We start from the raw sequence: 56,895 nt of genomic DNA, 5'->3' as shown, positions 1-56,895 counted from the left end.
ACGTGCGCGTCGAGGCCGGCGAGGCCATCCGATTTGCCCCTGGCGAGTGGCAACGCGGCTACAACGACGGCAACGAACGCGTCGTTGCGCTCGCGCTCGGCGCGCCACAGGAGATGGGCGACACTGAGATGCTCCGACACTGCGAGGACTGTGGCGGGCGCACGCACAACTACGTCGAGATGACGGATGACCGGGACGCGCTGGTGACTCGCTGTGAGGAATGTGGAGCCGAGACCGGCCGATTCACCTGACCCGCCCGCAAATACGGCGAGAGCTCAGTCGTCGGCAGCGGCAGCGGAGCCGGTCCCGTCGCGCGCTTGACGCGCGGCGAACGTGGTGAAATTGTCGAACAGCTGCTTGGCCTCGCAGGCCGCGCGGTAGTTCTCCTCGGTGACACCGTCCAGCACCGCTTCGATGCGCTCGTCGGAGAGCTGGTCGTCCTTCCCTTCCGTCACTGTCTCGGCTGTTTCGGGGTCGTACTCGGGGTGGAACTGGACCGAGAAGACGTTGCCCTTCCGGAACCCGTGGACGCCGTAGTCGTTCTCGGCGAACGTGGTCGCGCCCGGCGGCACCTCGGCGACGTGGTCCGAATGCGTCGTGAAGACGGTAAAGGACTCGTTGACGCCGGCGAGCAATTCGTTCTCGCCGTCGTGTTCGACGGTCCGGTAGCCGATCTCGTACTCGTCCATCGGCTCGACGGTGCCGCCCAGCGCGTGCGCCAGCAGTTGGTGGCCGAAACAGACGCCCAGGAACGCGATATCGCGGTCAATTGCCTCGCCGACCCAGGCTTCGAGGTCCCGGATCCAGGGCTCGTCCCAGTAGACCGACGCGCGGCTGCCGGTGACCAGACAGCCGTCGAACGCGAAGGTGTCGGGTAGTTCGCGTTCGGTCACGTCGTATTCCACGAGGTCGGCGTCGAGCTCCCGCCGGAAGTTCCGGCGGTTGTCCTCGCCGTCGTGGGCTGCGTTCAGCAGGGCGATTCGTGGCCTCATTACCAGTACGGAGCGGTTCAAACCCTAAAAACATGCGTACCGGCGGCAGTGCTTGCCGGCCACGGTGACGGGCACAATTTGGCGGAGACGGTCTCGTTCGGTTTTGTGACGCCGCTCTCTGGCTGTTGCTGTACGGTCAGAACACGATGTCGGTGTACCGTGGCTGTGAGTGCCGCAGCTATCGTAGCCAAGCGAACGTACAGAACCGTCTCACCCGCTGCAGGCTGTCAACTGCGATATACGCGTTACGTCTGGTCCGCTTCCGGGTTGTTCGTGCGGCGATAGGAGCCGACCATCTTCCACAGCGTGTCGTTGAAGTCGTCCTCGCTGGCTTCGCTCTCGATCTGCCGGTACAGGTTCTCCGAGACTTCGATACGAGGCATCAGGTGTGTATAGAGAGCGGGAGTAAATAAATCTCCGCTGACACGGAACCGAGTAAAAGCTTCAACGCGCCCCTCTAGGGGCCGTATAACCATTTGGCTCCGAAGAAGACGAACCACGCCATCCAGATGCAGAAGATGACCAGCCACGTCCCGTACTGGACCGTCGGGTCAGGAACCAGCACGTAGGCCACGACGAGCAACGCGGCGACGCTCGCGGCGGCCGTGGCGTCCCAGCGGTCCAGTGCGGGCGGTTCGACCATCGGGGACTACTGTGAGATGCCGTAGGTGTCGTCGTCCCAGTCGTTGATGCCGGTGTCGTACACCGGCTGCTCGCGCTCGATACCGTCGATGCGCTCGCGATCCGCGGCCTCGAGTTCCCAGTCGAACAGCTCGAGGTTCTGTCGGACGTGTTCGGGCGAGGAAGATTTGGGCAGCACGACCACCTCGTTCTCGACTGCCCATTTCAGGATGACCTGCGCGGGCGACTTGTCGTATTTCTCGGCCAGGTCCTGAATGACCTCGTCGGCGAACACTTCGGTCCGGCCAAGCGGCGCGGCCGCCTCGACGACGGTATCGGTGTCGCGGCAGAACTCGACGACCTGGTCCTGGGTGTTCCAGGGGTGGTACTCGATCTGGTTGACGGCGATGGGCACGTCGGCGACGTGCTGGGCGGCCCCGAGCTGGTACGCGCTGAAGTTCGAGACGCCGACGTTGCGGATCTTCCCCTGGTCTTTGAGCGTCGCCATCGCGTTCATCGTCTCGCGGATGGAGGTGGCGGGGTTGGGCCAGTGGACGAGATACAGGTCGAGATAGTCGGTCCCGAGGCGGTCCAGCGACGCCTCGCAGGCCTCGATGACGGACTCGTAGTCGAGGTGCTTGGGCAGTACCTTCGACGTGAGGAAGACGTCGCTGCGGTCGTAGTCGGCCAGCGCCTCGCCGATCTCGGCCTCGTTCTTGTAGCCTTCGGCCGTGTCGACGTGGGCGTAGCCCGCATCCAGTCCGGCTCGAACGGACTCTTGGACGGTCTCGCCGCCGATGTCCCACGTCCCGACGCCGACCATCGGCAGTTCGTCGCCACTCGGTAGTGTCACTGTAGGGGGTGTCACAGTACGTGTCTCACTCGCCGCAGTCAAAACCGTTTCGCGCTCTGTCACAACAGGCCACACGACCGCCCCGTGTCTCACTCCGGTTGGGCCACGTCGACCGGCTCCCCGGTGTCGGCGCTGCGGGCCAGCGCGTCCATCGTGCGCATGTTCCCCAGCGTCTCGGCACGGTCGATTGGCGGCGTCTCGCCGCTCTCGACGGCGTCCGCGAACGCCTCGACCTGCAACTGGTAGTGGTCGACCGGGTCGAACGTCTCGGTGACTTCGCGGCCGTCGACGCTGTAGGTCAGTGAGACTGACTGGTCGTGCTCCGGGCCGAAGCAGTTCGGCGCTTCGAGCCACCCGTCGTCGGTCTCGACCCGATAGTAGTCCCGGTCCGGGCCGTCGAAGCCACAGGAAACGGAGGCGACGCGCCCGTCGTCGTACGAGAGGACGCCGCTGAGGTTCGTGTCCACGCCGCTATCCCAGGAGTCTCGCGTGTGGGCGAACGCGCGGTTCGGCTCGCCGAGGAAGCCCCGCGCCGCGCTGACGGCGTAACAGCCCACGTCCATCAGGCTCCCGCCGGCCAGTTCCGGATCGAGCCGGATGTTGTCGGGGTCGTCGAGTGGGAACTTGAACGACGCGTCGACGGTGTGAATCTCGCCCAGTTCCTCCTCGACGATTTCTCTGGCTCGCTGGGTCCGCGGGTGGAACTGGTACATGAACGCCTCCATCAGGGCGACGCCCTGGTCGGCACAGTAGTCGAAGAGGTCTGCCGCCTCGGCGGTGTCGACCGCCAGCGGTTTCTCACAGAGCACGTCGAGGCCGTGGTCGGCGGCCCGCTGGCTCCACTCGGCGTGGAGCGCGTTCGGGAGCGGGTTGTACACCGCGTCGATGTCCGCCTCAGCGAACATCGTCTCGTAGTCGCCGAAGGCGCTGTCGATACCGAGGCTGTCGGCCACATCGCTGGCCCGCTCACGGCTTCGGGAGCTGATGGCTGCGACCGTGTGGTCCGATTTCTGGATGCCCGGAATCACGTCTTCGCGCCCGATTTTCGCTGTCGAGATGACGCCAAAGCGCATACCGGTTCCCCAGCCTCCTCCGATAAACAATTATCGACTTTTCGGCACCGCCTCGATACCGGCTAGCTCCTCCGATGTGACGGCTGGTTCGTCAGCCGACGGGTCGCGCCTGTCGGGGACGAGTTCGGCTGCCACCTCGCGCGCCCGCTCGAAGTGAGCCTCGGCATCTTCGCACTCGGCCGCGGGAGCCGCTCGGTCGGGTGCGCCGCCGACTGCACGTTGTCGCCCCGCCTCGCGGTGTGCGTCGACCACTTCGACGGCGATGTCTGCGAGCGCCTGCCGGAGCGACGCCCGGTCTCCGTCGAACCGGCGCTCCCGCCCCCAGTCCAGTTCGTATGCCGTTCGGTACCGGTCGAGGGCGTCCTCCCAGTGACTGGCCCGTTCTGCCGGGTCGGTCGCGGCTCTGGCCGCGCTCGCGGCCACCTGCGCCACGTCGACCGGGGCCGACAGCAGTTCGGTGTACTCGTCTTCGACCGCGTTACGGGCGGATTTGATCGTCGCCGCCGACGGCTGCGGTGCGGTCACCGCCAGCGCCCGGTCGTATTCGTCGGTGGCCTGTGCGTACGCGTCCGCGGCCGATTCGTACTCCTGACTCTCCCATGCGCGCCGGGCCACGTCGCGGTGTTTCTCGGCCGCTTTGACGTGGCGTCGGCGCTGACAGGTGTCGATTCGCGTCTGCACTCGCTGGAGTCGGTCATCGATAGCTGCTGCCGTCTCCTCGCCCAGTGTTTCCACCCGTCGCCGGCCGCTGCCGAGTGCTTCTTGTGCGGACGCGATGCGTGCCGCTGCCGTGTCGATATTCCCCGCTTCCAGCGCGTTCGCTGCGGCCTCAACCTGGGACTCGGCCCGGTCACACTCGGTCAGCATCCGCGTCCATCTCTGTGTGGCTTCGTCAACGAACCGCTGCACTGGGGCCAGATCGCCCTTGCACTCGAAGACCCAGCGGTCCTCACCGACGGTGACGATTTCGAGCGTCGATGTCCTGAGACCCGACGTGCAGTCGACGGCCACGATGTCCTCGTAGGGGAGCGAGACGGTCCGGTCACCGGTGTCGTCGCCGACGACGAAGCGAACCTGAACCGTCGTGGCGAGCAGAAACGCGCGGTAGTCGCCCGCCGGCGTGAGCGCTTCGCCGTCGCCCTGAGCAGTGGTAACGCCGGCGCGGTCGTTGTACGCAAGGTATCGCGGTGTCTCTGTTGTCGGTACATGCTGGCCCAGCGGTTGCTGAAGCCGGCGCGTGCGTCCGAACAGCCCGTCGGTGTCCGCCCGGTCGAATATCTCCGGTCGGTCCGAGGACTGCAGGTCGATGACGTTCTCCATTGTCCACCCCGCTCGTGACAGTATATTCGAACTTTCACGTCAAAGAAATAAATCCTTTGGCCGACGCAACCGCTCGAACCGAATGGTTTGAGCGACAGTGGTGTGCGAACTGCGTCAGTACGGCTGGCTTCGGTCCGCCGGCTGCCGTTGCGGGTTCCCGCTTGTCAGGTCGGCGACACACTGGCGGCAGAACTGGTAGTCCTGCTCGTTTCTCGCCCCGCAGTGGGGGCAGTCGATGGATTCAGTGCTGTCGTCGGTGGCGTCGCCACGGCGCCCTTCCGCATCGCCCTGCCCCGTCGCACCCGCGGGGTCGCCCCGGTGCCGGTAGGCGTACAGCATGGTCAGGACGTGGAGCCCCACGAGAAGCGCGATTGCGCCGTAGAGCCACTCGCTCACCATCATATGTTACTGTACGGGAACGTCCTACTTGAGGGTTGTGCCGGGTTACCAAGGGTCGGCGATTTCGGTCGGTCTCGGCCCCTCACCGGTGGCTGAGTCGGGGGCGAACGGGTTCCGCAGGCCAGCGTTCAAATAGGACCACGCGGCCAGGGGTGCCCATGCCCGCTCACACATCCGGTGGTCCCTGATGGGCCGGCGAACGCTCGTAGCCGTCACCCGCCCAGACGGCCGCTACGACTGCCGCATCGCCCACTGGGGCGTCGACGCCGACCCCGTCGCTCAGTCCCGTCCGCTCGGGAGTGACTGGCCGGCGTCGGCCGTCCTCGCTGCCCTTGATGCGACTTACGAACAGCTAGTCCTTCTCGATGGCTCGGTTCGGACCTACGCTGTCTGTTGGCTCGACCCGACGTTGTCGGACATCGACGACATCGCCCTCGCCCGCACCGACGACCCCGATGCGTTCCGGACGTGGTGGGTCGACCGCAAGGACGAGGTGTGTCGTGCTCTCGACAGCGAGGATCGGGACCCAGCAAGTGTCCGACGTGCCCTGCTCGCATCGCTCCGGGACCGCGCCGCGTCCGTCCACTGCCCCGACGACGCGTCCTTTTTACGCGGGGACCGCTAACCGCCACACGTGACCGCCGTCGAGACGCTGACCTATCCCGATCCCGCCGACGCGCTGGACCTCGCGTCACGCGCCACTGACCGCGGCGCGCTGGTGACGCTCGTTGGCTCCTGTACGGTCGAGTACGAGGGCCGGGCGACCAGTTCGCTGGGACCGGGCGACCGCCACGTGATGCTCAAGCCCGACGGGGCCGCGCTGGTCCACACCGACGAGGGCCAGCAGCCGGTGAACTGGCAGCCGCCGGGCTGTGAGCACAGCGTCAGCGTCGACGACGGCTCGCTGGTCGTTCGCTCCACGCGGTCGACCCCCGAGGAGTCCCTAGAAGTCGTCTTCGAGACGGTGGCCCACGCCGCCGCCTTCGACGTGAGCGATTCCGAAGACCTCGCGCTCACCGGAACCGAAGCCGACCTGAAAGACCGCATCCTCGACGAGCCGGCGCTGGTCGAGTCCGGTTTCACGCCGCTTGCGACCGAACGCGAGACGCCCGCCGGTGCAGTCGACATCTACGGCGAGGACGCCGACGGCCGGACGACGATTCTGGAACTCAAACGCCGACGTGTGGGTCCCGACGCCGTCGGCCAACTGGGCCGGTACGTCGATGCGCTGGACCGCGATCTGCACGCTGACACCGAGGTCCGGGGCATCCTCGTCGCGCCCTCGGTGACGGACCGAGCGCGGCAGTTACTCGCCGAGAAAGGGTTGGAGTTCGTCTCGCTGGAGCCGCCGTGACTGCTCGTTCACGTTCTTCACGCCGGAGGTGTCCGCGTTGCCACCGCTCCGACTGGCGACACCACCCCGAAGCTACCGGTCTACGGTGACCGTTCCATCGGTATCGACGACCACGCGGTGGCCGCTGTAGTCGAACGCGACGTGGGCGTCGGTGTTCGATTCGGCGATGCACACCGTCAGTGCGTCCGGATTGATACTGTCGGCCAGCGGCGGGAGTGACTCCGTCGGTTGTCCCTCTGCGGCCGCCACGGCGCGAACGACCGCGGTGACAATTGATTGCTCGGGGCCGTGGGCTTCGATAACGGATGATGACATTCCAGACACGGTTCTTTATTCCTCATAATAAATACAATAGCCAGACGTAAAGTTCAGTATGGCTAGCATAACCAACATCACGAACCATGCCAACATTATTCACGACGTACTCACTACGCTTCTGTATGTCACAACAGCCTGGTGACGGCCGGGCGGTTACACGCGTGGAGTTTGACCTCTCTGATGGGCCGTATCCCTTTGTATCGGTATCTGAGTCGGAATCGTGCTCGGTGATTCTGGAGAAATGCCTCCCACGGACAGACGACACGTACGCGGAGTTCTTCTCAATCGAGGGCGCTCGTCCCGACCGGCTTGCTGAGCGTGCCGAGGACGACCCACGGCGTGAGGCACGGGTGCTCGACCGGACCAGCGACGGCGGCCTGGTCGAACTAGACGTACAGGACAGTTGTCCCGCTGTCTCGCTTGCGGACGCCGGTGCGGTGCCACAGACCGCTCGGGGTGTCGACGGTCAGGGGACCGTTGTGGCCGACGTGCCAGAGCAAACGGAGACGGCGGCGGTTATCGAGGAATTCCTAGCGTCCTATCCCGATGCCGACCTCGCCGCGAAACAGCACCGTGAGTCCATCGTGCCGCTGTTCGGGTTCCAGAACTTCGCTGCCCTCACCGAGTCGCTGACCGACCGCCAGCGGGAGGTCCTCGAAACGGCCCACGAAGCGGGCTACTACAACTGGCCCCGCGGGGCGACGGCCGCGGACCTGGCGGACCGCCTCGACATCTCCGAGCCCACGCTGCACAAGCACCTGCGAGCCGCCGAACAGAAACTCGTCGCGGCCATGTTCGCCTGCCCGCACGAAGAACTGGCCGCTGACAGCGATAGCTGATCTCCGCTACCGCTGCTATTCGAGGCGGTCCTGCAAGTCCGCGAGCGCGTTCATCGCCTCTATCGGCGTCATCGTCGCTACGTCGAGCGACGCCAACTGCTGTGTCACTGACTCCGGAAGCTCCCCCTCAACGGCGGCCCCGTTCGTCCGAAGCTTCTCCTGTGTGTGTCCGTCTGCTGGACCCTCACTGGCCGTCGGTGCCTCCGTTCCGTTTCCTGTCGGTTTCGTCGCCTCCGTCTCGGATTCGCCAGCGTCTCCCGACTCTTCTTCGGCGGCGCTCGTTTCACCGGCGTCGGCATCCGTCAGGAGGTCCCGCGAGCGCTCGACGACGGATTTGGGGACGCCGGCCATGTTCGCCACCTCGACGCCGTAGGAGGCCGCCGCGGGACCGGGCGCGAGTTCGTGGTCGAAGCGAACGTCGCTGTCCTCGCGGCTGGTCTCGAAGTGGCGATTGGTCGCGCCGGGCAGGTCGGCGGCGACGGCCGTCAGGTCGTGATGATGGGTCGCAAACAGCGTGTACGCCCCCACCTCGTCGTGGAGATACTCGGTGACGGCGCGGGCGATAGCCAGCCCGTCGGCCGTCGACGTGCCCCGTCCCACTTCGTCCAGCAGGACCAGCGAGTCGGCGGTCGCCGCGTCGAGAATCGTCGCTAGTTCGGTCATCTCGATCATGAACGTCGAGCGGCCGCCGGCGATGTCGTCGCTGGCCCCGACGCGGGTGAACACCCGGTCGAGAATCGGCAGGTCGGCCGCCTTCGCGGGGACGAAGCCCCCCGCCTGGGCTAGCAGACAGATGAGCGCGACCTGACGCATGTACGTCGACTTCCCGCTCATGTTTGGCCCCGTGACGACGGCGAGGAACGGGTCTTGCACTCCGGGGGTATCACCGTCAGACTGCTCTTCGTTCGACTCCCGGTCGCTGCTCTCCCGCAGCGGCCCGCTCCCCAGCTGCGTGTCGTTGGGGACGAAGGCGTCCTCGGTCCGCTCGACGACCGGGTGGCGGCCGGCGGTGATGTCGATGCCGTCGCTGCCGACGGCCGGCCGACAGTAGTCGTACTGGGCCGCAACTTCGGCGAAAGAAACCAGCACGTCGAGGCGGGCCAGCCGGTCCGCGAGCGCCTGCACGCGCTCGGCCTCCTCGGCCACCTCGTCCCGGACCGTACAGAACAGGTCGTACTCCAGGTCGTCGGCCGCGCTCTCGGCGCGCAGGATCTCGTCTTCGCGCTCCTTGAGTTCCGGCGTGTAGTAGCGCTCGCTGTTTTTCAGCGTCTGGCGGCGCTGGTAGTCCTCGGGAACGGCGTCGAGGTTGGCGTTTGTCACCTCGATGTAGTAGCCATGGACCGAGTTGTGGCCGACCTTCAGCGAGTCGATGCCGGTGCGCTCGCGCTCGCTCGCTTCGAGGTCGTCGATCCACTGCTTGCCCGACTGCTCGGTCGAGCGCAGTCGGTCCAGTTCCTCGTCGTAGCCCTCGCGGATGACGCCACCCTCGGTCACCTGCTGTGGCGGGTCCGTGCGGATTGCCGCCTCGATTTCCTTGCGGGTCTCGGTCAACGGGTCCAGCGTGGCATGGAGGTCTGCGAGCAGCCGGGCGTTGGCCTCGTCGAGTTCATCCCGAATATCGGGCACGACCGACAGCGTGGCGGCCAGCGACCGGAGATCGCGGGCGTTCGCTCGACCCCGCGAGACGCGCGAGATGAGCCGTTCGAGGTCGTACACCTCCGCGAGCAGGTCCGAGAGGGCCTCTCGGGTCGCCGGGTCGCGCTGAAGCTCTGCAACCGCGCCGTGGCGGGCCTCGATGCGGTCGGCGTCGAGCAGCGGCCGGCGGAGCCAGTCGGTCAGTTTCCGCCGCCCCAGCGCACACGCGGTCTCGTCGACCGTATCAACGAGCGTGCGGTTCTCGTGGCCCCGGACCGACCGGCGCTCGAACAGTTCGAGGCTCTCGACGGCGACGGCGTCAAGCAGCATGTACTCCCGCGGGTCGTAGCGCGTGAGGTGATTGAGATAGTCGAGCGTACCGGCGGGGTCCACGTCCGCGTCGACTGGCTCGCCGTCGGGACCGACCGCGCCGCTGCTCCCGCGGGTGTATTCGGCATAGGCCAGCAGGCCGCCACAGGCCCGGATTTCCGCGTCGCCGGCGAGCAGGCGCTCTGGTGGGCCGAAGTACTGTCCCACGCGGTCGGCGGCGCGCTCTCGGCCGAAGGCGTCCGCGTCGTAGCGTGTCACCAGACAGGCCGGGCCGAAGACGGCGTCCCGGTCCACGTCAACGTCGGGGCCGACGATGGCTTCCGCCGGGCCGAAGCGGCTGAGTTCGTCGGCGACGGCGCTCTCGGAGCCGACGCTCGTGGCGTAGCAGTCGCCGGTCGATACGTCGAGCAGGGCCAGCCCGTAGCGCTCGCCGGCGGTCAGGGCCGCAACGTAGTTGTTGTCCGCGCCGCCAAGCAGTTCGTTCTCGGTGAGCGTGCCGGGCGTGACGATTCGCGTCACCGCGCGTTCGACCACGCCGCTGACCTCGTCGGGGTCCTCGACCTGGTCGGCGATGGCGACCCGGTAGCCCGCGTCCAGCAGCGTCTCGACGTAGGACTCGGCGTTGTCGATGGGGATGCCGGCCATCGGGTACTCGCCGGTCGAGTCCTCCCGCTGGGTCAGCGTGATCTCACACAGCCGGGCGACCCGCTGTGCGGCCGCACAGAAGGCCTCGTAGAAGTCCCCGACCTGAAAGAGGACTAGGGCGTCGTCGTACTGCCGGCACAGCTCGTAGTACTGTGCCATCATCGGCGTCAGGTCTTCTTCGAGCTCGGCCATCTGCTCGGGCGGGCCAAGCGCAGCGTCCATACCGGAGGGCAACAGTCCGGCACTCATAGGCGCTCCGCTCTCTGTCGTGAGCGTTTGGATCGCACGACCGGGCCGACCACTGATTTTTATACCGCTGGAGAGACGTTGTTCGTATGTCACGTCGCGCCAACTATGCGCTCTGTCAGTTCCAGCAGCACCTCGGCCCGTCGGCGGACTCGCTCGACGTTCCCTGGGCCGAGTACACCGGCGATTCGACCGACCCGATTTCCTTCGACCTCCAGACCTCGTCACCGGCGGACCCGTACGTCCAGATGCAGGTGTTTGACGTGGAGGATTTCGAGCACGAAATCGTGGTCAACGGCGAGGCGCTGTCGGGGTTCGACATCGCGCCGGGCGAGGGCTGGCAGCTCTGGATGGACACGATTGCGCCCGAACGGCTGCAACTCGGCGAGAACACGATTCAGTTCCGGCGAAACCCCGACTCCGAGGACGCCTTTGTTGTCGGGTCGGTCACAGTCCACTGGACGGAGCCGGTCGAGTGAATATATAAACAGGTCGTCGCCGTCTTGATGGGGCGTGCCAACAGCTACCACTGCTGGCGGGAAATACCACCTTTGTCCGGTGGTTTTACCCGTTCTGGGTGTGACAGAAGGCGACCGCCGAGGACCCTGTAACCCCTACTTTTATATAGAACCACATGCAATCTTCGCTTGATTATGAGCCAACGCCAGATGCAGGGCCAGCCGATGATCATCCTGGGAGAGGACTCCCAGCGGATGAAGGACAAGTCTGCACAGGAACACAACATCTCGGCCGCTCGCGCGGTCGCCGAGTCAGTACGCTCGACGCTCGGCCCGAAGGGGATGGACAAGATGCTCGTCTCCTCGATGGGCGACGTGACCGTCACGAACGACGGCGTCACCATCCTCACGGAGATGGACATCGACAACCCGACAGCCTCGATGATCGTCGAGGTTGCCGAGACACAGGAAGACGAGGCCGGTGACGGCACCACCTCCGCTGTCGCCATCGCAGGCGAACTCCTCAAGAACGCCGAGGACCTCCTCGAACAGGACATTCACCCGACGGCGATCATCAAAGGGTTCAACATGGCCGCGACGCAGGCCAAGGACGAACTCGACGACATCGCCACCGAGGTCGACCCCGACGACGAGGAACTCCTGAAGAAGGTCGCCGAGACCTCGATGACGGGCAAGGGCGCGGAGCTCAACAAGGAGCTGCTCGCCCAGCTCATCGTCGACGCGGTCAACGCTGTCACCGTGGAAGCCGAGGACGGCTCCGTAATCGCCGACCTCGAATACCTCAACATCGAAACGCAGACCGGCAGCTCCGCCGGCAACTCCGAGCTCCTCGAAGGCGCGGTCATCGACAAGGACCCGGTCCACGAGGAGATGCCGACGAACGTCGACGACGCCGACGTGCTGCTAGTCGATACGGCCATCGAGCTCGACGAGACCGAGGTCGACGCCCAGCTCTCCGTCGACGACCCGAGCCAGCTCCAGAACTTCCTCGACAAGGAAGAACAGCAGCTCAAGCAGATGGTCGACCAGATCGCCGACACCGGTGCCGATGTGGTCTTCTGCCAGAAGGGCATCGACGACATGGCCCAGCACTACCTCGCCGAGAAGGGCATCCTGGCCGTCCGCCGCGCCAAGAAGTCCGACATCGAGTTCCTGAAGGAAGTCCTCGGGGCTCGCATCGTCTCTGACCTCGAATCCGCGACCGCGGAGGACCTCGGTCACGGCTCCGTCACCCGCGACGAGGCCGAAGGCCTGTTCTACGTCGAGGGCAGCAGCAACGAGGCCCACGGCGTCACCCTGCTGCTCCGTGGCTCGACCGATCACGTCGTCGACGAGCTCGAACGTGGCGTCACGGACGCGCTTGACGTTGTCGCGTCGACGGTCGCCAACGGAAGCGTCCTCGGCGGCGGCGGCGCACCCGAAGTCGAGGTCGCCCGCCGGCTCCGCGACTACGCCGACAGCGTCGAGGGCCGCGAGCAGCTCGCCATCGAGTCCTTCGCCGACGCGCTGGAGATCATCCCGCGCACGCTCGCCGAGAACGCCGGTCTCGACAGCATCGACACGCTGGTCGACCTGCGCGCTGCCCACGAGGACGGCGATGTCAGCGCCGGCTTGAACGTCTTCTCCGGCGATGTCGAGAACACGCTCGACACCGGTGTCGTCGAGCCGACCCACGCCAAGCGACAGGCTGTGTCCTCGGCTGCAGAGGCCGCGAACCTGGTCCTCAAGATCGACGACATCATCGCTGCCGGCGAGCTCTCGACCTCCGGCGGCGACGAAGGCGGTCCCGGCGGCCCCGGTGGCGCCCCTGGCGGCATGGGCGGCATGGGTGGCGGTATGGGCGGCATGATGTAGGAGGTCGACCGGAGGGAGACCTCCGAACGAGCGAACGGACGCAGTCCGTGAGCAAAGCGAGGGGCCGAACGAAGTGAGGGTCCTCGAATAGTGAGCGGCGGAAGCCGCGAGGCAAGCGAGGTCTTCGCGTTGCTCAGACCTCGAAAAGACGAACGGGCGAAGCCCGTGAGTCAGGCGGTCGGCCGGAGAGAGACCTCCGAACGAGCGACCCACTGACTGCGGTTCGGTTTTTGCGGATCCGTAACGCGATGAGCGCGCCCAGTGTGCATATCGAGACGTGAAACCGGAGAAACCGTTACGTATGTCTCCGCGTAGTGTCGACTGTCCCGGTCCGTGTGGTGGCACGGACTGGTGACAGTGGGTGGGGACTCTCTCCGTTTTGCGTCCGGTAACTGTCTCAGCCAGTCCGGTTGTGTTGTTCGGTCCGGCCAGTTGTCGGGGCTGAGCCGTGCCAAGTGTCGAACACCACGTCTGTCGTTCCGAGGTCGCTATAGCGGAGACTCTCCGTCACCCGGCGCGTCTCCGTCCCGTTGACGAGCGTGTACTGGAGCGCATAGCTCCGGATGATGCCGTTGGGTGTCACGGTCGCCGAAAAGGAGACGTTGGTCACACTGTCGGCGGGCTGGGTAGCGATTGCCCTCGTATCGGTCGCTCCGGTTCCCTTGATGCGATACAGCGAGACCCCGTACAGTTGTTTGATGACCGAGTCGCCGGGGCGGATGGACGTGACGTTGGTGACCGATAGCAGCGTGATGAGGCGGCCGTTGAACGTGGGTTCGAAGAACAGCGCGGCCCGCGGGGGACGCGGCGGGCCACCGATGCCGCGGCTGTCCGCGACCACCTCCGTCGATGTCGAGCCGTTGACGGTCGTTCGTTCGAGCGCGCGGCCGTTCCGCCAGGTGCTGTGAATCTCACGCGCTGTCACGCCCGGTCCGGTTACCGTTCGAGTGGCGGTGTACGACCGGTAGCCCGTACTGATACTGGCCCGGGTTCGTATCCGTTTGTGCAGGCCGCTGTCGTTCCTGACGGTTCTGGTGTGTCGAACCCGGTAGGAGGTGTTCGAGAGCTGGCCCACGTGGGCACGGCCGAGCGCGGTGGCGTTGACGACGCGGTCGCCGACGATGCCCGGGGCGCGTTGTGCCGGGGCCGGCGTCGCATCCGCGGTCGGAACGGGAGCCGGCGTCACCGTCTCCCGGGCGGCCGTGTCGTCGCCGAACAGGCCGGCACACCCGGCACTCAGCAGACAGAGACAGACCATGACAATCGCTACCCCGCGACGCATACCAGTGACTGGGCGTGTGACGACATAATCCCTGTGACGGCGGGGGTATAAGTGCCGCCGAGTGCCAAGCTTTCGTATGCAGACGCTGCTTCTTGGCGCGGATGCGGTCGAGGACCACGCTGCGATGCCGGCGGTCATCGACGCGGTCGCCGCCGCCTTCGCCGCTGATGCCAGGGATAACACCATCATGCCGGCCAAGTCCTACATCGATCTGCCGCAGTACAACGGCGACTTCCGGTCGATGCCGGCCTACGTCAACGCGGAGACGTGGGACGCCGCCGCGGTCAAGTGGGTCAACGTCCATCTGGACAACCCCAGCGACCACGACCTGCCGACCGTTCTCGGGACACTCATCTACTCGGACCCCGAGACGGCGTTTCCGCTGGCGGTGATGGACGGCACCGTTCTGACCCGCCTGCGGACCGGGGCGGCGGCCGCCGTCGCTACCGACCACCTCGCCGTCGACGATGCCGACTCCCTTGGTCTGGTCGGGGCCGGCACGCAGGCCTACACGCAACTGGAGGCCATCTCGTCGGTCCGTGACATCGAGACGGTGGTCGTCGCCGACCGGGACGCGGAGAAACAGCAGGCGTTCGTCGACGCCTTCGCCGGCCGGTTCGACGTGCGCGCGGGCACCATTGCGGACGCCGCCGGCTGTGACGTGCTGTCGACCATTACGCCCGTCGAGTCGCCCATCGTGGAGCGGGAGTGGCTCGGCGAGCGAACGCACGTCAACGCTATCGGAGCCGATGCCGCCGGCAAGCAGGAACACGACGAACGCACGCTGCTCGATTCGAAACTCGTCATCGATAACTACGAGCAGTGTACCCACTCCGGTGAAATCAACGTCCCGTGGGGCAAGGGCGTCCTGACCGACAACGATCTCCACGGGGAACTCGGCGACATCGTCGCTGGCAAACTTTCGGGGCGGACCGACGACGACGGCATCACTGTCTTTGACTCGACAGGGCTGGCTATCCAGGATGTCGCGGCCGCACACGTCGTCTACGAGAACGCAAGCGCTGACGGCGACGGGACGGCGTTCTCGCTCGTCGACACCGACACGTCCTGATTAGGATGAGGGCGTGAGCATCTCGGTCACTTTCGAGATGCCCCAGACGATGATAATGAACGGCAGGAGCGGGACCAGCAGGACGAGCAGGCCGGCGAGCATCCCCCAACCGAACACGTCCATGCCCTCGTTGGGACGGCTCCGCGAGCCCGGTGTGACCGATCGGAGAGCCTTCGGCAGTCGTCCGCTGTCCTTCGCGTCGTCAGGTGATTCCGCCATACTGTCTCTTGCGCTGAGACGTGTATAAGCCTAGGGCGGCTACATCGCACCGGCGACGCCGCTGCCGATGGCGGCCCCGCAGTTACCACAGGCCACGAGATAGAACCGCTTCGAGGCCGTGAAAAAGCCCGTCGTCGACTCCATGTCGAGGAACTCCACGTCGTCCTGGTCGGTCATCTCCGCGTCGCATTCCGGACAGTGAACCATCAGGCTGCACCTCCGTTCGACTTCGCGCCGGCGACGCCGCTGCCGATAGTGACGCCACAGGCTGCGCAGTTCGCGGTGTAGAAGCGCTTGGAGGCCTTGATGAACCCGGTAACCGCGTCCACTTCGACGAACTCGATGTCGTCGGCCGTTTCGAGCGAGGTCTCACAGTCAGGGCAGTGTACCATACATTCCAGACACCAGCGGAATCCGGCAAAAATCTTGTGTGAATTTCCGGCGTCTGGCCGGAGTACCGTGTCCGTCCTGTCGGGATTGATCGAAACTGCCCGAAGTTGGAGCGTCCTGAGCCATCGCTGAACTGGCGGTCGTGAGCGGCCTTTGTTCCTCGAAACGCCCGAAACAGTGACGGTCCACCACACGCAACAGTACGGTCACCGGGAACGCACAATGGGTAGCAAATCTGTCTTAGTTGTCGGCGGTGACGGGGTGGATACGGCAACTCTCGAATCCGCTCTCGCTGAGACGCCGGCTTCGGTCACGCAACTGTCGGCCCTTTCGGCCCTCTTTGATACGCTCACCTGTTCGACGTTCCACGCGCTTGTCCTGCCTGCAACAGTTGACGGACAGTCCGGAACCGACATCGCGTACGGTGTCAGAAACCTGTTTCCCGACCTCCCGATGATCGTCGCTGGCGAGGACCCGTCGGCAGTTCCGGACGGCCTGGACGTGACGGCAGTCGAGCCGTCGGCACGTCTCGAAGACACTGTTGCCGAGGCTGTCCGGGACAGTCTCGACGGCGAGCCGCCGGCTGTCGCGGGACGCCCGCCATCGCCGATGGAGACGCTGTTACTCTCGCTGTTCAACGAGATGCCCGACCACCTCTATGCGAAAGACGGCCAGGCCCGACACGTCCTGATGGGGCGGGGGTTCAACGAGCCGACCGACCGACTCGGCCTCACTGATGTCGAAGTCCCGGAACTGGCCGACGAACACGCGAAAGCAGCCCTCCGTGATGAGATGGACGTGATCGAGGGGAAAACGGACCAGATCGAAGTCGAGGAGTTCCTCAACCTCGATGCGACGTACGTCCGCACTCGTAAAATGCCGTGGTACGACGCTGCGGGAGAGATCCAGGGCATCGTCGGACACACACAGGACATCACCGAGCGAAAGCTCCGCGAGCACGCGTTTCGTCGTCAGCACGAACGGCTGGTGAAGGTCGCACTTGTGGCGTCTCACGAGCTACGAAACGAACTTCAGATCGCCTACGGCCGACTCGAAGACCTGGCTGGCTGTGACGATGCGGCCGCCGACATCGAAGAGTCGCTCTCCAATGTTGCCTCGATTATCGACACCGTGGTCGAACTCTCCACGAGCGACCCGAACGGGCCGCTCCAGCACGACGAGATCGAACAGGTCCCGAAGCAAAAACACGTGTGGCTCTCCCGTCTCAGTCGTGAGGTCTGGGACACGCTCGCCGACAGCCAGGCGAGCCTGACCTTCGACAGCGACACCCGTATCGTCGCCGACCAGGAATCGACCGGGCTGCTTCTCCAGATCCTGTTCCAGAACGCGCTTGAGCACGCTGGCCCGGCAGTCACCGTTACTGTCGGCACGACGGACGACGGTTTCTTCGTCGCCGACGACGGCCCTGGCATCGATGTTGAGCCGCCGGAGCGCGTGTTCGATGCGGGCCACTCCGCCGTCGCGGAGAACACTGGGTTCGGGCTCTACGTCGCCCGACGGGTCGCCGCGGATCAGGGCTGGACGCTCTCCATGTCGGACAGTGAGTCGGGCGGCGCTCGCTTCGACATCGGGAACGTGGACTGTCAGGAATAACGGGTCGGCGGTCGATCCGTCAGGACGCTCTCTCCGCCGTGCCCCGACAGCCTCCCGAAGGGAAAGGTATAGCACCGTCGCTACCGGATGTTCCGATATCATGACTACGACCGGTGAGGAACGCGAGCGGGGGTTCGACCATACGGAGATCGAACCCCGGTGGCAGCGCACGTGGGACGAGGCCGACGTGTTCCGGATCGACGACGACGAGACCGACCCGGAGTACGTCCTGGCGATGTTCCCCTACACCTCCGGGAGCCTTCACATGGGCCACGTCCGGAACTACACCATCACCGACGCCTACGCCCGCTTCGAGCGGATGCGCGGCGAGAGTGTCCTCCACCCGATGGGCTGGGACTCCTTCGGCCTCCCGGCGGAGAACGCCGCAGAGGAACGGGACACCAATCCGCGAGACTGGACGATGCAGTGCATCGACTCGATGCGCGACCAGCTCACGGAGATGGGCTTTGGCTACGACTGGGACCGCGAACTCGCGACCTGCGAGCCGGAGTACTACCAGTGGAACCAGTGGTTGTTCAAACAGTTCCGCGAGGAAGGGCTGGTCGAGCGCCAGGCCGCCGAACTGAACTGGTGTCCCTCCTGTGAAACCGTCCTCGCCGACGAGCAGGTCGAGGGCGAGGCGGAACTGTGCTGGCGGTGTGATACGCCCATCGAAGCCCGCGAGATGGACCAGTGGTTCTTCACCATCACCGACTACGCCGAGGAACTGCTGGAGTCACTGGACGACCTCGACGGCTGGCCGAACAACGTCCGGGAGATGCAGCGCAACTGGATCGGCAAGCAGGAGGGCGCGAGCGTCGCCTTCGAGATTCCCGGCCACGGCGAGGTGGACATCTTCACCACCCGGCTGGACACCATCCACGGAGCGACGTTCTTCTCGCTGGCCCCGGGCCACCCTGTCGCCCAGGAAATCGCCGAAGACAACGACGAGGTCGCCGAGTACATCGAGATGGCCGAGGACGCCGACGAGGACGACCTCGACGTGACCTCCGGCGTGTTCACCGGCGAGTACGCCGAAAACCCCGCCACCGGCGAGGAAATCCCCGTCTATGTCGCCGACTACGTGCTGACCGACGTGGGAACGGGCGCGCTGTACGCTGTGCCCGCCCACGACGAGCGCGACCACGAGTTCGCCACGCACCACGACATCGACATCGTGCAGGTCGTCGAACCGACCGAAGACGCAGACGCTGACCCCGAAGACATCGATGTGCAGGAGGAAGCGTATCCCGAGGACGGGCTGTTGGTCAACAGCGGCGAGTTCGACGGCCTCACGAGCGAGGAGGCCCGCGACCGCTTCGTCGAGGAGTTCGACGGCGAGCACCGCACGGAGTACAACCTCCGGGACTGGGGTATCTCCCGCCAGCGCTACTGGGGGACCCCGATTCCGATGATCCACTGCGACGACTGTGGTTACGTCGAGGTCCCCGACGAGGACCTGCCGGTCGAACTGCCGGAGTTCGTCCACACGACCGGGAACCCGCTGGACGCCGCCGAAGACTGGAAGCACGTCGACTGTCCCGAGTGCGGGGCCGACGCCGTGCGAGAGACCGACACGATGGACACCTTCGTCGACTCCTCGTGGTACTTCCTGCGGTACACCTCGCCGGAAATGGACGACGCACCCTTCGACGCCGAACGGGCCAGCGACTGGATGCCGGTCGACCAGTACGTCGGCGGCATCGAACACGCCGTGATGCACCTGCTGTACGCCCGCTTCTTCACGAAGGTGCTCGACGACCTCGATATGGTCGACGGCGTCCGCGAACCCTTCACGAACCTCACGAACCAGGGGATGGTGCTGGGCGAAGACGGCAACAAGATGTCCAAGAGCCTTGGAAACGGCGTCTCACCCCAGCGCATCATCGAGGAGTACGGGGCTGATACGGCCCGGCTGTTCATCATGGAGGCCGCCCAGCCCGAGAAGGAGTTCGCCTGGAGTCCCGAAGGCGTCCAGTCCGCCCACAGCTTCCTCCAGAACGTCTACCGGCTGGTTTCGGAGTACGCCGAGGGCGATAGCGAGGCGCGGAGCGCCTCGGAAAACGCGAGCGGTAAAACCGCGAGCGCCGGCGATGCCAACGAAATCGCGGCCTACGTCGACCGCGAAATCGACGCGACGGCCGCGAACGCGACGGCGGAGTTCGAGGACTTCCGGTTCAACCACGCGCTCCAGGCCGTGCGGGAACTGGTGTCGCTGCTGCGCCGATATCAGGAGGCGACCGACCCTGACCCCGACACCTTCGAGCGCGGGCTGGCGACGGCGGCGAAGCTGCTCGCCCCGGTCGCGCCCCACGCCGCCGAGGAGATGTGGGCCGAACTGGGCCACGACGACCTCATCGCGGAGGCCGAGTGGCCGGCGGCGGAGGCCCCCGCCGACTACGAGACAGAGCGCCGACTGGTCGAGAACACCCGTGAGGACATCCGCGACATCGTCGACACGGTCGGTATCGAGGACCCACAGACGATCACGCTCGCGGTCGCGCCGGAGTGGAAGCACCGCGTCCTTGACCTCGCACGGAACGCCGACGGCAACGTCGTCGGGACCGTCATGCAGGACGAGGACCTGCGCGAGCAGGGCGAGGCGGCCGCGGACTTCGCCAAGGAACTGGCCGGCCGCGCCCAGTCGCTGGATGAGCAACTGCCACCCGAGCGCGAACAGGAAGCGCTCGAACGCGCCGCGTGGCTCATCGAACGCGAGTTCGGCGCTGACGTAGTCGTGCAGGGACCGGACGAGGCGGATCCCGATCTCGTCGGCAAGGCCGGGCCGGGCCGTCCGGCTATCGACATCGAAGAATAGCCTGTTGTCGTCAGAACGGGCTGTTACCGCTTGCTGACCGCTCACTGACTGCTTACTCGGCCGCGATAACGCCGGTATCCACGAGGTCCTCGAAGACGTTCGTCGCGTGCCCGTCGGGGGCGACCCGCTCGTACACGCCGACGACACGCCCGTTGGCGATGATGTACGTCGTCCGCTGGCTTCGCCCGTCGACGAGCTCTACGTCGAAGGCCTCACACAGCCGTCCCTCGGGGTCGGCCAACAGGTCGAAGCTGATGCCGTTGGCCTCGGCAAAGTCGCGGTGGCTGTCCACGCCGTCCGTCGAGACGCCGTACACCGAGACGCCGGCGTCCGCAAACTGCTGTCCGTACTCCTCGAACTGCGCTGCCTCCGTCGTACACCCCGGGGTGTCGTCCGCGGGATAGAAGTACAGTACCGTCGGCTCCTCGAAGGCGGGCTGGACCGCGTCGCCGTGCTGATTCGTCGCTCTGATCGTTGGCACGTCCGTGCCGGGTTCGAGCACCATCGTCAGTTCACGGGGATGTCCGTGCCGTCGTCGTCTTCGTTGCGTACGACCTTCCCCAGCCGTACGGTGAGGACGCCGTTGTTGTAGCTCGCGGTGGTTTCCTCCTCGTCGACGGCTTCGGGGAGGCGAACCGACCGACTCATCGACTGCTGGCGGCGCTCGCGCTGGACGTACTGGCCGTCGGTCGATTCTTGCTCCTGGCTCGACGCGGCGCTGATGGTGAGCTCCCGGTCCTCGACGAGCTGGACATCGATGTCCTCGCTGTCGTAGCCGGGGAGGTCCGCGTGGACGACGAAGGTGTCGCCCTCGTCGACGACATCGACCGGGACAGCTCCCATGTCGACGCCGAACTGCTCCCCCAGCATATCGAACGCGCGCTCGATCTCGCTGAACGGATCGCGGTCGGACATATACGGGGGTACACGGCCCCGGGACTTAACGCTTGAACCGCGGCCGGCGATGCTTCGCTGGGTCAGTTGACGACCGTTTGCGAATCGTAGGACCCCAGCCGGCGGACCCACCCCTTCTCTGCAATCTCCTCGATGTCAGCAAGGGCGTCCTGCGTGCGCTGCTCGTAGAGGCCGGCCGAGATGTCGATGTGGAAGACGTAATCGCCCAGGCGCTCACCGCTGGGCCGGGATTCGACACGGGTGAGGTTGATGTCGCGGTCGGCGAAGGGTTCCAGCAGTTCCAGCAGCAGGCCGGGGTAGTCCACGTCGGGGTAGACGATGAATGAGGTCTTGCCGCCGGCCTCGCTGCGTTCGCTCGTCGGCGCGACGACGACGAAGCGCGTGGCGTTCGAGGACTGGTCCTGAATGTCCTCGGCGAGAACTCTCAGTTCGGTCCCGTTGGTGGCGTTCTCGGGATGGCCGATGGCGGCGATATCTGCGTCGCCACGAGCGCGCTCGACGCCGCGAGCCGTCGACGCGACGGCCTCTACGTCTACGCCGGGGTAGTGCTCGTCGAGCCAGCCGCGACACTGGGCCAGCGCCTGGGCGTGGCTGGCAACGAGAGAAAAGGAGTCGTCCTGTGCGAGCAGGGCGTGGCGGATCGGCGTGATGATCTCGTCGACGACGGCGATGTCGTACTCCGCGAAGGCGTCGAGCGACTCGGTGACGGAGCCCTCGATGCTGTTCTCGACGGGGACGACGCCGCGCTCGGCCTCGCCGTTGGCGACAGCCTCGACGATGGCGGTCACCGACTCGGAGAAGGATATCTCGTCGTCGGTGACTGCCTGTGCGGCGCGGTGGGAGTAGGTCCCCTCGGGACCCAGCGTGACAGTGGTCATACCCGGGGTACAGCGGTGGGAACCAAAAGAACCGCGGTCATCCGCCGTCGCGTTGCTGGTGCAGTCGGCCGCCGCTCAGGACAACTCGGCCAGTTCTTCGTCGCTGAGTTCGATGGCGCTCGCGGCGACGTTCTGTTCGAGGTGGTCGAGGCTGCTGGTGCCGGGAATCGGAAGCGTCACGTCCGAGTGGCCCAGCAGCCACGCCAGCGCGATCTGGTAGGGGGTGGCGTCGTGGCGCTTTGCGATCTCCTCGATGCCGTCGACATCGCTGAGGTCGCCAGCGCCCAGCGGGAACCACGGGATGAACCCGATGCCGTAGTTCTCACAGGCCTCCAGCACGTCCTCGTCGTCGCGGTGGGCGACGTTGTACTGGTTCTGGACCGTCGCGATATCGACGATATCGCGGGCGCGGTCGAGTTGCTCGACGGAGACGTTTGAGACGCCGATGTGGCGGATCAGCCCCTCGTCTTTCAGTTCGGCGAGCGCGTGAATCGAGTCCTCAAACGGCGTGTCCGGGTCCGGTCGGTGGTACTGGTACAGGTCGATCGGATCCATCCCCAGGCGGTCCCGCGAGCACAGTTGGGCGTTGCGAAGGTAGTCCGGATCACCGTGGGCCAGCCAGTCGGCGTCGGTGTTGCGGAGCAGGCCCCCTTTCGTCGCGATGACGAGGTCCTCACGTTCGGTGTCCAGCGCTTCGCCGATAAGCCGCTCGGAGACGCCCGGGCCGTAGGAGTCGGCCGTGTCGATGAAGTCGACGCCGAGCTCGACCGCCCGCTCCAGCACTGCGCGGGCCTCGGCCTCGTCGTCCGGCTCGCCGATGATGTCCTCGCCGGTGAGTCGCATCGCGCCGAACCCGAGCCGGTGAACCGTGAGCTCTCCGCCGATCTCGAAGGTCTCACTCTCGTTTGTGACCATGCTTGCACTCTCGTGAGCACGCCTGAAAACGGCGGTGCATGGCCCGGTAGTTACCGCTATCGACGCCAATAGATCGCTGTTTGGCGAGTTCAATCCCGGACCGGTACAGTAGCTGGCCGCGGTTGGACGAGATAATCCCATGAATGTGTTCGAAAAACTAACACGACTGTGGTGTACTTTTTTCACGAAGCCAGAGAGATGAACCGATTGTATGTCCGCATCACCGAATGTAACTGACGCATCAGCGTTTGAGAAGGGGTCGCTCGGCCTGCAGGTCGTCCTGTTCATCGTGACCGGGACCCTTTATGGCCTGTACTGGCTGTACAAGACCGCCAAGCAGCTCGACGCGGGGACAGACCAGGACCTGACTCCCATCCTGGCGGTCATCCCGGTGGTCAACATCATCGGTATCTGGCAGATATCGAACGCGGCCGAGGCCGTCACCGACCAGAGCGGCGTGGTCCTGTTCCTGCTGTTCGTCGTCTTCGGTCCCATCTCGTGGTTCCTGATCCAGTCGGGCATCAACGACACCGCGGCCAACTGACGACGCCCGAGGCTATTTCTCACAGCCACGAAACGCCGCTACTGGCGTCCTTTCCGCTCCGATAGCGGCGTCATCGCTGTTCACTCGCTGTCGCGGCGGAACAGTGCGAGGTGAACGAAGAGATAGCGGGAGGCATAAAAGACCGCGACGCTGGCGGCGAAGGCAAACAGCGAAACGGTGGCGACCGACACGCCGAACCCGGAGTCGACGAAGGGGTTTCGGCCCATCGTCGCGATGTACGCCGACACCGCGTCACCGCCGCCCAGGCCCACGGCGAACAGGCAGAGCGAGAGCACGATCGCCAGGCCGCCCGTCCCGAGTCCGACGTACCGCGCGAAGTCCTCGGCGTTGAGCGCCGCGTGTGCCTGCCGTTCGGTCAGCGGTGCGAGCCGGACCCGGTAGAGGACTGATCCGACGAGAAGCGTCGCGCCGAACAGTTGCAAGAAGCCGCCAAACAGCCCGAGCAACAGCACCTTCGGCGAGGCGACGGCGGGATCAACCGTCGGGAGAAACGCCGCGGTGCTGTTCGGGTACAGCCCGTATATCGGGAGTAACAGCGCCAATGCGCCCAGCAGGGCACTCTGGAGCGCGAGTGTTCGTGGCACAGTCTGGCGGAGATATGAGTGGCGTTCGTATCGGAGCCGCTCGTACGTCGACCCTGAAATGAACGCTTGGGCGATGGTGTCGTCGGGCTGTGAATCAGTAGACATATGTTACCGGTTCCTAGTCACCGTCAGATTACTCAATCGTCATTATAACCCTTTCGTACGCCGAAACTATCTCCTACCCTGTCATTTCGCATGTGGATCGCGGTACCGAGCGCTCGGCCTGGGACTTGCCGACTCAGTCGCAATCCCACATTACCGCGTGTGAACCGCCTCTCCGCGTGCGGCCGCGGCCGCCTCGTGGACAGCCTCGGAGAGCGTTGGGTGGGTGTGGATCGTTCCGGCGATGTCTTCGAGTCGCGCGCCCATCTCGATACCGAGTCCGAGTTCGGCGATTAGCTCGGACGCCTCCGGGCCGACGATCTGTGCCCCGAGCAGGAACTCGTCGTCGGCGTCTGCGACGATGCGGACGAATCCCTCGCGCTCGTTGACGGTGAGCGCGCGGCCGTTGGCCCGGAACGGCATCTGGCCGACAACCGGATCGAAACCGGCCGCCTCGGCCTCGCTCTCGGTCATGCCGACGGTGGCGATCTCGGGGTCGGTAAAGACTGCGGCGGGGATCGCCTGGTGGTCGAACGCGGCGGGTTCGCCGGCGGAAGCTTGGGCGGCGACCTCGCCCTCGGCCATCGCCTTGTGGGCCAGCATCGGCTCGCCGGCAACGTCACCGACCGCGAACACCGACTCGAACGCGGTTCGGCACTGGTCGTCGGTCGGGAGGAACCCGTCTTCGTCGGTCTGGAGGTCGACGTTCTCCAGCGCGAGCGTGTCCGTGACCGGTTCGCGCCCGACCGCGACGAGGCACTTCTCGGCGTTGTACTCGGTGATTTCCTCGTCGGCGTCGACCGTCTGGACGCGGATGCCCTCGTCTGTCTGCTCCCAATCGTCGGCGGCCTCACCGAAGTTGAAATCGATGCCCAGGTCTTCGGCGCGCTCGCGGACGACCGCTTCGATGTCGTCTTCGTAGCCCGGTAACACGTCATCGAGCATCTCGACGACTGTGACCTCCGCGCCCAGTTTGGCAAACACCGTCGACAGTTCCATCCCGATGTAGCCCGCGCCGACGACGAGCAGCTTTTCGGGAACCGATTCTAGCGCCAGCGCGTCCTTCGAGGAAAGGATGTGTTCGCCGTCGAACTCGAAGCCCGGCACTTCCATCGGTCGGCTCCCCGTGGCGACGACGGCGTGTTCGAACGACAGCGACTCCGAACCCTGCCCTTCGCCACCGTGAGCGACCCGCACCGTCTCGTCGTCGACGAACTCGGCAGTGCCCTCGATAAGGTTGACGCCGGCGCTCTCACACAGTGACTCGACGCCCCTCGTCAGTCGCGTGACGACACCGTCTTTCCACTCGGTCATTCCGGCCATGTCGACGGCCGGGTCCGCGAACACGCCCATCGACTCGGCCTGCCGGGCGTCGTGGGCCACGTCTGAGGCCGAGATGAGGGCCTTCGAGGGAATACAGCCGTGGTTCAGGCAGGTCCCGCCGTAGGCGTCCCGCTCGACCAGTGTCGTGTCTAGTCCCAGTTGCGCGCCCCGGATAGCGGCGACGTAGCCGCCCGGACCGCCGCCGATGACCAGCAGTTCAGTTCCCGTAGTGACATCTCCGACGACCATAGCGGCTCCTCGGTCGGGCCGGTGAAAAGGTATCGCCCTTCAGCCCGCCGTCGCATTTCGGCCGCGCCGTCGATACAGGTAGTATCCGATGACCGGAACCGACACGGCAAACGCCGGGAGCAGCGCCGTTCCCACCCCGTGGACGACGCCGGCGAGCGCATACAGCGGCGTCGGGGTCCAGTTCGCATCCGCTCGCCGGAGGTGCCGACTATCGAGGAAGAGTCCGACTGTGAGAAGCAGGCTGAACAGCACACCAGCCCAACTGGCGAGTACAGTCAGGGCGAACACGCCGAGGAGCGTGCCGATACTCCCCTCACCAGTCGACGTGGACGAAATGAACAGTTCCATCGTCACCCGGGAGAGGGCGATACACCCCGGCGGCAGGACGAACAGCGCGGCCAATCCGTACCAGATCCATGTGTCTCGCGTGGAGGGCATCACGTGTCCTGTCGCCCCAACGACCTGTTTCGCTTTCGGTCCTGAACCGGGGTTACTCCAACAGGAGCCGTGTCGGGTCCGCCAGATACGCCTTGAGCGTGTTGACGAAGCGGGCCGCGTCAGCCCCGTCGATGACGCGGTGGTCGATTGCCAGCGAGAGCGGCAGCGTGGGTTTCGCAAGTACCTCACCGTTTTCAGCTACCGGACGCTCTTTCAACGCCCCGATACCGAGAATTGCTGTCTCTGGGACGTTGATAATGGGACTGGCGTACTCGCCGCCGATGGCCCCGAAGTTCGTGACGGTAAACGTCCCGCCTTGCATCTCCGAACGCTCGATGTCGCGGCTGCGAGCCCGCGCCACGAGGTCGTTGATCTCGCCGGCCAGTTCCAGCAGCCCCTTCCCGTCCACGTCGTCGACGACCGGGACGACGAGTCCGTGGTCGGTCGCCGTCGCCACGCCGATATTGCGGGCGTCTCTGTAGACGATTTCCTCATTTTCGGTGTCCAGCGCCGTGTTGAGAATCGGGTGTTGCTCCAGCGCCGCGGCGACGCATTTCACGACGAAGGGCGTGTACGTCAGGTCGACGCCGCGCTCCTCGGCCAGCGGTTCGAGTCGCTGACGGGCCTCGACGAGCCCGGACACGACCACCCGGTCGTGATGCGTGGCGTGGGGCACTTCCCGCCGGGAGCGGGCCATCTGCTCGCCGATGGATCGTCGGACGCCGCGATACGGTTCGCGCCGTTCGCCCTCGCTCGTCTCGACGGGCGTCGTTTCGGTCCCAGCGCCGGCGGCCGCCGCGTCCGCCGCATCGCCGGTCGCCACTGCGCTCGCCGCGCCGCCTTCGGCGCTGACGGCTTCGGCGTCGGCCGCCTGCGCGGCCTCCTGTGCTTCCGCGTACGCCCGGACCGCCCCCTCGTCGACGTAGGGCTGGCCGTCCCGTGTCTGGTCGGTCGGGACGGCGTCGATGTCCACGCCGAGTTCGCGGGCGACCTTTCTGGTGGCCGGCGTCGCCAGCGTCTGGTCGCGTCGCTCCGTCTGTTGTCCGTCTCCGGAGACGCTTCTGACGGCCGACTTGACAGCGGTCCCGTCGTCTGCGTCGCCCTCATCGTCGACCCGCGAGACCACCGCCGTCGGACCGCCGTCATCGTCGTCGGACACTTTCGACACGACCGACGTGGGGCCGTCGTCGGTGTCGTCCGTCTCGTCGGTTGCTGCTGTTGCCGATTCGACATCTGCCTCGGTGACGCGACCGCCCGGTCCGCTCCCGTCGATGGCCGCGATGTCGACGCCCCGCTCGCGAGCGAGTCGGCGGACACTCGGCGAGGCAAACACGCGGCCGTCGGCCGCGCTTGTGGCCGCCTGTGCGGAGCCGTCTGACTCCGCGGCCTCGGACGTAGTACCGTCCTCGGTCCCGTCCGCTTCGCTCGCCTCGGCGTCGCGCTCCTCTGCGATGGTGACGAGCACCTCGCCGGTCTGGACCATCTCACCGACCTCGGCGTGGCGCTCCTGTACGACGCCGTCGACCGGCGACGGCACGTCGACGGCGGCCTTGTCGGTCTCGACCTCCGCGAGGACTTGGTCCTCGGTGACGGCGTCGCCCGGCGAGACGTGCCAGGCCAGCACCTCCCCCTCTGCGACCCCTTCCCCGAGGTCCGGAAGCTTGAACTCGAACATGCCTCAGAACTCGACTGCCTCTCTGATACCGTCTTTGATGCGGGCGGGTTCGGGGAGGTAGTAGTCCTCCAGGGCGTACAGCGGGTAGGGCACGTCGAAGCCCGTCACCCGCGTCACGGGGGCCTCCTGGTACAGCAGCACCTCCTCCTGAATGGTGGCGATGATTTCGCCAGCCAGCCCACCGGTCTTGGGCGCTTCGTGGACGACAGCCGCCCGCCCGGTCTTCTTGAAGGAGTCGACGATGGCGTCGGTGTCCATCGGCGACAGCGTCCGCAGGTCGACCACCTCGGCGTCGATGCCTTCCTCGGACAGTTCCTCGGCGGCTTCCAGCGTTGGCCGGGTCATTGCGCCCCAGGTGAACACGGACACGTCGCTTCCCTCGCGGCGGACCTTCGCCTCGCCCAGGTCGACAGTGTAGGACTCGTCGGGGACATCCTCGCGGAACGAGCGGTAGATGAGCTTCGGTTCGAGGAAGATAACGGGGTCCGGGTCCCGGATGGCCGCCGTCAGCAGCCCCTTCGTCTCCTTCGGCGTCGACGGCACGACGACCTTCAGTCCCGCCTCGTGGACGTAGAACGCCTCCTTGGACTCGGAGTGGTGTTCCGGGGCGCGGATGCCGCCGCCGTAGGGTGCGCGGACGGTGAGCGGGCAGTTGTACCGGCCGCGGCTCCGCGTGCGGAGGCGGGCGGCGTGGCTGACGATCTGGTCGAACGCAGGGTACATGAACCCGGAGAACTGGATTTCGGGGACCGGCCGCATCCCGTAGGCGGCCATGCCGATGGCCGTCCCGACGATACCCGACTCCGCCAGCGGTGTGTCGACGACGCGTTCGTCGCCGAACTCCTCGTGAAGGCCCTGGGTCGCGCGGAAGACGCCGCCGTTTTTCCCCACGTCTTCGCCCATTACGATCACGTCCTCGTTCCGCTCCATCTCGCCGTAGAGGCCGTCGCGGACGGCCTGTACGAGCGTCAGACTCTGTGTACTCGCGTCTTGCGTACTCATTCCAGTAGCACCTCATCGCCGTGTCGCTCGCGCAGGTCCTCTAGATACTGCAACTGCTGTTCGAGCCGCTGTGGCATCTCCGCGTACACGTCCGCGAACATCTCCTCCGGCGTCGGCCGCTCGGTTGACTCCGCGGTGTCGATGGCCTCGGCCACCTCCGTTTTGACGGACTCGTCGATGGCGTCGACCCGCTCGTCGTCGAGCAGGCCCCGGTCCCGGAGGAACGTCTCCATCCGCGGGATTGGGTCTTTCTGCTTCCAGCGCTCGACCTCGCTGTCGTCGCGGTACACTGAGGGGTCGTCCGCGGTCGTGTGCGCGCCAAAGCGGTACTGCACGGACTCGATCATCGTCGGCCGAAGCCCGTCCTCGGGCGGATCGTGAGCCTTCTCGACGGCCTCGCGGGTCACCTGATACACCGCCAGCGGGTCCATCCCGTCGACCTGCACGCCGTCGAAGCCGTAGGCGTTGGCCTTCTGGGCGAGCGTCTCGCTGGCCGTCTGGCGCTCCCGCGGGACCGAAATCGCCCACTGGTTGTTGTTACAGAAAAACACCGCGGGCACGTCGAACACGCCCGCGAAGTTCAGTCCTTCATGGAAATCTCCCTCGCTCGTCGCGCCGTCCCCGAAGTACACGAGGAAGGCGGTGTCGTCGCCTTTGAGCTTCGAGGCCCACGCGGCCCCGGTCGCGTGCGGAATCTGGGTCGCAATCGGGACCGCGAGCGAAAACACGTTGACCTCTTCCGGCGGCGAGTTGCCCCGCTCGGACCCCATCCAGTACAGCAGGTCGTCCGCCAGCTCCCACCCCCGAACGGACAGGGCGATGTGTTCCCGGTAGCTCGGGAACAGCCAGTCCCCGTCCCGCAAGGCGAAGGCGCTGCCGACCTGGGACGCTTCCTGGCCTGACATCGGTGGGTAGGTCCCCATCCGGCCCTGCCGCTGCAGACTCACCGCCCGCTGGTCGAAGTGGCGGCCGAGCTTGAGCAGCCGGTACATCTCCACCAGCTCGTCGTCCGAGAGGTCCGGCACCGTCGCGCCATCGACCACCGTCCCGTCCTCATCGAGAATCTGTACCTGGTCCGCGGGGTCGCGCTGGAGGACACTCATAGAAACCGCCTCCCTCGAAATGGCATGTGATAACTGTTCACTCGCGCGACGCTTAGTGCTTTCGCGGTGCTGCAAACCCGCTCCCACGAGGGTATTACCGCTGAAACGTCGGTTGCCTGTCCGTTCTCCCTCGCTCTGCGATTCGGGTCGAACGACGAATTACTCGGACGTATCCGGCAGTGCATATCCGCCCGATACAGGATTACCGAACGGGACTGTGAGTATGACTGACCGTGCAGTCCGGCCACACGGCCCGAGGTTGTGGCGGCCTGAATTATCACCGACCAAATCCCTGAGTGACATGTTTAATTACCGATGAATTAAGTGGAACCGCGCTGTGTGAATCCTGTTCCGTGACCGACTGCGGAATGTAATGGTGAATGTTCACTGATGCCAAACAGCGATTCACATCAGGACGGGCGCACGACACAGACGACCGGCGACGCCGCGATTTCGGCGTCGCGGCGGGACTTCCTCCGTGCCACGGGGCTGGCCGCGCTGGCGGCCGGCGTGGGCGGCGATGCCGCCGGCGCGGTACAGGGAACCGCACAGGTCGAGTCTCCGGGCGGTCCCGGCCGCATCGAGAACCTCGGCGCGTACATCGAGGACCCGGAAGTGTTCGAACAGAACCGGGAGCCGACACACGTCTCCACGGCGATACCGTACGGCTCTGTCGGCGCGGCCCGCGACGCCGACGAACCGTTCACAGCGCTCGAAGACCGCTGGTCGGACTCCGCGTATTTTCAACTGTTGAACGGCGACTGGCAGTTCAAGTTCTACGAGCAGCCGGCGAACGTCCCGGATTCGCTCGGTGACGAGGAGTGGGACACGATCACGGTTCCGAGCGTCTGGCAGACCGAGGGGTACGGGCAGCGAATCTACTCGAACACCGGCATCACCTGGGACGAGTACGACCCGTCCCTCTCGGGTAACCTCGACCCGACGGCCGGCGACATCGACGTTCCTGACACGAACCCGGTCGGCGTGTACCGGCGGTCGTTCGGCGTGCCGACGGACTGGGACGGCCGCGAGGTGTTCCTGCATTTCGAGGGCGTAAAGCAGGCCTACTTCGTCTGGGTTGACGGGACCTACGTCGGCTTCCAGCAGGGGTCGATGACGCCCGGCGAGTTCGACATCACCGACCATATCACGCCTGGCGAAGACCACACGGTCACCGTTCAGGCGTACCGCTTCTCCGACGGCGAATCCCTGGAGAACATGGACATGTTCCGGTACTCGGGCGTCTACCGGAGCGTCTCCCTCTACTCGACGCCGACGGTCCACGTCCGGGACTTCTACGCCCGGGCCGGCCTCGACGAGAACTACGAGCACGGCCGGCTCCGGGTCGACGCCGAAGTGGCGAACTTCGCCGACGAAGCCCAGGGGAGTCATACTGTCCGGGCACACATCTACGACCCGAACGGGTCGGCCGTCGAAACGCTCTCGGAGACGGTCGACGTGGGCGCGGAGGGCGGCGCGGTTACGCTGGAAACGACCGTCTCCGAGCCCGAGCGGTGGTCGGCCGAGGACCCGGCTCTCTACTCGGTCGTCATCGAACTCGTCGCCGGCGGGGAGACGACCGAAGCGCTGTTCGAGAAGGTCGGCTTCCGAACCTACGAGACCACCCGCGGGCAGCGGGGCGCGCAGGTGTTGGTCAACGGCGAACCGGTCGAGGTCCGCGGGACGAACCGCCACGAGACGACCCCCGAGTCCGGACGGACCGTGTCCGTCGAGCGGATACGCGAGGACATCGAACTGCTCAAGCGGCACAACGGTAACGCCGTGCGGACCTCCCATTACCCGAACGACCCGACGTTCTACCGGCTGGCCGACGAGTACGGCCTGTACGTTCAGGACGAGGTCGGCGTCGAGACCCACTGGTGGGAGGGGCTGCTCGCGAACACGGAGGTGTACCACGACCAGGCCGTCTCGCGGTTCCGGCGGATGGTCCTCCGGGACCGCAACCACGCGTCCATCTTCTCGTGGTCGACCGGCAACGAGGCCGGGACCGGCGGCGAGCACCTGGCGATGGCTGCGCTGGCGATGGATTCCGACGAGCACCTGCCCGAAGACACGAGCGACGTGACCGGCGCGTCGACGGTCGATAGCTTCGACGGTCCGGTGCAGGGCCTCGCGCCCGATCGGCTCATGTACCACCAGCCCAACGGCGGCGGCTGGGACGTCGAGTACAGCGACATGCTCGGCCCGCGCTACCCCGGCGTGGACACGCTACTCGCTACCGGTGACGGCTCACACATCGGCGACGGCGAGCGCCCGGTGGTGATGGGCGAGTATAACCACGCAATGGGCAACAGCCTCGGGTTGGTCCACGCGATGTGGTCGAACCACATCCAGCCCGACGCGCGCCGCGCCCGCGACACCACCGGCGCGGGCACCGACGGCGTCCTCGTCGGCGACCCGACCGTCGAACCCGGCGAGTCCGGGGGCGTGGTCACGCTCGGAACGGACGACCGAATCGAGGTCCCCGACTTCTCGATGGCGGCGTTCGACACCCCGACCTTCACGCTCGCGGTCACGTTCACGGGGGTCGCGCCGAACACCGAGGTTGACCTCGTCTCGCGGGGCGAGGCGTACGTCTTAACGGTCCGGGAGGGTGGACACATCGAACTCACTCTCGGTGACGCGTCCGTCTCCGGCAAGCCTCAGGGTCGGCTCGCTCCCGACGAGTGGCACACGGTCGCCGTTGCCTGCACGCCCGAGACGCTCACGCTGTACCTCGACGGCTCGGAACTCGCCTCGACGAGCCACTCGCTGGCGTCCGTCCTCGACGAGTCCGAGCCGTTCCGCATCGGGGCGCACACGCAGCCCGGCCGGGACGAGCCGATCACGCTCGATGCGGTGTCGGTCCTCGATACCGCGGTCGACGCCGACGCCGTCTCGGCCGTCCACGAGACCGACGATGCGGTACTCCGGTACGACTTCGCCGCCCTGCTCCGCGACCAGAGCCTCGCCGGCGGCTTCGTCTGGGACTGGGTGAACCAAGACATCGACGCGACGACCGACGACGGCACGGACTACCAGTTCTACGACGACGACCCGTTCTGCCTGAACGGCTTAGTCTGGTCCGACCGCTCGGTTCAGCCGGAGCTCCTGCAGCTCAAGCACAGTCACCAGCCAGTCAAGGTGGCCCCGCGGGACCTCACGCGGGGACAGGTGTACGTCACGAACCACTTCGCGTTCACCGACCTCGGCGTGGTCGACGGGGAGTGGGCGCTCACGGCCGACGGCGAAGCCGTTCAGTCCGGTTCGCTCGACCTCGACGTGCCGGCCGGCCAGACCCGCCCGGTCGAGGTTCCGCTCGACGCCCCGGCCGACCCTGAACCCGGCACGGAGTACTGCCTCGAACTCGCCTTCTCGCTCGCGTCCGCGACCACGTACGCCGACGCGGGCCACGAGATCGCCTTCGACCAGTTCGAGGTCCCATTCGACGTGCCCGAGCCCGAGCCTGTCGCCGTCGAGGACATGCCGGCCGTCTCGCTGTCGGAGTCCGACGGCTCCGTCACGGTCTCGGGCGATGGCTTCGAGTACACCGTCGACACCGAGTCCGGTCGGCTGTCGTCGATGCAGTACGGCGGAACCGACCGCCTCGCGTCCGGTCCGCAGTTCAACACCTGGCGCGTCCCCATCATGAACGAGTCGGTGAGCTGGGGGAGCGAACAGGCCTCTAGCTGGCGGGCAGCCGGGCTGAACGACCTCACGCAAACCGTCGACGCCGTCCGCACCGCCCGGCCCGCCGACGGACTCGCAACTGTCGAGGTCGACGCCTTCCTCGAAGGGGCCGCCCCCGGCGAGACGCTGGTCACTCCCGACGCCTCAAGCACCGGCGCGGACGGGACCGTGCAGGGCGACCCCGAAATCGTCTCCGGACAGTCCGGCCAGGCCATCGCCTTCGACGGATCGGACGACTATGTCGACGCGGGAGCTCTCGACGCGCTCGGGTTCGCCGAACCGGGCTTTACCGTCTCCGTGACGTTCCAGGGTACGGACACGGACGGACATAGCCCGTTCGTCACGAAGGGCGACACCCACTACGCGCTGAAGATCAACGGCGACCAGTTCTCCTTTTTCATCTACGACCCGAACGCGAGCGAGGGCGAGTCCGCCTGGAAGTCCGTGCGGGCCGACGTTCCCGGCGAACCGGCGGCCGACGCCTGGCACCGTCTGGTCGGCGTCTGCGCGGACGGCGAACTGCGCCTCTATCTCGACGGCTCCGAGGTCGCGACTCAGTCCCACGAGGTGACCGACCTCGTCCCGACGGAGTACCCGGTGCAGGTCGCCCACAACGCCGAGCAGTCCGACCGGTACGCGGAGACGACCATCGACTCAGTCCGGATATTCGACCGCGCGCTGTCGGCCGACGAGGTTGCTTCGGGGTTCGACTCGCCGCCCGAGAGCGCCGTGCTCTGGTACGCCTTCGACGCGTTCGAGGAGCAGTCGTCGACGCGAATCACGCCGGACGCGACCGAGTTCGGCAACGACGCGACGCTCCACAACGGTCCCGAGGTCGTCCCCGGCGTCTCCGGGCAGGCCGTCGAATTCGACGGCCAGAGCTCCCTCTCGCTGGGGGCATCGAACAGTCTCGATATCACCGACAACGGTCTCACCCTCGAATGCTGGGTCAGGCCCGGCGAGCCACAGGACGGCGACGGCCCACAGCCCTACATCGTCAAGGGCAGCCAGTACCTGCTCAAGCGCCGGTCCGGCGACCGCGACGGCGCGCTCGAATTGGCGTTCAACACCGGCGAGTGGCACTGGGTCTCGACGGCCGTCCCGGACAACTGGGCCGGCAACTGGCACCACATCGCCGGTGTCTGGGACCCCGAGGCCGGCGAACTGCGGTTCTACGTCGACGGAGAACGCCAGAACACGAAGGCCTACGACGGGTCGCTTCAGCACGCCGACGCCGGCGTGACGGTCGGTAACGACGGCGATGCCCGCGTTGCGGCCGGAACGCGGATCGACAACGTCCGTATCTTCGACCGCGGGCTGGGCGACGACGAGGTGGCGGCGACGGACACCTCTGCCCTCGACGGTGCGGTCGCCTGGCTGAACATGGATTCCTTCGAGACGGTATCGAGGCAGGGACCGGGCTTTTCGGCCACGTACCGCTACCGCGTCTTCGGGAGTGGCGACGTGGCCGTCGACGTGACAGCCTCGCCCAACGACCGGCTCCGCCAGACCGTCTCCGACTACCTCCCGAAGGTGGGCCTTCGTATGGACGTGCCCGACGGATTTGACCAGTTGGAGTGGTACGGCCCCGGTCCCGAGGAGACCTATCCCGACCGGAAGTGGGGCGTCCGCGTGGGCCGATACGAGGGGTCAGTGACCGACCAGTACGTCCCCTACCTGCCGCCGACGGAGAACGGGAACAAGGCCGACGCTCGGTGGGCACTTCTCTCGGACGGCGACGGGGCCGGCCTGCTTGGCCTGCCGCTCGACGGGTCAATGAACGTCAACACCGACCACTGGGCCAACCTCGACGAGGCGGCCCACCAGCACGACCTCACTGAGAGCGACACCGTCACGCTCGACTTAGACCACCGGGTCACCGGCGTCGGCGGGACGCCGACTGAACCGCTTGATAAGTATACCGTGCCGGTCGACGACGCGTCGTTCGGCGTCGTCCTCCGGCCGGTCGGCGGCAACGCCGACCCGATGGCGCTCTCGAAACGGCGCTTCCCCGACGAGAACTGAACCACGGATCACCGGGGACGGACCCGCGTGGTTCGCGCCGTTTGTCTCACTCGCTAGCGCGGGTCGCTTCCCGCGCCGCCTCGACGCTCTCGCCGTCGCGCAGAACGCTCTCGACGAACAGTTCGCCGGCGCGGTACGACGACCGGACCATCGGCCCCGAGGCGCAGTACAGGAAGTCAAACTCCGACTCGGCGACCCGCTGCCAGGTATCAAAAACGTCGGGATGGACGTACTCGGAGACCTCCAGATGCGAGCGGGAGGGCTGGAGGTACTGGCCGAAGGTGACCACGTCGACGCCGGCCTGTTGGAGGTCCGACAGCGTCTGGTACACCTCGTGGGCGTACTCGCCGACGCCCAGCATCAGGCTGGTCTTGGTGTAGCAGTCCCCCTCGCGGTCGGCTTGCCGCAGTACCGACAGCGACTGCTCGTAGCCCGCTCGGCGGTCCCGGACCGGCCACTGGAGCCGGTCGACCGTCTCGATATTGTGGGCAAGCACATCCGGCCCGGCGTCGATTATCTTGCGAACCAGTTCCGGCTCGCCCTGGAAGTCCGGGATGAGACACTCGACCAGAATCGACGGGTCTCGTTCCTTGATTGCGCGGATCGTCTCGGCGAAGTGGCCCGCGCCCTGGTCGGGGAGGTCGTCGCGGTCAACGCTCGTCAACACAACGTAGTCCAGCCCGATTTCGGCGACAGCGTCGGCCACCTGCTGTGGCTCCTCGGGGTCCAGTGGCTCCATCCCGCCAGTCTCAACGTCACAGAAGTTACAACCCCGCGAGCAGCGGTCGCCCATGAGCATGAACGTCGCCGTTCCCGGGCCGTCGCGCCCGCTCCAGCACTCCCCGAGGTTCGGGCAGTTGGCCTCCTCACAGACGGTGTGGAGGTCCCGGTTCCGAAGCGTCTGCTTGATTTCGGTGAACCGCTCGCCCGACGGCGGCCGGGTCTTCAGCCAGTCGGGCTTGCGCGAACGACTCATTACCCGTTCTTGGTGACTCTGCTCAAAAGAGGTTGGGTTCGTCACCACGTAGCCGGCCACAGATATGGCCACTCGACGCGTCCGTGTCGAGACAGTGCCGTCGTTCGCTGTCGATACCCCCGTCCGGCGTTATTCCAGTTGCGTGTGGTCTTCTGAGTCGCACTCCGGACACTTCATCCAGTACGAGTCCGGGTCCGCGCCCGATTCGAACTCGTGACCGCAGTCGTTACACTCGTACCGTGGCGTTTCGTCCGTGAGCCCGACCTTCTCTTTGACAGTCTCAAGGACAGACATTGGCTGCACCGGGACGTTGCACACCGAGGCTGTTATAACGTCAGACTGTGCTTCAGGTCCTGAAGACCCGATTCTCGGTGACCAAACTTGTACGACTACCCCTGCTCGAAATCTACCCGTTCGTGACCCGGAACAGCAGCTACTGGATTCCCGTATCGGCGCTTCAGTCTGTGAAGCTACCCCTGACCACTCGGGCAGGGGCGTCCGTACTGGCTGGAAAACTCGGAACGTCCGTACTCGCCCACAAACTCACTGCTTGCTGTCCGATTTGGACTCGCCGTCGCGGACCGTTGTGTTCTCCTCGACCAGTTCCCGATGGAGTTCGATGTCGACCTCGAAGCCGCCCCCGTCGAGTTCGAAGCACACTCGCTCAAGCGTCGTTTCATACACCTTGTAGTGGTTCCCGTCGGCGTCCACGCGAGTGTCCTCCCGCAGGAGGTCGTACTCCTGGCAGACGTTGACCCGACGATACACCGTCGGCTCCGAGGCGTCGAGACGGTCCGACAGGGCTTGTACCGAGACGGGGTCGACGTTCGCGGCCGCGAGGATGCGCCGTACTTCCTCGCTGCCGATGACCTCGAACACGGTCTCCGGCTCCCAGTCCTTGCTCACAGGACCGATACGATCATCCAGACAGATAAGAGCGGTGTGGGGACTCGGGTGGCTTCAGTTGGCTGTGGCCGGAGCAGGTCGCCAGGTTTCGTTCTCGGCGAGGTACGCCTCGAAGGATGTTGTCTCGATGCCCCACTCGGCGAGGGCGGGGATGTCGATGTCGTAGCCCACGTCGTTGAACCACTGGAACATGTCGGCCAGTTCGTCGCCGGCCATCTCGCGGTAGTCCTCGACGGCAGCGTGGACTGGGTCGACCTCGTGGCCCAACTGTTCGCTAAACGCTGCGGCAAATTCTTCGAGTGTCAGGTCGTCGCCGGCCAGCGTAATGACTTCGCCGAGGAACGTGTCGGGGTCGTTCAGCGCGGCCACGACGGCCTGGCCGATGTCGGTCGCGTCGACGACGGCCAGGGAGACGCCCGCCTCCAGGGGCATCACTAACTGCCCGTCCATGATGTCGTCGCGCATCATGTACGCGAAGTTCTGCATGAAGAACACCGGGCGGATTACCGTTGCCGGCAGTCCGAGTTCCTCGATTCGCTGCTCGACGGCCCACTTGGACTCGAAGTGTGCGAGGCCGGTGTCTGCGTCCGCGCTGCCGACGGAGCTGTAGACGAAGTGGTCAACCTCGGCGTCGGCCGCGGCTTCGGCCAGCGTGACGCCCTGCGTGACTTCCATGTCGGTCCCCTGCTCCATGAACGTCGTGACGCCGTAGACGGCGTCCATGCCGTCGACGAGTTCTGCCATTCGGTCGGCGTCGGTCAGGTCCCCCTCGACGACGGTGACGCCGCGGGCTTCGAGGGCCTCGGCACCGTCGCTTGTGGCGTCGCGTGTCAGCCCGTAGATCTCCCACTGTTCGCTGTCAGCCAGCAGGTGGTCTACGACTGCGCCGCCCTGGGTTCCGGTTGCGCCGGTGACGAGTATGTTTCTCATAACGTATAGATATACAACAGGGATATAGATAAACTAGCAGGGAGCCGTGCTACCACGGACGTTCGAGGGTCCTGCTGACCCGGCGATTGCGGACCGTCTCGCCACCGACGACGGCGACCGCCCCATCGCACACGCCGCCATAGAAACGCCTTTGCCGTCGCGGAACTGCGACTGTGACGTGCCATCCCGAACCGACAGCGAGCCGACTGTGGCGGTCGCGGAGGTGCTCCCCGACTTTGCCGACGCCTTCCCATTCGAGGAGTTCAACCGGATGCAGTCGGCGGCCCTGCCGGCCCTGCTGAACCGCGACGACAACGTCGTCGTCAGCGCGCCGACGGCCAGCGGGAAGACCGCGCTGGCCGAACTGGCCATCTGCAAGACGCTCGCCGAGGACGGGACCGCGCTCTTTCTCGCGCCGCTGCGCGCGCTCACCAATGAGAAGGAAAGCGAGTGGGAGCGCTTCGAGGACCTGGGCTACTCCGTCTACGTCGTCACCGGCGAGCGGGACCTGAACCCGCGCCGGGCCGAGCGGGCCGACATCCTCGTGATGACGCCGGAGAAGGCCGATTCGGCCACCCGGAAACACGAGACGAGCCGCTACTCGTTCATCACGGACGTGGACTGCTGTGTCATCGACGAGGTCCACCTGCTGGATTCGGACCGGCGCGGGGCGGTGCTCGAAGTCACCGTCTCGCGGCTCCGCCGGCTCTGTGACCCGCGCGTGGTGGCGCTGTCGGCGACGATGCCCAACATCGACGACGTGGCGGCGTGGCTCGACGCGCCCGAGGAGACGACCTTTGCTTTCGGCGAGGAGTACCGACCCGTGCCGCTGAACGCCGACGTGAAGACCTACTCGCACGGCGAGAACGCCTTCGCCGATAAGTACCGGCGGCTCTACCGGGCATTAGACCTCGCCGAGCCACACATCCGCGAGGAGGGGCAGGCGCTCGTGTTCGTCTCCTCGCGCCAGGACACGGTGCAGGCCGCGAAGAAGGCCCGCGACGAGATCACCGAGCGCGACATCCCCATGGGCGCACGCGGCGACTACGACTTTCACAACGACGCCGCGGAACTCTCGAACGACACGCTCCGCCAGTCTGTACTGGACGGCGTGGGCTTTCACCACGCCGGCCTCGCGCGCGAGGACAAGAACAAGGTAGAGCAGTGGTTCAAGGAGGGCAAGATTCAGCTTCTCTTCTCGACCTCGACGCTCGCGTGGGGCGTGAACCTCCCCGCCCGCTGTGTCGTCATCCGCGACACCAAACTCCACGACCCGCTGGAAGGCGAAGTCGACATGAGCCCGCTGGACGTGCTCCAGATGCTCGGCCGCGCGGGCCGGCCCGGCTACGACGACATGGGCTACGCCTGGGTGGTCTGTGACCGCTCCGACGCCGATAAGTACCGCCGCCTGCTCCGGGACGGCAAGGAAATCGAGTCCCGGCTGGCGGCCGAACTCGACGCCCACCTGAACGCCGAAATCGCGCTGGGGACCATCGACGACGTGGACGACGTGATGGACTGGCTCGCCACGACCTTTTACTACGCCCGCTCGCAGTCGGCCCCCGACGAGTACGACGCCGGCAGCGACCTCCGCGAGCGGGTCAGCGACACGCTCTCGGCGCTCGTCGACGAGGGCTTTGTCGAGCAGGACGGCCTCAACGTCGAGCCGACGCGGCTCGGCCAGTTAGCCTCGAAGTTCTACCTTCGGCTCTCGACTGCGCGCCGCTTCGCCGACATCGCCGAACGGTGTCAGGACGCCGCCGACCCGGATTCCGCCGTTTCCGTGGACGCCGACGACCTGCTGACCGCGGTGGCCGGCGCGACCGAGTTCGACAGCGTCAGCGCACGCTCCGACGAAGAAGATGCTGTCCACGCGGTGCTGGGAGACAGCGTCGACGACAGCCTCGACGCCGGCCAGCGGAAGGTGCTGGCCATCCTCCGCTCGGGCATGACCGGGACGACGCCGACAGAACTCAAAAGCGACGCGTGGGTCATCCGCCAGAACGCCCTGCGCCTGCTCGCGGCGATGCGGGAGTTCGTCGACACGCTTGGGCCGGCCCGCTACGCCAACCTCGCCTGCCGGGTCGAAGCCCGCGTCGAACACGGCATCAGCGCCGACGCGGTGGGGCTGACGGCTATCGACGGCGTCGGCAGCGGCCGCGCGGGCAAACTCGCCGCTGCGGGGCTTACGTCGCCCGCCGACGTGGTTGAGGCCGGTGAGGACGGCCTCGTCCGTGCCGGACTCTCCGAGGGCGTCGCCGAACAGGTGCTTGCGAACGCACGAGACCTCCCCGTCATCAGTCTCGACTGGGGCGATTTCCCAGAGACAATCGCGCCCGGCGATAACGATATGCGGGAGGTGACGGTCGAAAACACCGGCGGGAGTGCCCGTGCGGGCCTGCGAGTGACGGTTAACGGGCGTGAGATGACCGCAAAACCGTCGTATCTCGGCGAGGCCACGCTTCCGGTGGCCGTCTTCGGCGCGGACGCGGACGAACTCACGTTCACCGTCGAAGTCGCGTTCCCCACGCTCCCGCTCCCGACGATTACCGAAACCCGGTCCGTGCTGGTCCGGTAATCTCTCTCTCGGCTATCTCCATGAAACGATCTTAGAACGCCCTATAAAATTTAAAAAGATATCTAAAAGCGTTACAGCGGGCCGTGAAACATCGCTGAAAGGTGCTGAAATCCGGTTAATATCCCGAAAAGAACACGAATTATCCCCAAGGGTCTGGCGTTTATATGGGGGTCTGGGTCCTTGCGAAGAAGTGAGGAAGCTCACAATGTCCAGTGCATCGCCCTTCCGCTCCCCGATGGAAGCCGCCCCAAGCAGCATCGACCTCCAGTCACTCACTCGCCCCCTCCAGTTCATCGCGTTCTGGCTGGCTATCCTCACGCCGCTGGCGTACCCGCCGCTGCTGCTGGGCGGACTGGACAGTCAGACCTTCCTCATCTTCGTGGGTGTCGTTGCCCTCAACGTCTTCGGCCTGCTGGCGGGCCGAGGCTACGGTGACCCCGCCTGACCTGGCCGGTCGCCCTCCACCCTGGCAGTCCGAGCACGTGGCTTCCGATCTTCCACTTTTTGACTCCCCCTCCACTCTTCGCGGTCGTCTCATACGGATCGCTGTCGAGCATGCAGTGATGGTTCTGAATCGGACAGCCGTCGCAGGACAGTCGTCCGTATCGTCGCTACTTCGTGTCCTATCCCGATGCTCGTTACAAACTGATTCGGACTGTGGCAGCGGGACGACCCCTCGGGCGTGTGCGATGGATCGATTCTATCGTTTCAGCATGTCTGATAAAGACGCTATAACGGCTGTTACACACCGCCTAACAGCACCTGACGAAGCGTCTTGGCGTCGTCAGCGGTCTCGTGGACCATCGAGAGGTCCGTCTCGTCGCCGTCACCGCGGAACCCGACGGTCGTCATGCCGGCGGCGACAGCTGCACGCGCACCCATTGTGGAATCCTCGACGGCCCAGCAGTCCCCGGGCGCGACGCCCAGCTCCGCCGCGCCCCGCTCGTAGATGTCCGGCTCCGGCTTGCCGGGGCCGTCGATGTCGCCGGCGCTGATCGCAACGTCGAACTTCGAGAGGAGGTCGAAGCGCTTGTCGGCCACGTCGATCCAGGCCCACGGCGCGGAGGTCGTCAGCGCCAGCCCGACCCCGGCGTCTCGAAGGTCGTCCAGTAGCTCGTGTGCGCCATCGAGCAGGGTCGCCTGCTCGCTGTAGATTTTCTCGCCGTACTCCTCGAACAGCCCCTCGAAGGCCTCGCGGTCGATTTCGAGGTCGTACTCCGCGGCCAGTTCGGGGTACAGCTCTCGGTAGTTCCGGCCGGTGATGGCTGAGACGGGAATGTCGTCGTTTGGCGCGGCTGTCGGGAGAATATCTTCGCGCTGGGCTCGGACCCAGTGCTCTTCGGACTGGACGAGCACGCCGTCCATATCGAAACAGATCGCGACCGGTGGTTCGCTCATTACCGTGCAGTCACTCGGCGATGGCTTTGGCTGTTGCGACTCCGGCGGCGGTGACGACGCACTGACGTATCGGTATTCCGGCCTGGATGCGCCCGCTCGTGAACAAGCCTGCAGCCTGCACATCGCTGCGTCCACCGGAGTACCCGCAGTACTCCTTGCGCGTCGTAAAAAATCGGTGTCGCGTTCCGCACGGTCGGTACGGTTTGTTCGGATCTGGCGCGGTCGGAAGCCGCCTGACTCGCGGTCGATCAGTCGTCGCCAGCGGCCGACTCAGCGCCGTCTATGTCGAGTGATTCCAACTCGGTCGTGTCCGTGTCGTCGCTGACCTCGAACTCGTCGACCAGTTCCTCCAGGTCGTCTGCGAGGCCGGCGACCGACTGGACGTTCTCAGAGACGCTGGTGAGCGAACTGGACTGTTCCTCGGAGGCGGCCGAGACGTTACTCGCTTCGGCGGCCGTCTCCTCGCTGACGCTGCTGACTTCGTCGACCATCGCCACGACCTCCTCGGTGGTGGCGGCCTGTTCGTCTGTAGCGTCGCTGATCTCCGTAACGCCGCTTTCGGCGTCGTCGACGACCTCGGCGATCTCGTCGAACAGGTCGATGGCGTTCTCGGTGGTCCTGACCCCGCTCTCGACCTGGTCGCGCATGTCTTCGATATCGTCGACCGTCTCGTCCGTCGAGTTCTGAATCTCGGTGATGAGTGACTCGACTTCCTCGCTCGCCTCGCCGGCCTCCGACGCGAGTGACTTAATCTCGTCCGCGACGACAGCGAAGCCCTCGCCGGCCTCACCGGCTCGGGCGGCCTCGATAGAAGCGTTCAGTGCCAGCATGTTCGTCTGCTCGGCGATGTCGGTGATCATCGCGACGATCTCGCTGATTTCCTCCATCTCCGTCTGGAGGTCCGAGACCTGGTCGACCGCGTCGTCGGCCCCGTCCTCGATCTCCTGAATCTCCGCGGACGCCTCGGCGGCCTGTTCGCTCCCCATCTGCGCTCGCTCGGCTGCCTCTTGGGCGGTGTTGGCCACGTCGACCGACGAGGAAGCTATCTCCTCGATGGTCGCCGACATGTCGTTCATCTCGCTGGCGACCTCCTGGAGGTTGTCCGACTGGGTGTCGGCTCCGCTTGAGATCTCCTGGACCGACTCGGCGACTTCCTGGCTCGCTTCTTCGATCTCGGTCGTACTCGCCGCGACCTCCGTACTCGCCTCGCTCACGTCCTGTGCAATCGACTGGACCTTAGCGATGCTCTCGTCGACCGCATCGAGACCCTCGTCGATGTTTGCGAGGACCTCACCGTACGCGCCGGGGAGGTCGGTGTCGAGGTCTTGGTCGAGGTGTCCCTCCCGGAGGTCCGCGCTCACGGATTCGAGCTGTTCGAAGCTCTCCGAGAGCTGCGTGAGCCCGGAGTTGAGTTCGCGCATGACCTCACCGTAGTCGCCGGGGAGGTCGGTGTCGAGGTCCTGATCTAACTCCCCGGCCCGGATGTTCTGGCTCGCCTGGCTGATCTCAGTGAAGCTCGCGCTGAGCTGGGACATTCCGTCTTCGAGGCCCACCATGATTTCACCGAACTTCCCGGGCATGTCGGTCTCTATCTCGTCGTCGAGATGTCCGTCGCTGAGGGAGTTGCTGACGGATTCGATCTGTTCGACCTGTCGATTCAGGTTCGACTGCATGTCCTCGAAGGCCGTCACCATCTCACCGATCTCGTCGTCACCGGTCGAGATGTCGTCCGTCTGGTCGAACTGCCCCTTCGACAGTGCTATCGCCCGGTCGCGGACCTGTTCGATCGGCTTCGAGATGTACCTGGCCGCGGCGTATCCCGTCACCGAGACCACGATGGCCGCGAGACCGAACAGCCCGATGACGAGGGTCTGTGCGGAGTCGGTCGTGCTCTGGAGCGTTGCGGCGAGTGCTGCGATCGGTTCGTTGATGTCCTGTTCGGGGACGGTGGCGACGAGCGTGTACTGCTTGTCGCCGAGCTGTAGCGGTGCGAAGCCGACGTACCTCGTGGCGTTCCCCTCACCCTCGACCTGTTTCGTGTGGGTCGTCATTCCCGATTCGCCGGCGAGCATCTGGTTCTGTGCAATCGTCCCGAGTTCCGTCCCGTACTCGCCCTCCGCGACGTTCGTTCGCTGCTCGATCATCGTCTGATCCGGGTGGCTGACGACTTCGCCCTGCTCGTTGAGGATGTAGAGGTAGCCGCTCTCACCGACCGTCACGCGGTTCGTCGTATCGGTGATGAGGGAGTAGTTGAACTGGGCTGCGATGACACCGCGGAACTCCCCGTCTCTGTACACCGGCGTGGATATGTACATCTTTTCGTGGCCGTCTTCGGTCTGGACCTCGCCGAAGTACGCCTCGCCCTGGCTGCCGGATTGAGCGCCGGTGAACCAGTCTGTATCGGCGTAGGACTGTGAGCTGTCCGAGCCGGTGGTCACGTCCTGTCCACTCCGCTCAGCGTGGATGATTTCGTCCCCGTTCGGTCCCGCAAACGTGATCTCTTCGTAGGCCAGGTGTTCCTCCTCACCCACGGTGACCGTCCGCGTCAGGAGGTACCGCTCGAATGAATCCCCCATCTCGCTCTCGGCGTCGCTGACCGCAGTCTGCTGGAGTTCGTGGTAGTAGACGCTGGGTGCGATGATCCAGTCGAAGGGCTCGTAGTAGGTGTAGGCGATGAACTTCGTCATCTCGGGGTTGCCCTCCTGGGTTGTGTCTTCCCACTCGTACTCGGCGATGCCCCAGTCCTCGCCGTTCCGGACTGCCTGGTTGGACTCGATGTCGGCCTTGATGTCGTCGAAGACCACCAGCGTTCCACCGCTGTCCTCTTTCAGGTTGTGGCCGTCGTCGAGGTCGTAGTGGACGACAATGTTGGAGTCGCTGTCGGTGATGTACGCATAGCCCGTATCACCCATGTAGCCGGGCTGGAACGAGTCGTACATGGTCCCGGACGGCTGGGTCTGGTCCCCAGCCGTGCCGCCGACCATCGACTCGACTTCCCGTTTGACTTGCTCTTGCTCTGTGGCAGAGAGGTCCTCCCAGTCCTGTCCGTCGTACTGGTTTTCCAGCACTGTCTGCATCGCGCTGTCGATGGTGGCTCGCATCTGGAGGGACATGTAGCCGAGTTGGCGCTGACTCGACTCCTGAACGAGTTCCATCTCGCCGTCCTGTGCGGCCAGGTAGTTCTCTGTCGTCGAGGAGTCAGCCAGCGACCGAACGTCGACTTCGCGCTGATTGACCTGATTCTGAATGCCTTCCTGTCGCGCTTCGACGCTGTTGTTCAGCTGGTCGGTCATTGCCCCCCGGAGGTAGTTCCCGCTCTGGGTCTGGGCTTCTTGATTCAGCTCTCCCATGCTGTTGGCTGATAACAGCCCAACACCGGCTAGCGGTGCCAGTGAAATTGTAAGAAGCAAGACTATTAGCTTGATCTGCAGGTCCATACCACGGCTCGTATAATCCGCAACTTAACCCTTATCGCCGCATTCTCCGCGTTGATAATTAATGGCCAAAACACTAATAAACCTGGATAAACCAAACCTCAATTTCGGATAATTACAACCCAACTGACTACTGTGCGGCTCGATTTATCTCCATCTCCGACGCCAGTTTTAGTTATCAATTTCACAACCAAAATCCCTACCGTGGGAACGTTCAAATACCAGCACACGACCAGGCCGGTCCATGCACGACGGAACCCGTGTGATGGCCGGCGAGTGTACGACCGTTTTCGAGGGATCGCGCGAGCGGGAACAGCGTGGCGACGTGCTCGTTGTCGTCAAGCCCGACAACACCGTTCTTGTCCACGACGCTGCTGGGTATCAGCCGGTCGCGTGGCTCACACGCGCGGAAAGCGTCACCGTTGAGGACGGGACGGTAATCGCTCGCGACGGTGACGAACTCCTCCGCGTGGTCACCCACGAGGAACACGGCAGCGCCCGGTATCCGGCCTCGAAGGCTGGCGTCCCGGTGCGCGACTGTCCCGACTGTGACGGGACGCTGGTCCGCGCCCGGAGCGAGGTCACCTGTACCGGCTGTGACGCCGCCTACGGAATTCCGAGCGACGCCGCGGTCACCGGCGGCCGCTGTGACGACTGCGGACTCCCCACGCTTCGGGTGGAACGCGGCCGCGCCTTCGAACTGTGTCTCGACCGCGACTGCGACTCGCTGGACGATGCGGTCACGGCGGCCTTCGACCGCGAGTGGGACTGTCCGAACTGCGACGGCGACCTGTTGATTCTCCGCCGGGGCGGCTTGCTGGCCGGCTGTGAGCACTATCCAGACTGTGACACCGGCTTCTCGATGCCCTCTGGTGTCGTCGTCGGCGACTGTGACTGTGGCCTGCCGCTGTTCGAAACCGCCAGTGGAACACGCTGTCTGGACAGTACCTGCTCGGAACTGGGATGAGTTTTCAGGACTGTATTCACCTGGAGATACAGCCTTGAGCCGCCGGAAAACCCTACTTAGCCTGTTTACCCAACCGCTGCGGGGTGGGACTGAAAGGGGCGAAACGCTTGAGGAAGGCGGCGGGTTCAAGCACCGCAGCGAAGCGAGGAGCGCAGACCGGCCCCCGACTCCAGCGTCTCGGGGCTTTCTGGCTCTCTCTATTCGCGGCTGTCAAACTGTACCTCCCTGCACTACCAGTTCGGACCCGCAGGGGCTTTGTCGCCGCGGGGGCCACGTCCGAGCATGGAACTGACGCTTGAGGGCGATGTCGTGCGGGCTGGCTACGAGGCACGCGAGCGGTTCTACGACTCGCGTGGCTACGGCAAGGTCCGCAACGGCGACATCGACCTGGCTCCGGTGGAGGCCACGCACCTCCTCTACCGCGGGGACATCGAGAGCATCGACGGGATGGACTTCCGGGCCTTCCTGGGGTCGGCGGCCGTCTCCGAGGTCGACTTTGCCGTCTACAAGGACCTCCGGGACCGGGGCTTCTACCTCACGCCGGCCCGAGAGGGCTGGGTCGACGAGGCCGCGGGCATGGACTTCGTGGTCTACCCTCGCGGCAAGGGGCCGTGGGACAACGAGGTGGCCTACCGCGTCCGGGTTGTCGGCGAGCGCGACACCGTCGCTGCCGCCGACCTTGGCGAGTGCGTGCTGGCGGTCGTCGACGAGGAGAGCGAGGTGACGTATCTCGACACTGGCCGGCGGGCTGTCGACGGGACCAGCGACGCCGTCGTCCCGTCCACAGAGGGGGACCTGCTGGCCGAGCGGGTGGTGTGCTGGGAGCCGCCGGCGGAACTGTACGAGCAGGCCTTCTACGGGCAGCAACTCGACGACGACGGCGCGGTACAGCTCTCACTCGTCGAGGCCGCCTATCTTGCACGGGAGGGGCTGCTCACGGTCGAGGGCGGGGCCGAGGCCGTCATCGAGCGGGGCCGCGAGGTCGAGGGCGATCGCTTCGACCGCCGGCTGGCCGTGTACGCTGCCTTGCGCGCCAGCGGCGTCGCCCCGAAGACCGGGTTCAAATTCGGCGCTGACTTCCGGACCTACGCCGATGTCGAGAACGCCGAGAACCTGGGTCACTCGGAGCTACTGGTCCGGGTACTGCCGGCCGACCACTGTTTCGAGCCGCGGGACCTCGCGCTGGACGTACGCTTGGCTCACGGCGTCCGGAAGACGATGGTGTTTGCGCTGACGGCTGATGGCGGCGATAGCGACGACAGCCCCGACAATGACGATACTGACGATATCGAGTGGATCGCCGTCGAGCGGCTGACTCCCTGACTCGGTCACCTGTCATCCGCTGTGACACCGCCCTGGGCGGCGTATCGAAACGAACCCTTTTTGCGCCGACCGGAACCAAAGCACCTGTAACGTGGCTCACCGCGAGCCGACCACAGCCATGACACCGGACGACTCCCACCACGACGACGCATCGCCCGACGAGGACCGCCGCCAGTCGGGCGGAGAGTGGCGGGAGTCCGACGCGCTCTCCGGCGGCGAACCGGTGCTCCCGGACGGCGGCACCGAGGCCGAAGGGGCCGACGAGGCGACGCTCGACCCGTGGGGCTCCTCGACCATCGCCGACTATCGCAAACTGTTCGAGCAGTTCGGCATCGAGGCGTTCGACGAGGTCCTGCCCGAAGTCCCCAATCCGCACTACCTGATGCGCCGGGGGGTCATCTTCGGCCACCGGGACTACCGACCGGTCGCTGACGCGATGCGCAACGACGACCCCTTCGCCGCGCTGTCGGGGTTCATGCCGACCGGCGACCCCCACATCGGACACAAGCTCGTCTTCGACGAAATCATCTGGCATCAACAGCAGGGCGGGGACGCCTACGCGCTCATCGCGGACCTCGAAGCCCACAGCGCCCGCGGACTCTCGTGGGACGAAATCGACGAGCACGCGACGAACTACATCCTCTCGCTGCTGGCGCTCGGTTTCGACCCCGACGAGGGGACGCTGTACCGCCAGTCCGACAACCGCGAGGTGCAGGACCTCGCGTTCGAACTCGGCGCGGAGGCGAACTTCTCGGAGCTGCAGGCCATCTACGACTTCGACGGCGAGACCGACATCTCGCACATGCAGTCGGTCGTCACGCAGATGGCCGATATCCTCTACCCGCAACTGGACGAGCCGAAGCCGACGGTCATCCCCGTCGGCCCGGACCAGGACCCGCACATGCGGCTGGCGCGGGACCTCGCGGCACGGATGCGGTACTTCGGCGTGACGGAGGCGTTTGCCAGTTTCGAGGCCGACGCCGTCGAGCGGACCCTACTCCGGCAGGCCTACGACGCCCGCGAGGAGTACGCCGAGGACGCCGACCGGCCCCGCTGTGGCGAGGCCGCCGACTGGCTGCGCGACCACCAGCCAGCACCTGCCGACGCCCGCGAGTCCGTCGTCGCCAAACTCGACGAGGCAGGGAAGGAGCCGCTCCGCCCGCGGATTCGCTTCCTCGACCGCAACGCCACCGACGCGGCGTTCGAGGCGCTCATCGAGGCCATCGACGGCGAGAAGCGAGTGTACGACGAGCACATCGACACCTTCGACCTGGACCACGCCGAGGCCGAAGAACTGGCCCGGCAGGTCGAACTCGACACTGGCGGCTACGGCTTCCAGCCGCCCTCGTCTATCTACCACCGGTTCATGACCGGGCTCACCGGCGGCAAGATGTCCTCCTCGATTCCGGCCTCGCACATCTCACTGCTTGATGACCCCGAGGACGGCTACGACAAGGTCAAATCGGCCACGACTGGCGGCCGCTCCACTGCCGAGGAACAGCGCGAGAAGGGCGGGAAGGCCGACGAATGCCCGGTGTACGAGCTGTACGCCTACCTGCTGTCGGGCGACGACGATGAGTTCGCCAAAGAGGTGTACGATGAGTGCGTCGGCGGCGAACGGCTCTGTGGCGGCTGCAAGGAGCAGGCCGCCGAATTGATGGCGGAGTTCCTCGAAGACCACCAGGAGAAACGCGAAGAGTGGGAGGACAAACTCGACGAACTCGATATCGACCTCGACTCCGACCGCGCGCGGACGAGTGCGGACTGAGGGCTGGAGCGGAGTCAGTCGGCTCGTGTCGGGACAATCACACGCGCAACGTTTTTATTTGGTAGTCACAATCGCTCGGATATGGTATCCGAATCCCACCCAGGCGTCGCTCGCCAGCCAGTCGACAGTCCGGGGTTCGGCTTCTTTTTCGCTGCCTGAGCGCGCGTGGACTCCGGCGGCGTCGAGAGGCGCGGGCGGACGAAACCGCGAGCAGGAAGTGAGAACCGTTAACTGAGCGACCCGCGGTTATCCCCACAAGACCGAGACACCCGTATGAAACGACCACAGGCACAGGTGGCCGTCCTGCAGGCCGCCGACGCACAGGAAGACAGGCGCATCGACGACGTGGCCGCGGACGCCGACCTCAAACCGGAAGCGGCCACCAGAGCGGCGTTCGAACTCGAAGCCGACGGACTGGTGTCCGTCGCCGAGGAGACGCTGGAACACTACGAACTCACCGAGGAGGGCGACCGGTACGTCCGTGAGAGCCTGCCGGAGCAGGACCTCTACGAGGCAGCTATCGACGCCGGCGCGGCCGACGGCCCGGTCCAGATGGGGCAGGCCATCGGGGCCTCGGGCCTCGACGGCGGTGCGGTCGACATCGCACTCTCGAACTACGCCCGCAAGGCCTACGGTGAGATCGACAGCGGCGAGATCACGGCTAACCCCGACGCTGACACCGGATCGGACCCCGAGATGCTGGCGCTGGAGGCGGTCGCCGACGGCCGCGTTGAAGACGCCGACGCGGACGCGCTCGACCAGCTTGAGCGGCGCGGCCTCCTCGATGTCCGCGAGGAGACTGTTCGTTCGGTCCGGCTCACCGACGACGGCGTCACCGCGCTGATGGAGGGCGTCGAGGCCGCCGAAACCGTCGATCAGCTCACCCCCGAGCTGCTCACAAGCGGCGAGTGGGAAGACGTAGCTTTCACCGAGTACAACGTCGAGGCCGACGCCGAGGACGTGAGCCACGGCAAGGAGCACATCCTCCGCCAGACGGCCAACCGCGTGAAGGACACGCTGGTCGGGATGGGCTTTTCCGAGATGGAAGGCCCCCACGCCGACGCCCAGTTCTGGATCAATGACTGCCTGTTCATGCCACAGGACCACCCGGCTCGGACCCACTGGGACCAGTTTGCGCTGGAACAACCTGACGAGATTCACGACCTACCCGACGACCTCGTCGAACGGGTTCGTTCAGCCCATAAGGAGGGCGTCGGCCCCGACGGCGAGGGGTATCACTCGCCCTGGACCGAGGACATCGCCCGCGGGATGGACCTGCGGGGCCACACCACCTCGCTGTCGATGCGCTATCTCTCGGGCCACCAGGTCGGCGAACTGGACCCGCCCGAGCGCTACTTCAGCGTCGAGAAGGTGTACCGCAACGATACGCTCGACCCGACCCACCTTCTTGAGTTCTTCCAGATCGAGGGGTGGGTGATGGCCGAAGACCTCTCTGTGCGGGACCTGATGGGGACATTCACGGAGTTCTACGAGCAGTTCGGCATCACCGATCTGGAGTTCAAGCCCCACTACAACCCCTACACGGAGCCGAGCTTCGAGCTGTTCGGTACCCACCCCGAGACCGGCGAGGTCGTCGAGGTCGGCAACTCCGGTATCTTCCGCGACGAGGTGCTCACGCCGCTTGGCGTCGACTGCGACGTGATGGCGTGGGGTCTCTCGCTCGAACGACTACTCATGCTCATGTATGGCTTCGAAGACATCCGGGACGTACACGGGACGCTGTGTGACCTTGAACTGCTGCGGGAGACGGAGGTGATGCGCTGATGCCGGTCGTCGATGTCGATCCCGACGAACTGCGGTATCTGACCGGCCACGACGAGAAAGACGACGACGAACTCAAATCGGACCTGTTCGACCTCGGGCTGGAGTTCGAGGGCTGGACCGAGGACGACGAGTTCCAACTGGAGTTCGCGCCCGATAGACTGGACCGCCTCTCCGTCGAAGGTGTCGCGCGGTCGCTGCGCTACCACTACGGCGACGACCGCGGGGTGGAGGTCCCCAACACGAACAGCGCAGACTGGACCATCGAGGTCGAGGACCAGCCCGACGAGCGCCCGTACGTCACCGGCGCTATCGTCCGCGGGCTGGACCTGGATGAAGCTGCGCTGGAGTCGCTTATCCAACTGCAGGAGAAGCTCCACGCGACGATGGGACGCAAGCGGGCGAAAGGCGCGATTGGGGTTCACGACCTCACGATGCTGAAAGGCGATTCGGTCACGGACGAGACGGGCAAGTCCATCACCTACACCAGCGCCGATCCCGACGAGGCGACGTTCGTCCCGCTGGACGCCGACGCGGAGATGACCCCCAGTGAGGTCATCGACTCCCACGAGACCGGCCAGACTTACGGCGACCTCGTTGCCGACTTCGACCGCGTGCCAGCCATCTACGACGCCATCGGGCTGTTCTCGTTCCCACCAGTCATCAACGGCCGCCGGACCGAGGTCAGCGTCGACTCCCGGGACCTGTTCATCGAGATGACCGGGACCGACCAGTGGACCATCGACCACATGTGCAACATCGTCTGCTACGCGCTCGCCGCCCGCGGCGGCCAGGTCGAGAAGGTCGACGTGTCCTACGCCGACGACGCGCCCGGCGAGTACGCCGGCAAGACCCTGGAACGCCCGGACTTCACCGTGCGGACCAAGACGGTCACGCATGACCGCATCGAATCCATTCTCGGCGTCTCACTCGACAGCCGGGAGGTCATCGACTACGCCGAGCGGGCCGGCCTCGACGCCACAGAGACGGAATCCGACGACGGCGTCGCCTACGAGGTGGAGATTCCGCCCTACCGTGTCGATGTCATCCACCCGCTCGATATCATCGACGACATCGGCCGCGCGCTCGGGTTCAACAGCCTCGAACCGACGTACCCGGATGTCTCGACGGTCGGTGGCCGCCACGACCGCTCGCGGCTGGAGGACGCCGCCCGCGACGCGCTCGTTGGACTGGGCTTCGAGGACCTGCTGAACTTCCACATGATAAACGAGGCCGAAAACTTCGAGCGGATGGGGCTGTCTCCCGACAATACTGGCGGGGACGCCGTCGGACTGGCCGACCCGGTCACCATCCAGGAGCCCTACAGCGAGGACTACACCATCCTCCGGACGTGGGCGTTGCCGTCCATCATGATGGTCTTAGAGAACAACACGCATCGGAGCTACCCACAGGACCTCGCCGAAATCGGACTCGCCGCTGGCCTTGATGACTCTGAGAACACCGGCGTCGCTGAACACCGTACCGTCGCGGCCGCGCTCGCGCGCACGGACGCCTCCTACGAGGACGCCAAGGCTCGCCTGCAGGCGCTCGCCGACGCCTTCGACAAGGACCTCGAAACGCCCCCGACCACGCATCCGTCGTTCATCGACGGCCGTGCCGCTGAGGTAGTCCTCGATGGGGAATCGGTCGGCGTCATCGGCGAGATTCACCCGAAAGTGCTCGTCGAGCACGACTTGGAACTGCCGGTCGCGGCCTTCGAGTTCCGACTGGACGCGCTGGAGTAAGTTCGGCAGCGAGCGAAGCGAACGCTCGGTTCTCTTTGCCCCACCCGCTTTGCGCTACCTTTCGTCTGGATACACGTACTCCACGTCACTCGGTTTCCCGGTCTCCGCTTCGTCGGTTTCGATGACGATAGTCGAGGAGAGCTTGTTGAACAGCCGCAGTCCTTCCTTCTCGTAGGCCAGCCAGCCGACGAGGATGTCTATGGGGAGCAGGAACGCCTTCCCGAAGCTCTCGATGGCCGCCGTCCCGTAGTCGATAGCGTCGCCACGCTCGTCCGTGACGGCGATGTTCATGACCATTTTGCCGGCTGACTGGCCTTGCCGACCTTCGAGGACCGTCCAGTAGACGAACAGTCCGAGGCCGTTCAGACCGGTGAACGGCGTGGTCGCTGAGAGGCTACCGGTCAGGAGTGAGAATACGCCTGCAGCCTCACCCAGTGCGGAGAGGGCGATACCGACGAGAAGGATATCGAGGAGCCACGCGAGAAATCGGTCGTCCCAGGCGGCGATGTGCAGGGTGCGTGGATTGGCGGTCATACCGGCGGTTCGCTGCACCCGTACTTCAAGATTCACCAGTTACAGGTCCGCACCGACGGCGTCTTCGACGGAGTCGAAGCCGTCCTCCGCGAGCAGGTCGAGCAGTCCTTCGTTGATCTCGCGGGCGATGGACGGGCCGCGGTACACCAGGCCGGTGTATAACTGGACGAGCGAGGCCCCGGCCCGGATCTTGCGGTATGCGCCCTCGGGTGTCGAGACGCCACCGACGCCGACGACGGGCACGTCGACGCGCTCGGCGACGAACCTGACCATCTCTGTCGCCTCGTTCTCGATTGGCTTCCCGGAGAGGCCGCCCGTCTCGACGGCGTTTGGCGAGCGAAGGCTGGCGGGCCGTTCCGTCGTCGTGTTCGTCGCAACGACGCCGTCCAGGTCGAGTTCGGTCACCAGGTCCAGCGCGTCCTCGACCGCCGGTTCGGGGAGGTCAGGCGAGAGCTTCACGAGTAGCGGGGCCGCGCCCGCGTCCTGGAGTTCGCCGAGGATGGCTTCCATCGCGTCGCGGTTCTGGAGCTCCTCGAACCCCTCGGAGTTGGGACAGGAGACGTTGACCACGAAGAAGTCTCCGCCCTCGGCGACGTGGTCGTACGTAGTCCGGTAGTCCTCGGGGGCTTCGTCTGTTCCGACATGTTCCGTCTTGGCGATGTTGACGCCGACTGGGAACGGCGCGTCGACGTTTTTCAGCCGCTCGCCGATGACGATGGCTCCGTCGTTGTTCAGCCCCATCCGGTTGATGATGGCCTCGTCCTCTTTGAGCCGGAACATCCGCGGGCGGGCGTTGCCGGCCTGTGGCTCGGCCGTGACGCCGCCGACCTCGGCGAAGCCGAAGCCGAGCGACGCCAGCGCTCCGGGGATGGTGGCGTTCTTGTCGAACCCGGCGGCGACCCCGACGGGGTTGTCGAAGGTGTGGCCGAACGCCTCCACGGCGAGTCGGTCGTCAGCGACGGTGTAGCGGTCGGCCATCGCGTCGGCGACCCGCGTTCCGTCGACTGCCGCCAGCAGTCGGTGGACGCTCCGGTTAGCAGTCTCTGCTGGCAGGGCAAACAGGAGTGGTTTCGCGATATCGTAGGGTCTCATTGTGTGGGTGGTTCAGTTGGCTCGAAGAACTGTGGTGACCGACTGGTATCGGGCGTTTGCCCCGGTAGCTCTGCCCGGTGGCACTGTGTCACCGTCGATGGTGCCTCAAAAGTCGTGTTCGACCTCTTCGGGGTCGGCCTTCTGGATGATAATCTTGTTGTCCCGGACGCGAACGAACACCTCGTCGCCGATCTCCATCCCGGCGACGGCTAGCTCGTCTTCGTGGATGTTGATATGTACGTTGTGGTACTCGCCGTCCTCATCTTTGGCGCCACTCGGGCTGAGCTTCTTCTTTCGCACCATCGCGCTATCCTACTCCGCACTTCACTGCAGGATACACTTAAGTCTACCGTGCCGCCGGCCGCTGGCTGGCGGTTTCGTGAGCGCGCGTGACGACATAACCCCGAATTTTCGGTCTGAATCAGCCGGTTTGAGGGTTCGAACGGGTCCACTTCGGTCCTCGTTTATAAAAGTATCCGCCGACGGAAGGCGAATTGGGGGGTATATTTATGTTCTGGCATGTGCTGAATTGGCATGGAGCGGTGAAAACCATGGCACCCGACAGTGACAAGCGCAACTTCGCACTGCGTGAAGACGGTGACGAATCGAGCGTCTTCTCGGGCGGAACACCTCGGCAGGCTGCGCTGAAGGCAGCTCGCCGACTCGATCCGGCCGACGGCGAGGACCAGGCTGACCCCGAAGAGATACGACTACGCGAGAAGGGGACCCACAAGGTCCACATCTACGAAGCGTGGGCATGGGTCGAGGAGGCCCCGGACGACAAACCCGACTGGATGCCCGGCGACATCACGAAAGGGAACGTCTCGAAGCAGGGCGTCGAACACCTAGACGAGATCTAGGTCGCGGTCTCGACATTTTCGGTGACCTTTCGATCGGTAGCGGTCGCTCCGCGCCCACGTGCGCGCGAGAACTACTGCTCCATCTCAGGTACTCACTTCGGATAAGCCGTACTGGCCGTCTGTAGTCGTGTGCAACACTCACACCCGTGTAATCACTTCCCGTAGGCGACTCCCTTCGACGGGGTTAAGTGTGGCTCACTCATCGGAATGAAATGCGAACGCGGTCAGGGGCCGACGCCCCCGGACGAACGGACTCGTTCCGACGCCCTTAAGTGTAACAGGGTATTCGGAATGAACGCGAAGGTCGCTCACGTCGTGCGGTTCGACGTGAGTCCCACTCCGATGCCCTTAAGTGTAACAGGGTATTCGGAATGAACGCGAACGACGTTCGGTCGGGGACATCGAACCCCTGCCGACACGGACCAGGCGGGACCGACTCGCCAACGAAACTCGAAGCCTTTATGGTGGCTTCGAGACAACAATCAGGTCCGAAGAAATGAGGATTCCACCCCTGCGGTCCGCCGTCAAGATGGGATCTGATGTTAGCCCTGATAGTTCGGTGACACTCGGTCGACGGGTGTCCTCGAACACCCTTCGATAGCGACCACACCCTTTATCGGGTGTGATCCCGCCTAACCCCCCGGCATTGTGCCGGGATACATTCCGGTTGATCCTGCCGGAGGCCATTGCTATCGGAGTCCGATTTAGCCATGCTAGTCGCACGAGTTTAGACTCGTGGCATATAGCTCAGTAACACGTGGCCAAACTACCCTACAGACCGCGAT

Annotated in this window: 51 protein-coding genes and 1 rRNA gene (1 of these 52 only partly in view); 20 read left to right on the top strand and 32 right to left on the bottom strand. The window is 65.3% G+C overall.

What is annotated here, in order from left to right:
* Positions 1-251 carry the 3' portion of a cupin domain-containing protein gene (locus Harman_RS07415; protein ID WP_137683185.1) on the top strand. 217 nt of this gene lie to the left of the window's left edge, so only the last 251 of its 468 coding nucleotides appear in the window; the start codon falls outside the window, past its left edge; the stop codon is at positions 249-251.
* Positions 252-275: 24 nt separating this feature from the next.
* Here the strand turns inward: Harman_RS07415 and Harman_RS07410 are convergent, their stop codons facing one another.
* The 7 genes from Harman_RS07410 to Harman_RS07385 form a co-directional block, all read right to left on the bottom strand.
* A complete protein-coding gene (locus Harman_RS07410) occupies positions 276-992 on the bottom strand; it encodes a type 1 glutamine amidotransferase (RefSeq protein ID WP_137683184.1) in 717 nt (238 codons plus the stop codon).
* Between the two features lie 245 nt (positions 993-1,237).
* A complete protein-coding gene (locus Harman_RS21460; RefSeq protein WP_200830855.1) occupies positions 1,238-1,375 on the bottom strand; it encodes a hypothetical protein in 138 nt (45 codons plus the stop codon).
* Between the two features lie 74 nt (positions 1,376-1,449).
* Positions 1,450-1,635, bottom strand: a complete 186-nt coding sequence (locus Harman_RS07405; RefSeq protein WP_137683183.1) for a hypothetical protein — start codon at positions 1,633-1,635, stop codon at positions 1,450-1,452.
* 6 nt (positions 1,636-1,641) lie between these two features.
* The gene (locus Harman_RS07400) at positions 1,642-2,436 is read right to left on the bottom strand and encodes an aldo/keto reductase (RefSeq protein ID WP_137683744.1); all 795 of its coding nucleotides are present in this window, start codon (positions 2,434-2,436) and stop codon (positions 1,642-1,644) included.
* A gap of 119 nt (positions 2,437-2,555) precedes the next feature.
* Positions 2,556-3,539: a Gfo/Idh/MocA family protein gene (locus tag Harman_RS07395; protein ID WP_137683182.1), complete on the bottom strand. Its 984-nt coding sequence runs from the start codon at positions 3,537-3,539 to the stop codon at positions 2,556-2,558.
* 30 nt (positions 3,540-3,569) lie between these two features.
* Complete coding sequence (locus tag Harman_RS07390; RefSeq protein ID WP_137683181.1) at positions 3,570-4,859, bottom strand: hypothetical protein; 1,290 nt, start codon at positions 4,857-4,859, stop codon at positions 3,570-3,572.
* A 114-nt stretch (positions 4,860-4,973) separates the two neighbouring features.
* Positions 4,974-5,261 (bottom strand): zinc ribbon domain-containing protein, encoded by a 288-nt coding sequence (locus Harman_RS07385; RefSeq protein WP_137683180.1) that lies wholly within the window; start codon positions 5,259-5,261, stop codon positions 4,974-4,976.
* A 184-nt stretch (positions 5,262-5,445) separates the two neighbouring features.
* On the opposite strand from Harman_RS07385, the gene Harman_RS07380 reads away from it, so the two are divergent.
* Both Harman_RS07380 and nucS read left to right on the top strand, forming a co-directional pair.
* A complete protein-coding gene (locus Harman_RS07380) occupies positions 5,446-5,883 on the top strand; it encodes a DUF6735 family protein (RefSeq protein ID WP_137683179.1) in 438 nt (145 codons plus the stop codon).
* A 9-nt stretch (positions 5,884-5,892) separates the two neighbouring features.
* Complete coding sequence (gene nucS, locus Harman_RS07375) at positions 5,893-6,612, top strand: endonuclease NucS (protein WP_137683178.1); 720 nt, start codon at positions 5,893-5,895, stop codon at positions 6,610-6,612.
* Positions 6,613-6,684: 72 nt separating this feature from the next.
* On the opposite strand, the gene Harman_RS07370 is transcribed toward nucS, so the two are convergent.
* The gene (locus Harman_RS07370; RefSeq protein ID WP_235007172.1) at positions 6,685-6,927 is read right to left on the bottom strand and encodes a HalOD1 output domain-containing protein; all 243 of its coding nucleotides are present in this window, start codon (positions 6,925-6,927) and stop codon (positions 6,685-6,687) included.
* Between the two features lie 125 nt (positions 6,928-7,052).
* On the opposite strand from Harman_RS07370, the gene Harman_RS07365 reads away from it, so the two are divergent.
* Positions 7,053-7,769, top strand: coding sequence for a helix-turn-helix domain-containing protein (locus tag Harman_RS07365; protein WP_137683176.1), 717 nt, complete (start codon positions 7,053-7,055; stop codon positions 7,767-7,769).
* A 15-nt stretch (positions 7,770-7,784) separates the two neighbouring features.
* Here Harman_RS07365 and mutS read toward each other — a convergent pair whose 3' ends face one another.
* On the bottom strand, positions 7,785-10,601 hold the full coding sequence (gene mutS / locus Harman_RS07360) for a DNA mismatch repair protein MutS (protein ID WP_137683175.1): 2,817 nt from the start codon (positions 10,599-10,601) through the stop codon (positions 7,785-7,787).
* 113 nt (positions 10,602-10,714) lie between these two features.
* On the opposite strand from mutS, the gene Harman_RS07355 reads away from it, so the two are divergent.
* Entirely contained in the window at positions 10,715-11,104 is a 390-nt protein-coding gene (locus tag Harman_RS07355; RefSeq protein WP_137683174.1) for a DUF7383 domain-containing protein, read from the top strand.
* Between the two features lie 174 nt (positions 11,105-11,278).
* Positions 11,279-12,958 carry a thermosome subunit beta gene (gene thsB / locus Harman_RS07350; protein WP_394347811.1) on the top strand — a complete coding sequence of 560 codons (1,680 nt, stop codon included), beginning with the start codon at positions 11,279-11,281 and terminating at the stop codon, positions 12,956-12,958.
* Positions 12,959-13,355: 397 nt separating this feature from the next.
* Here thsB and Harman_RS07345 read toward each other — a convergent pair whose 3' ends face one another.
* On the bottom strand, positions 13,356-14,240 hold the full coding sequence (locus Harman_RS07345) for a hypothetical protein (RefSeq protein ID WP_137683173.1): 885 nt from the start codon (positions 14,238-14,240) through the stop codon (positions 13,356-13,358).
* 76 nt (positions 14,241-14,316) lie between these two features.
* Between Harman_RS07345 and Harman_RS07340 the strand changes: the two genes are divergently transcribed.
* Positions 14,317-15,312 carry an ornithine cyclodeaminase family protein gene (locus Harman_RS07340; protein WP_137683172.1) on the top strand — a complete coding sequence of 332 codons (996 nt, stop codon included), beginning with the start codon at positions 14,317-14,319 and terminating at the stop codon, positions 15,310-15,312.
* Here the strand turns inward: Harman_RS07340 and Harman_RS07335 are convergent, their stop codons facing one another.
* Genes Harman_RS07335 through Harman_RS07330 form a run of 3 tightly spaced genes read right to left on the bottom strand, consistent with a single transcriptional unit; the run spans position 15,313 to position 15,923 of the window.
* Positions 15,313-15,531, bottom strand: coding sequence for a DUF7535 family protein (locus tag Harman_RS07335; RefSeq protein WP_137683171.1), 219 nt, complete (start codon positions 15,529-15,531; stop codon positions 15,313-15,315). It lies immediately after the preceding gene.
* A gap of 39 nt (positions 15,532-15,570) precedes the next feature.
* Complete coding sequence (locus Harman_RS21455) at positions 15,571-15,738, bottom strand: hypothetical protein (RefSeq protein ID WP_200830854.1); 168 nt, start codon at positions 15,736-15,738, stop codon at positions 15,571-15,573.
* Positions 15,738-15,923, bottom strand: coding sequence for a hypothetical protein (locus Harman_RS07330; RefSeq protein WP_101348989.1), 186 nt, complete (start codon positions 15,921-15,923; stop codon positions 15,738-15,740). Before Harman_RS07330 ends, Harman_RS21455 begins: the two co-directional genes overlap by 1 nt.
* A gap of 220 nt (positions 15,924-16,143) precedes the next feature.
* Here Harman_RS07330 and Harman_RS07325 point away from each other — a divergent pair, with 220 nt between their 5' ends.
* The gene (locus Harman_RS07325; RefSeq protein WP_137683170.1) at positions 16,144-17,535 is read left to right on the top strand and encodes a sensor histidine kinase; all 1,392 of its coding nucleotides are present in this window, start codon (positions 16,144-16,146) and stop codon (positions 17,533-17,535) included.
* Between the two features lie 100 nt (positions 17,536-17,635).
* Positions 17,636-20,353, top strand: coding sequence for a leucine--tRNA ligase (leuS, locus tag Harman_RS07320; RefSeq protein WP_137683169.1), 2,718 nt, complete (start codon positions 17,636-17,638; stop codon positions 20,351-20,353).
* Positions 20,354-20,405: 52 nt separating this feature from the next.
* On the opposite strand, the gene Harman_RS07315 is transcribed toward leuS, so the two are convergent.
* The 4 genes from Harman_RS07315 to Harman_RS07300 all read right to left on the bottom strand — a co-directional run bounded on the left by Harman_RS07315 (position 20,406) and on the right by Harman_RS07300 (position 23,061).
* Positions 20,406-20,858, bottom strand: coding sequence for a peroxiredoxin (locus Harman_RS07315; RefSeq protein WP_137683168.1), 453 nt, complete (start codon positions 20,856-20,858; stop codon positions 20,406-20,408).
* A 2-nt stretch (positions 20,859-20,860) separates the two neighbouring features.
* Positions 20,861-21,268, bottom strand: a complete 408-nt coding sequence (locus Harman_RS07310) for an Hsp20/alpha crystallin family protein (protein WP_137683167.1) — start codon at positions 21,266-21,268, stop codon at positions 20,861-20,863.
* 62 nt (positions 21,269-21,330) lie between these two features.
* Positions 21,331-22,146 carry a prephenate dehydratase gene (gene pheA, locus Harman_RS07305; RefSeq protein ID WP_137683166.1) on the bottom strand — a complete coding sequence of 272 codons (816 nt, stop codon included), beginning with the start codon at positions 22,144-22,146 and terminating at the stop codon, positions 21,331-21,333.
* Positions 22,147-22,221: 75 nt separating this feature from the next.
* Positions 22,222-23,061, bottom strand: coding sequence for an aldo/keto reductase (locus tag Harman_RS07300; protein ID WP_137683165.1), 840 nt, complete (start codon positions 23,059-23,061; stop codon positions 22,222-22,224).
* 211 nt (positions 23,062-23,272) lie between these two features.
* Between Harman_RS07300 and Harman_RS07295 the strand changes: the two genes are divergently transcribed.
* Positions 23,273-23,605 carry a DUF4234 domain-containing protein gene (locus tag Harman_RS07295; protein WP_137683164.1) on the top strand — a complete coding sequence of 111 codons (333 nt, stop codon included), beginning with the start codon at positions 23,273-23,275 and terminating at the stop codon, positions 23,603-23,605.
* 80 nt (positions 23,606-23,685) lie between these two features.
* On the opposite strand, the gene Harman_RS07290 is transcribed toward Harman_RS07295, so the two are convergent.
* From Harman_RS07290 to pdhA, 6 genes are all read right to left on the bottom strand, one after another.
* A complete protein-coding gene (locus tag Harman_RS07290) occupies positions 23,686-24,315 on the bottom strand; it encodes a hypothetical protein (RefSeq protein ID WP_137683163.1) in 630 nt (209 codons plus the stop codon).
* Positions 24,316-24,465: 150 nt separating this feature from the next.
* The gene (gene lpdA, locus Harman_RS07285) at positions 24,466-25,884 is read right to left on the bottom strand and encodes a dihydrolipoyl dehydrogenase (protein ID WP_137683162.1); all 1,419 of its coding nucleotides are present in this window, start codon (positions 25,882-25,884) and stop codon (positions 24,466-24,468) included.
* A 39-nt stretch (positions 25,885-25,923) separates the two neighbouring features.
* Positions 25,924-26,232 (bottom strand): hypothetical protein, encoded by a 309-nt coding sequence (locus Harman_RS07280; protein WP_137683742.1) that lies wholly within the window; start codon positions 26,230-26,232, stop codon positions 25,924-25,926.
* A gap of 142 nt (positions 26,233-26,374) precedes the next feature.
* Positions 26,375-27,997, bottom strand: coding sequence for a 2-oxo acid dehydrogenase subunit E2 (locus tag Harman_RS07275; RefSeq protein WP_137683161.1), 1,623 nt, complete (start codon positions 27,995-27,997; stop codon positions 26,375-26,377).
* 3 nt (positions 27,998-28,000) lie between these two features.
* A complete protein-coding gene (locus Harman_RS07270) occupies positions 28,001-28,999 on the bottom strand; it encodes an alpha-ketoacid dehydrogenase subunit beta (protein ID WP_137683160.1) in 999 nt (332 codons plus the stop codon).
* Entirely contained in the window at positions 28,996-30,102 is a 1,107-nt protein-coding gene (gene pdhA / locus Harman_RS07265) for a pyruvate dehydrogenase (acetyl-transferring) E1 component subunit alpha (RefSeq protein ID WP_137683159.1), read from the bottom strand. Before pdhA ends, Harman_RS07270 begins: the two co-directional genes overlap by 4 nt.
* A gap of 390 nt (positions 30,103-30,492) precedes the next feature.
* On the opposite strand from pdhA, the gene Harman_RS07260 reads away from it, so the two are divergent.
* Positions 30,493-35,817 (top strand): beta-galactosidase small subunit-related protein, encoded by a 5,325-nt coding sequence (locus Harman_RS07260; protein ID WP_137683158.1) that lies wholly within the window; start codon positions 30,493-30,495, stop codon positions 35,815-35,817.
* A gap of 46 nt (positions 35,818-35,863) precedes the next feature.
* On the opposite strand, the gene lipA is transcribed toward Harman_RS07260, so the two are convergent.
* The 4 genes from lipA to Harman_RS07240 form a co-directional block, all read right to left on the bottom strand.
* Positions 35,864-36,838, bottom strand: a complete 975-nt coding sequence (gene lipA, locus Harman_RS07255) for a lipoyl synthase (protein ID WP_268812799.1) — start codon at positions 36,836-36,838, stop codon at positions 35,864-35,866.
* 84 nt (positions 36,839-36,922) lie between these two features.
* Entirely contained in the window at positions 36,923-37,087 is a 165-nt protein-coding gene (locus Harman_RS07250) for a hydrogenase maturation nickel metallochaperone HypA (RefSeq protein ID WP_137683156.1), read from the bottom strand.
* A gap of 249 nt (positions 37,088-37,336) precedes the next feature.
* Positions 37,337-37,699, bottom strand: a complete 363-nt coding sequence (locus Harman_RS07245) for a winged helix-turn-helix domain-containing protein (RefSeq protein ID WP_137683155.1) — start codon at positions 37,697-37,699, stop codon at positions 37,337-37,339.
* A 54-nt stretch (positions 37,700-37,753) separates the two neighbouring features.
* Positions 37,754-38,629: an NmrA/HSCARG family protein gene (locus Harman_RS07240; RefSeq protein WP_137683154.1), complete on the bottom strand. Its 876-nt coding sequence runs from the start codon at positions 38,627-38,629 to the stop codon at positions 37,754-37,756.
* A 208-nt stretch (positions 38,630-38,837) separates the two neighbouring features.
* On the opposite strand from Harman_RS07240, the gene Harman_RS07235 reads away from it, so the two are divergent.
* Positions 38,838-41,207, top strand: a complete 2,370-nt coding sequence (locus Harman_RS07235; protein WP_137683741.1) for a DEAD/DEAH box helicase — start codon at positions 38,838-38,840, stop codon at positions 41,205-41,207.
* 205 nt (positions 41,208-41,412) lie between these two features.
* On the top strand, positions 41,413-41,652 hold the full coding sequence (locus tag Harman_RS07230; protein WP_235007170.1) for a hypothetical protein: 240 nt from the start codon (positions 41,413-41,415) through the stop codon (positions 41,650-41,652).
* Between the two features lie 296 nt (positions 41,653-41,948).
* Here the strand turns inward: Harman_RS07230 and Harman_RS07225 are convergent, their stop codons facing one another.
* Both Harman_RS07225 and Harman_RS07220 read right to left on the bottom strand, forming a co-directional pair.
* Positions 41,949-42,605, bottom strand: a complete 657-nt coding sequence (locus tag Harman_RS07225) for an HAD family hydrolase (RefSeq protein ID WP_137683153.1) — start codon at positions 42,603-42,605, stop codon at positions 41,949-41,951.
* 248 nt (positions 42,606-42,853) lie between these two features.
* A complete protein-coding gene (locus tag Harman_RS07220) occupies positions 42,854-46,042 on the bottom strand; it encodes a methyl-accepting chemotaxis protein (RefSeq protein WP_200830853.1) in 3,189 nt (1,062 codons plus the stop codon).
* 241 nt (positions 46,043-46,283) lie between these two features.
* Between Harman_RS07220 and Harman_RS07215 the strand changes: the two genes are divergently transcribed.
* The 5 genes from Harman_RS07215 (at position 46,284) to pheT (ending at position 53,624) form a co-directional block, all read left to right on the top strand.
* Positions 46,284-47,006: an endonuclease NucS domain-containing protein gene (locus Harman_RS07215; RefSeq protein ID WP_137683151.1), complete on the top strand. Its 723-nt coding sequence runs from the start codon at positions 46,284-46,286 to the stop codon at positions 47,004-47,006.
* A gap of 282 nt (positions 47,007-47,288) precedes the next feature.
* Positions 47,289-48,329, top strand: a complete 1,041-nt coding sequence (gene endA, locus Harman_RS07210; RefSeq protein ID WP_137683150.1) for a tRNA-intron lyase — start codon at positions 47,289-47,291, stop codon at positions 48,327-48,329.
* Positions 48,330-48,447: 118 nt separating this feature from the next.
* On the top strand, positions 48,448-50,097 hold the full coding sequence (locus tag Harman_RS07205) for a tryptophan--tRNA ligase (protein ID WP_137683149.1): 1,650 nt from the start codon (positions 48,448-48,450) through the stop codon (positions 50,095-50,097).
* Positions 50,098-50,370: 273 nt separating this feature from the next.
* The gene (gene pheS / locus Harman_RS07200) at positions 50,371-51,882 is read left to right on the top strand and encodes a phenylalanine--tRNA ligase subunit alpha (RefSeq protein WP_137683148.1); all 1,512 of its coding nucleotides are present in this window, start codon (positions 50,371-50,373) and stop codon (positions 51,880-51,882) included.
* Complete coding sequence (pheT, locus tag Harman_RS07195) at positions 51,882-53,624, top strand: phenylalanine--tRNA ligase subunit beta (RefSeq protein ID WP_137683147.1); 1,743 nt, start codon at positions 51,882-51,884, stop codon at positions 53,622-53,624. Before pheS ends, pheT begins: the two co-directional genes overlap by 1 nt.
* A 54-nt stretch (positions 53,625-53,678) precedes the next feature.
* Here the strand turns inward: pheT and Harman_RS07190 are convergent, their stop codons facing one another.
* The 3 genes from Harman_RS07190 to Harman_RS07180 form a co-directional block, all read right to left on the bottom strand.
* A complete protein-coding gene (locus tag Harman_RS07190; protein ID WP_137683146.1) occupies positions 53,679-54,158 on the bottom strand; it encodes an RDD family protein in 480 nt (159 codons plus the stop codon).
* Between the two features lie 39 nt (positions 54,159-54,197).
* Positions 54,198-55,250 (bottom strand): quinone-dependent dihydroorotate dehydrogenase, encoded by a 1,053-nt coding sequence (locus Harman_RS07185; protein ID WP_137683145.1) that lies wholly within the window; start codon positions 55,248-55,250, stop codon positions 54,198-54,200.
* Positions 55,251-55,355: 105 nt separating this feature from the next.
* Positions 55,356-55,553 (bottom strand): hypothetical protein, encoded by a 198-nt coding sequence (locus Harman_RS07180; protein WP_004516407.1) that lies wholly within the window; start codon positions 55,551-55,553, stop codon positions 55,356-55,358.
* Positions 55,554-55,801: 248 nt separating this feature from the next.
* On the opposite strand from Harman_RS07180, the gene Harman_RS07175 reads away from it, so the two are divergent.
* On the top strand, positions 55,802-56,110 hold the full coding sequence (locus Harman_RS07175; protein ID WP_137683144.1) for a non-histone chromosomal MC1 family protein: 309 nt from the start codon (positions 55,802-55,804) through the stop codon (positions 56,108-56,110).
* A 660-nt stretch (positions 56,111-56,770) separates the two neighbouring features.
* Positions 56,771-56,895 (top strand): 16S ribosomal RNA (locus Harman_RS07170); the annotation flags it as partial.

The organism is Haloarcula mannanilytica, assembly GCF_005406125.1.
GTDB lineage: Archaea > Halobacteriota > Halobacteria > Halobacteriales > Haloarculaceae > Haloarcula > Haloarcula mannanilytica.
Note: the sequence above shows the minus strand (reverse complement) of the source record. Positions and strands in the feature narration are given on the sequence as shown.

What these genes read in the sequence shown, in the direction of transcription:
- pheA (WP_137683166.1), bottom strand. Translation starts at nt 22,146, where the DNA reads ATGACCACTGTCACGCTGGGTCCCGAGGGGACCTACTCCCACCGCGCC.
- Harman_RS07240 (WP_137683154.1), bottom strand. Translation starts at nt 38,629, where the DNA reads ATGAGAAACATACTCGTCACCGGCGCAACCGGAACCCAGGGCGGCGCA.
- Harman_RS07365 (WP_137683176.1), top strand. Translation starts at nt 7,053, where the DNA reads ATGTCACAACAGCCTGGTGACGGCCGGGCGGTTACACGCGTGGAGTTT.
- Harman_RS07295 (WP_137683164.1), top strand. Translation starts at nt 23,273, where the DNA reads ATGTCCGCATCACCGAATGTAACTGACGCATCAGCGTTTGAGAAGGGG.
- leuS (WP_137683169.1), top strand. Translation starts at nt 17,636, where the DNA reads ATGACTACGACCGGTGAGGAACGCGAGCGGGGGTTCGACCATACGGAG.
- Harman_RS07310 (WP_137683167.1), bottom strand. Translation starts at nt 21,268, where the DNA reads ATGTCCGACCGCGATCCGTTCAGCGAGATCGAGCGCGCGTTCGATATG.
- endA (WP_137683150.1), top strand. Translation starts at nt 47,289, where the DNA reads ATGGAACTGACGCTTGAGGGCGATGTCGTGCGGGCTGGCTACGAGGCA.
- Harman_RS21455 (WP_200830854.1), bottom strand. Translation starts at nt 15,738, where the DNA reads ATGGTTCACTGTCCGGAATGCGACGCGGAGATGACCGACCAGGACGAC.
- Harman_RS07260 (WP_137683158.1), top strand. Translation starts at nt 30,493, where the DNA reads ATGCCAAACAGCGATTCACATCAGGACGGGCGCACGACACAGACGACC.
- Harman_RS07280 (WP_137683742.1), bottom strand. Translation starts at nt 26,232, where the DNA reads ATGGAACTGTTCATTTCGTCCACGTCGACTGGTGAGGGGAGTATCGGC.
- Harman_RS07370 (WP_235007172.1), bottom strand. Translation starts at nt 6,927, where the DNA reads ATGTCATCATCCGTTATCGAAGCCCACGGCCCCGAGCAATCAATTGTC.
- Harman_RS07185 (WP_137683145.1), bottom strand. Translation starts at nt 55,250, where the DNA reads ATGAGACCCTACGATATCGCGAAACCACTCCTGTTTGCCCTGCCAGCA.
- Harman_RS07270 (WP_137683160.1), bottom strand. Translation starts at nt 28,999, where the DNA reads ATGAGTACGCAAGACGCGAGTACACAGAGTCTGACGCTCGTACAGGCC.
- Harman_RS07275 (WP_137683161.1), bottom strand. Translation starts at nt 27,997, where the DNA reads ATGTTCGAGTTCAAGCTTCCGGACCTCGGGGAAGGGGTCGCAGAGGGG.
- Harman_RS07380 (WP_137683179.1), top strand. Translation starts at nt 5,446, where the DNA reads ATGGGCCGGCGAACGCTCGTAGCCGTCACCCGCCCAGACGGCCGCTAC.
- Harman_RS07180 (WP_004516407.1), bottom strand. Translation starts at nt 55,553, where the DNA reads ATGGTGCGAAAGAAGAAGCTCAGCCCGAGTGGCGCCAAAGATGAGGAC.
- Harman_RS07300 (WP_137683165.1), bottom strand. Translation starts at nt 23,061, where the DNA reads ATGGTCACAAACGAGAGTGAGACCTTCGAGATCGGCGGAGAGCTCACG.
- Harman_RS07395 (WP_137683182.1), bottom strand. Translation starts at nt 3,539, where the DNA reads ATGCGCTTTGGCGTCATCTCGACAGCGAAAATCGGGCGCGAAGACGTG.
- Harman_RS07390 (WP_137683181.1), bottom strand. Translation starts at nt 4,859, where the DNA reads ATGGAGAACGTCATCGACCTGCAGTCCTCGGACCGACCGGAGATATTC.
- Harman_RS07215 (WP_137683151.1), top strand. Translation starts at nt 46,284, where the DNA reads ATGCACGACGGAACCCGTGTGATGGCCGGCGAGTGTACGACCGTTTTC.
- Harman_RS07345 (WP_137683173.1), bottom strand. Translation starts at nt 14,240, where the DNA reads ATGCGTCGCGGGGTAGCGATTGTCATGGTCTGTCTCTGTCTGCTGAGT.
- pdhA (WP_137683159.1), bottom strand. Translation starts at nt 30,102, where the DNA reads ATGAGTGTCCTCCAGCGCGACCCCGCGGACCAGGTACAGATTCTCGAT.
- Harman_RS07175 (WP_137683144.1), top strand. Translation starts at nt 55,802, where the DNA reads ATGGCACCCGACAGTGACAAGCGCAACTTCGCACTGCGTGAAGACGGT.
- Harman_RS07230 (WP_235007170.1), top strand. Translation starts at nt 41,413, where the DNA reads ATGTCCAGTGCATCGCCCTTCCGCTCCCCGATGGAAGCCGCCCCAAGC.
- lpdA (WP_137683162.1), bottom strand. Translation starts at nt 25,884, where the DNA reads ATGGTCGTCGGAGATGTCACTACGGGAACTGAACTGCTGGTCATCGGC.
- mutS (WP_137683175.1), bottom strand. Translation starts at nt 10,601, where the DNA reads ATGGACGCTGCGCTTGGCCCGCCCGAGCAGATGGCCGAGCTCGAAGAA.
- Harman_RS07205 (WP_137683149.1), top strand. Translation starts at nt 48,448, where the DNA reads ATGACACCGGACGACTCCCACCACGACGACGCATCGCCCGACGAGGAC.
- thsB (WP_394347811.1), top strand. Translation starts at nt 11,279, where the DNA reads ATGAGCCAACGCCAGATGCAGGGCCAGCCGATGATCATCCTGGGAGAG.
- Harman_RS07340 (WP_137683172.1), top strand. Translation starts at nt 14,317, where the DNA reads ATGCAGACGCTGCTTCTTGGCGCGGATGCGGTCGAGGACCACGCTGCG.
- Harman_RS07220 (WP_200830853.1), bottom strand. Translation starts at nt 46,042, where the DNA reads ATGGACCTGCAGATCAAGCTAATAGTCTTGCTTCTTACAATTTCACTG.
- Harman_RS07190 (WP_137683146.1), bottom strand. Translation starts at nt 54,158, where the DNA reads ATGACCGCCAATCCACGCACCCTGCACATCGCCGCCTGGGACGACCGA.
- Harman_RS21460 (WP_200830855.1), bottom strand. Translation starts at nt 1,375, where the DNA reads ATGCCTCGTATCGAAGTCTCGGAGAACCTGTACCGGCAGATCGAGAGC.
- Harman_RS07410 (WP_137683184.1), bottom strand. Translation starts at nt 992, where the DNA reads ATGAGGCCACGAATCGCCCTGCTGAACGCAGCCCACGACGGCGAGGAC.
- pheT (WP_137683147.1), top strand. Translation starts at nt 51,882, where the DNA reads ATGCCGGTCGTCGATGTCGATCCCGACGAACTGCGGTATCTGACCGGC.
- pheS (WP_137683148.1), top strand. Translation starts at nt 50,371, where the DNA reads ATGAAACGACCACAGGCACAGGTGGCCGTCCTGCAGGCCGCCGACGCA.
- Harman_RS07335 (WP_137683171.1), bottom strand. Translation starts at nt 15,531, where the DNA reads ATGGCGGAATCACCTGACGACGCGAAGGACAGCGGACGACTGCCGAAG.
- Harman_RS07385 (WP_137683180.1), bottom strand. Translation starts at nt 5,261, where the DNA reads ATGATGGTGAGCGAGTGGCTCTACGGCGCAATCGCGCTTCTCGTGGGG.
- Harman_RS07250 (WP_137683156.1), bottom strand. Translation starts at nt 37,087, where the DNA reads ATGTCTGTCCTTGAGACTGTCAAAGAGAAGGTCGGGCTCACGGACGAA.
- Harman_RS07400 (WP_137683744.1), bottom strand. Translation starts at nt 2,436, where the DNA reads ATGGTCGGCGTCGGGACGTGGGACATCGGCGGCGAGACCGTCCAAGAG.
- Harman_RS07405 (WP_137683183.1), bottom strand. Translation starts at nt 1,635, where the DNA reads ATGGTCGAACCGCCCGCACTGGACCGCTGGGACGCCACGGCCGCCGCG.
- Harman_RS07290 (WP_137683163.1), bottom strand. Translation starts at nt 24,315, where the DNA reads ATGTCTACTGATTCACAGCCCGACGACACCATCGCCCAAGCGTTCATT.
- Harman_RS07225 (WP_137683153.1), bottom strand. Translation starts at nt 42,605, where the DNA reads ATGAGCGAACCACCGGTCGCGATCTGTTTCGATATGGACGGCGTGCTC.
- Harman_RS07325 (WP_137683170.1), top strand. Translation starts at nt 16,144, where the DNA reads ATGGGTAGCAAATCTGTCTTAGTTGTCGGCGGTGACGGGGTGGATACG.
- Harman_RS07315 (WP_137683168.1), bottom strand. Translation starts at nt 20,858, where the DNA reads ATGGTGCTCGAACCCGGCACGGACGTGCCAACGATCAGAGCGACGAAT.
- Harman_RS07330 (WP_101348989.1), bottom strand. Translation starts at nt 15,923, where the DNA reads ATGGTACACTGCCCTGACTGTGAGACCTCGCTCGAAACGGCCGACGAC.
- Harman_RS07355 (WP_137683174.1), top strand. Translation starts at nt 10,715, where the DNA reads ATGTCACGTCGCGCCAACTATGCGCTCTGTCAGTTCCAGCAGCACCTC.